52 protein-coding genes, 1 tRNA gene and 1 riboswitch (1 of these 54 running past the window's edge) are annotated in these 56,849 nt (G+C 55.6%); of the genes, 25 read left to right on the top strand and 28 right to left on the bottom strand.

Annotated features, from left to right (window positions below; genetic code table 11):
- From Q1B13_RS06060 to Q1B13_RS06045, 4 genes are all read right to left on the bottom strand, one after another.
- Positions 1–1,788 carry the 5' portion of an ATP-grasp fold amidoligase family protein gene (locus Q1B13_RS06060; protein ID WP_299078382.1) on the bottom strand. Its footprint begins 120 nt before the window's first position, so only the first 1,788 of its 1,908 coding nucleotides appear in the window; it begins with the start codon at positions 1,786–1,788; the stop codon falls past the left edge of the window.
- A gap of 27 nt (positions 1,789–1,815) precedes the next feature.
- Positions 1,816–2,868, bottom strand: coding sequence for a glycosyltransferase family 2 protein (locus Q1B13_RS06055; RefSeq protein WP_298932517.1), 1,053 nt, complete (start codon positions 2,866–2,868; stop codon positions 1,816–1,818).
- 22 nt (positions 2,869–2,890) lie between these two features.
- Positions 2,891–3,562, bottom strand: a complete 672-nt coding sequence (locus Q1B13_RS06050) for a class I SAM-dependent methyltransferase (RefSeq protein WP_299078379.1) — start codon at positions 3,560–3,562, stop codon at positions 2,891–2,893.
- A gap of 102 nt (positions 3,563–3,664) precedes the next feature.
- Positions 3,665–5,545: a glycosyltransferase family 2 protein gene (locus Q1B13_RS06045; protein WP_299078377.1), complete on the bottom strand. Its 1,881-nt coding sequence runs from the start codon at positions 5,543–5,545 to the stop codon at positions 3,665–3,667.
- Between the two features lie 301 nt (positions 5,546–5,846).
- On the opposite strand from Q1B13_RS06045, the gene Q1B13_RS06040 reads away from it, so the two are divergent.
- Both Q1B13_RS06040 and Q1B13_RS06035 read left to right on the top strand, forming a co-directional pair.
- A complete protein-coding gene (locus tag Q1B13_RS06040) occupies positions 5,847–6,905 on the top strand; it encodes a glycosyltransferase family 4 protein (protein ID WP_299078374.1) in 1,059 nt (352 codons plus the stop codon).
- Between the two features lie 39 nt (positions 6,906–6,944).
- A complete protein-coding gene (locus Q1B13_RS06035) occupies positions 6,945–7,727 on the top strand; it encodes an FkbM family methyltransferase (RefSeq protein ID WP_299078371.1) in 783 nt (260 codons plus the stop codon).
- An 88-nt stretch (positions 7,728–7,815) separates the two neighbouring features.
- On the opposite strand, the gene Q1B13_RS06030 is transcribed toward Q1B13_RS06035, so the two are convergent.
- Positions 7,816–7,902, bottom strand: a tRNA-Leu gene (locus Q1B13_RS06030).
- A gap of 140 nt (positions 7,903–8,042) precedes the next feature.
- Here Q1B13_RS06030 and Q1B13_RS06025 point away from each other — a divergent pair.
- Positions 8,043–8,702, top strand: coding sequence for a DsbA family oxidoreductase (locus Q1B13_RS06025; protein WP_299078368.1), 660 nt, complete (start codon positions 8,043–8,045; stop codon positions 8,700–8,702).
- A gap of 39 nt (positions 8,703–8,741) precedes the next feature.
- Positions 8,742–9,398 carry a lipoyl(octanoyl) transferase LipB gene (gene lipB / locus Q1B13_RS06020; RefSeq protein ID WP_299078365.1) on the top strand — a complete coding sequence of 219 codons (657 nt, stop codon included), beginning with the start codon at positions 8,742–8,744 and terminating at the stop codon, positions 9,396–9,398.
- Between the two features lie 318 nt (positions 9,399–9,716).
- Here the strand turns inward: lipB and Q1B13_RS06015 are convergent, their stop codons facing one another.
- The gene (locus Q1B13_RS06015) at positions 9,717–10,652 is read right to left on the bottom strand and encodes a cation diffusion facilitator family transporter (protein WP_299078363.1); all 936 of its coding nucleotides are present in this window, start codon (positions 10,650–10,652) and stop codon (positions 9,717–9,719) included.
- Positions 10,653–10,731: 79 nt separating this feature from the next.
- Between Q1B13_RS06015 and Q1B13_RS06010 the strand changes: the two genes are divergently transcribed.
- Entirely contained in the window at positions 10,732–11,160 is a 429-nt protein-coding gene (locus tag Q1B13_RS06010) for a helix-turn-helix domain-containing protein (RefSeq protein WP_299078361.1), read from the top strand.
- Here the strand turns inward: Q1B13_RS06010 and Q1B13_RS06005 are convergent, their stop codons facing one another.
- Positions 11,161–11,577, bottom strand: coding sequence for an HIT family protein (locus Q1B13_RS06005; RefSeq protein ID WP_299078358.1), 417 nt, complete (start codon positions 11,575–11,577; stop codon positions 11,161–11,163).
- A 163-nt stretch (positions 11,578–11,740) separates the two neighbouring features.
- Between Q1B13_RS06005 and Q1B13_RS06000 the strand changes: the two genes are divergently transcribed.
- The 6 genes from Q1B13_RS06000 (at position 11,741) to Q1B13_RS05975 (ending at position 18,266) form a co-directional block, all read left to right on the top strand.
- Entirely contained in the window at positions 11,741–12,706 is a 966-nt protein-coding gene (locus tag Q1B13_RS06000) for a helix-turn-helix transcriptional regulator (RefSeq protein ID WP_299799733.1), read from the top strand.
- Positions 12,707–12,824: 118 nt separating this feature from the next.
- A complete protein-coding gene (locus Q1B13_RS05995; protein ID WP_299078354.1) occupies positions 12,825–14,012 on the top strand; it encodes a sterol desaturase family protein in 1,188 nt (395 codons plus the stop codon).
- 161 nt (positions 14,013–14,173) lie between these two features.
- Positions 14,174–15,832 carry a cytochrome c oxidase subunit I gene (gene ctaD / locus Q1B13_RS05990; protein ID WP_298932538.1) on the top strand — a complete coding sequence of 553 codons (1,659 nt, stop codon included), beginning with the start codon at positions 14,174–14,176 and terminating at the stop codon, positions 15,830–15,832.
- Between the two features lie 174 nt (positions 15,833–16,006).
- On the top strand, positions 16,007–17,035 hold the full coding sequence (locus tag Q1B13_RS05985; RefSeq protein ID WP_299078351.1) for a bestrophin family protein: 1,029 nt from the start codon (positions 16,007–16,009) through the stop codon (positions 17,033–17,035).
- A gap of 94 nt (positions 17,036–17,129) precedes the next feature.
- On the top strand, positions 17,130–17,729 hold the full coding sequence (locus Q1B13_RS05980; RefSeq protein WP_298932541.1) for a 2-hydroxychromene-2-carboxylate isomerase: 600 nt from the start codon (positions 17,130–17,132) through the stop codon (positions 17,727–17,729).
- A 45-nt stretch (positions 17,730–17,774) separates the two neighbouring features.
- Positions 17,775–18,266: a DUF2244 domain-containing protein gene (locus tag Q1B13_RS05975; RefSeq protein ID WP_299078348.1), complete on the top strand. Its 492-nt coding sequence runs from the start codon at positions 17,775–17,777 to the stop codon at positions 18,264–18,266.
- Positions 18,267–18,288: 22 nt separating this feature from the next.
- On the opposite strand, the gene Q1B13_RS05970 is transcribed toward Q1B13_RS05975, so the two are convergent.
- Complete coding sequence (locus Q1B13_RS05970) at positions 18,289–18,774, bottom strand: GatB/YqeY domain-containing protein (protein ID WP_299078346.1); 486 nt, start codon at positions 18,772–18,774, stop codon at positions 18,289–18,291.
- Between the two features lie 183 nt (positions 18,775–18,957).
- On the opposite strand from Q1B13_RS05970, the gene carA reads away from it, so the two are divergent.
- Complete coding sequence (gene carA / locus Q1B13_RS05965) at positions 18,958–20,124, top strand: glutamine-hydrolyzing carbamoyl-phosphate synthase small subunit (protein ID WP_298932547.1); 1,167 nt, start codon at positions 18,958–18,960, stop codon at positions 20,122–20,124.
- 81 nt (positions 20,125–20,205) lie between these two features.
- Complete coding sequence (locus tag Q1B13_RS05960; RefSeq protein WP_299078344.1) at positions 20,206–22,086, top strand: glycosyltransferase; 1,881 nt, start codon at positions 20,206–20,208, stop codon at positions 22,084–22,086.
- Between the two features lie 3 nt (positions 22,087–22,089).
- Here Q1B13_RS05960 and Q1B13_RS05955 read toward each other — a convergent pair whose 3' ends face one another.
- Positions 22,090–22,737, bottom strand: coding sequence for a GntR family transcriptional regulator (locus Q1B13_RS05955; protein WP_298932551.1), 648 nt, complete (start codon positions 22,735–22,737; stop codon positions 22,090–22,092).
- 100 nt (positions 22,738–22,837) lie between these two features.
- Between Q1B13_RS05955 and Q1B13_RS05950 the strand changes: the two genes are divergently transcribed.
- The 3 genes from Q1B13_RS05950 (at position 22,838) to Q1B13_RS05940 (ending at position 25,088) form a co-directional block, all read left to right on the top strand.
- Complete coding sequence (locus Q1B13_RS05950; RefSeq protein WP_299078341.1) at positions 22,838–23,482, top strand: pyrimidine 5'-nucleotidase; 645 nt, start codon at positions 22,838–22,840, stop codon at positions 23,480–23,482.
- 86 nt (positions 23,483–23,568) lie between these two features.
- Complete coding sequence (locus Q1B13_RS05945; protein WP_299078338.1) at positions 23,569–23,817, top strand: hypothetical protein; 249 nt, start codon at positions 23,569–23,571, stop codon at positions 23,815–23,817.
- Positions 23,818–23,891: 74 nt separating this feature from the next.
- Positions 23,892–25,088: a UbiH/UbiF family hydroxylase gene (locus tag Q1B13_RS05940; protein WP_299078337.1), complete on the top strand. Its 1,197-nt coding sequence runs from the start codon at positions 23,892–23,894 to the stop codon at positions 25,086–25,088.
- Between the two features lie 13 nt (positions 25,089–25,101).
- Here the strand turns inward: Q1B13_RS05940 and Q1B13_RS05935 are convergent, their stop codons facing one another.
- On the bottom strand, positions 25,102–26,229 hold the full coding sequence (locus Q1B13_RS05935; protein WP_299078334.1) for an aminotransferase class V-fold PLP-dependent enzyme: 1,128 nt from the start codon (positions 26,227–26,229) through the stop codon (positions 25,102–25,104).
- A gap of 231 nt (positions 26,230–26,460) precedes the next feature.
- Between Q1B13_RS05935 and Q1B13_RS05930 the strand changes: the two genes are divergently transcribed.
- On the top strand, positions 26,461–27,162 hold the full coding sequence (locus tag Q1B13_RS05930; protein WP_298932559.1) for a GntR family transcriptional regulator: 702 nt from the start codon (positions 26,461–26,463) through the stop codon (positions 27,160–27,162).
- 6 nt (positions 27,163–27,168) lie between these two features.
- Here the strand turns inward: Q1B13_RS05930 and Q1B13_RS05925 are convergent, their stop codons facing one another.
- Positions 27,169–27,627 carry an Lrp/AsnC family transcriptional regulator gene (locus tag Q1B13_RS05925; protein WP_299078331.1) on the bottom strand — a complete coding sequence of 153 codons (459 nt, stop codon included), beginning with the start codon at positions 27,625–27,627 and terminating at the stop codon, positions 27,169–27,171.
- Positions 27,624–28,079 carry an Lrp/AsnC family transcriptional regulator gene (locus Q1B13_RS05920; RefSeq protein ID WP_299078328.1) on the bottom strand — a complete coding sequence of 152 codons (456 nt, stop codon included), beginning with the start codon at positions 28,077–28,079 and terminating at the stop codon, positions 27,624–27,626. The genes Q1B13_RS05925 and Q1B13_RS05920 overlap by 4 nt, the downstream gene beginning before the upstream one ends.
- A gap of 131 nt (positions 28,080–28,210) precedes the next feature.
- Between Q1B13_RS05920 and ilvC the strand changes: the two genes are divergently transcribed.
- A complete protein-coding gene (gene ilvC / locus Q1B13_RS05915) occupies positions 28,211–29,233 on the top strand; it encodes a ketol-acid reductoisomerase (protein ID WP_299078326.1) in 1,023 nt (340 codons plus the stop codon).
- A 44-nt stretch (positions 29,234–29,277) separates the two neighbouring features.
- On the opposite strand, the gene Q1B13_RS05910 is transcribed toward ilvC, so the two are convergent.
- Together Q1B13_RS05910 and Q1B13_RS05905 are read right to left on the bottom strand one after the other, a co-directional pair.
- The gene (locus Q1B13_RS05910; RefSeq protein WP_299078323.1) at positions 29,278–29,733 is read right to left on the bottom strand and encodes a hypothetical protein; all 456 of its coding nucleotides are present in this window, start codon (positions 29,731–29,733) and stop codon (positions 29,278–29,280) included.
- Positions 29,730–30,041, bottom strand: coding sequence for a helix-turn-helix transcriptional regulator (locus Q1B13_RS05905; RefSeq protein ID WP_299078320.1), 312 nt, complete (start codon positions 30,039–30,041; stop codon positions 29,730–29,732). Before Q1B13_RS05905 ends, Q1B13_RS05910 begins: the two co-directional genes overlap by 4 nt.
- Before the next feature lie 78 nt (positions 30,042–30,119).
- On the opposite strand from Q1B13_RS05905, the gene Q1B13_RS05900 reads away from it, so the two are divergent.
- Positions 30,120–31,022, top strand: coding sequence for a DMT family transporter (locus Q1B13_RS05900; RefSeq protein WP_299078317.1), 903 nt, complete (start codon positions 30,120–30,122; stop codon positions 31,020–31,022).
- Here the strand turns inward: Q1B13_RS05900 and glmM are convergent.
- The 9 genes from glmM to Q1B13_RS05855 form a co-directional block, all read right to left on the bottom strand.
- Entirely contained in the window at positions 31,019–32,362 is a 1,344-nt protein-coding gene (glmM, locus tag Q1B13_RS05895) for a phosphoglucosamine mutase (protein WP_299078314.1), read from the bottom strand. The two genes, Q1B13_RS05900 and glmM, sit on opposite strands and share 4 nt — an antisense overlap.
- A gap of 34 nt (positions 32,363–32,396) precedes the next feature.
- Positions 32,397–33,395: a dihydropteroate synthase gene (gene folP, locus Q1B13_RS05890; protein WP_299078311.1), complete on the bottom strand. Its 999-nt coding sequence runs from the start codon at positions 33,393–33,395 to the stop codon at positions 32,397–32,399.
- Positions 33,392–34,312, bottom strand: coding sequence for a dihydroneopterin aldolase (locus Q1B13_RS05885; RefSeq protein ID WP_299078308.1), 921 nt, complete (start codon positions 34,310–34,312; stop codon positions 33,392–33,394). Before Q1B13_RS05885 ends, folP begins: the two co-directional genes overlap by 4 nt.
- 100 nt (positions 34,313–34,412) lie before the next feature.
- Positions 34,413–35,786, bottom strand: a complete 1,374-nt coding sequence (locus tag Q1B13_RS05880; RefSeq protein ID WP_299078305.1) for a multicopper oxidase family protein — start codon at positions 35,784–35,786, stop codon at positions 34,413–34,415.
- 72 nt (positions 35,787–35,858) lie between these two features.
- Positions 35,859–36,500, bottom strand: coding sequence for a cell wall hydrolase (locus tag Q1B13_RS05875; protein ID WP_298932578.1), 642 nt, complete (start codon positions 36,498–36,500; stop codon positions 35,859–35,861).
- A gap of 186 nt (positions 36,501–36,686) precedes the next feature.
- Positions 36,687–39,227, bottom strand: coding sequence for a putative PEP-binding protein (locus tag Q1B13_RS05870; RefSeq protein WP_299078302.1), 2,541 nt, complete (start codon positions 39,225–39,227; stop codon positions 36,687–36,689).
- An 89-nt stretch (positions 39,228–39,316) separates the two neighbouring features.
- The gene (gene glyS / locus Q1B13_RS05865) at positions 39,317–41,539 is read right to left on the bottom strand and encodes a glycine--tRNA ligase subunit beta (RefSeq protein ID WP_299078300.1); all 2,223 of its coding nucleotides are present in this window, start codon (positions 41,537–41,539) and stop codon (positions 39,317–39,319) included.
- A gap of 9 nt (positions 41,540–41,548) precedes the next feature.
- The gene (gene gltS, locus Q1B13_RS05860; protein ID WP_299078297.1) at positions 41,549–42,763 is read right to left on the bottom strand and encodes a sodium/glutamate symporter; all 1,215 of its coding nucleotides are present in this window, start codon (positions 42,761–42,763) and stop codon (positions 41,549–41,551) included.
- 7 nt (positions 42,764–42,770) lie between these two features.
- The gene (locus tag Q1B13_RS05855; RefSeq protein WP_299078294.1) at positions 42,771–43,295 is read right to left on the bottom strand and encodes a DUF6446 family protein; all 525 of its coding nucleotides are present in this window, start codon (positions 43,293–43,295) and stop codon (positions 42,771–42,773) included.
- A gap of 91 nt (positions 43,296–43,386) precedes the next feature.
- On the opposite strand from Q1B13_RS05855, the gene Q1B13_RS05850 reads away from it, so the two are divergent.
- Positions 43,387–44,019 carry a MarC family protein gene (locus Q1B13_RS05850; RefSeq protein WP_299078291.1) on the top strand — a complete coding sequence of 211 codons (633 nt, stop codon included), beginning with the start codon at positions 43,387–43,389 and terminating at the stop codon, positions 44,017–44,019.
- A gap of 8 nt (positions 44,020–44,027) precedes the next feature.
- On the opposite strand, the gene Q1B13_RS05845 is transcribed toward Q1B13_RS05850, so the two are convergent.
- The gene (locus tag Q1B13_RS05845; protein WP_298932588.1) at positions 44,028–44,957 is read right to left on the bottom strand and encodes a glycine--tRNA ligase subunit alpha; all 930 of its coding nucleotides are present in this window, start codon (positions 44,955–44,957) and stop codon (positions 44,028–44,030) included.
- Between the two features lie 206 nt (positions 44,958–45,163).
- Between Q1B13_RS05845 and Q1B13_RS05840 the strand changes: the two genes are divergently transcribed.
- Positions 45,164–46,903 carry a serine protease gene (locus Q1B13_RS05840; protein ID WP_299078289.1) on the top strand — a complete coding sequence of 580 codons (1,740 nt, stop codon included), beginning with the start codon at positions 45,164–45,166 and terminating at the stop codon, positions 46,901–46,903.
- 58 nt (positions 46,904–46,961) lie between these two features.
- On the opposite strand, the gene Q1B13_RS05835 is transcribed toward Q1B13_RS05840, so the two are convergent.
- Together Q1B13_RS05835 and Q1B13_RS05830 are read right to left on the bottom strand one after the other, a co-directional pair.
- Positions 46,962–48,536: a thiamine pyrophosphate-binding protein gene (locus Q1B13_RS05835; protein WP_299078287.1), complete on the bottom strand. Its 1,575-nt coding sequence runs from the start codon at positions 48,534–48,536 to the stop codon at positions 46,962–46,964.
- Entirely contained in the window at positions 48,536–49,984 is a 1,449-nt protein-coding gene (locus Q1B13_RS05830) for a TrkH family potassium uptake protein (RefSeq protein WP_298932594.1), read from the bottom strand. Before Q1B13_RS05830 ends, Q1B13_RS05835 begins: the two co-directional genes overlap by 1 nt.
- 41 nt (positions 49,985–50,025) lie before the next feature.
- On the opposite strand from Q1B13_RS05830, the gene Q1B13_RS05825 reads away from it, so the two are divergent.
- Positions 50,026–50,715: a hypothetical protein gene (locus Q1B13_RS05825; protein ID WP_299078284.1), complete on the top strand. Its 690-nt coding sequence runs from the start codon at positions 50,026–50,028 to the stop codon at positions 50,713–50,715.
- 311 nt (positions 50,716–51,026) lie between these two features.
- Here Q1B13_RS05825 and folE2 read toward each other — a convergent pair whose 3' ends face one another.
- Both folE2 and metZ read right to left on the bottom strand, forming a co-directional pair.
- Positions 51,027–52,130 (bottom strand): GTP cyclohydrolase FolE2, encoded by a 1,104-nt coding sequence (gene folE2, locus Q1B13_RS05820; protein ID WP_299078282.1) that lies wholly within the window; start codon positions 52,128–52,130, stop codon positions 51,027–51,029.
- Positions 52,131–52,356: 226 nt separating this feature from the next.
- On the bottom strand, positions 52,357–53,547 hold the full coding sequence (metZ, locus tag Q1B13_RS05815; protein ID WP_299078280.1) for an O-succinylhomoserine sulfhydrylase: 1,191 nt from the start codon (positions 53,545–53,547) through the stop codon (positions 52,357–52,359).
- A gap of 66 nt (positions 53,548–53,613) precedes the next feature.
- A riboswitch (SAM riboswitch) is annotated at positions 53,614–53,691 on the bottom strand.
- Between the two features lie 120 nt (positions 53,692–53,811).
- Here metZ and Q1B13_RS05810 point away from each other — a divergent pair.
- The 3 genes from Q1B13_RS05810 (at position 53,812) to Q1B13_RS05800 (ending at position 56,827) form a co-directional block, all read left to right on the top strand.
- On the top strand, positions 53,812–54,510 hold the full coding sequence (locus tag Q1B13_RS05810; RefSeq protein WP_299078278.1) for a glutathione S-transferase N-terminal domain-containing protein: 699 nt from the start codon (positions 53,812–53,814) through the stop codon (positions 54,508–54,510).
- A gap of 70 nt (positions 54,511–54,580) precedes the next feature.
- Positions 54,581–55,759, top strand: coding sequence for a peptidase S41 (locus Q1B13_RS05805; RefSeq protein ID WP_299078277.1), 1,179 nt, complete (start codon positions 54,581–54,583; stop codon positions 55,757–55,759).
- A 234-nt stretch (positions 55,760–55,993) separates the two neighbouring features.
- Positions 55,994–56,827: a creatininase family protein gene (locus Q1B13_RS05800; protein WP_299078274.1), complete on the top strand. Its 834-nt coding sequence runs from the start codon at positions 55,994–55,996 to the stop codon at positions 56,825–56,827.
- Positions 56,828–56,849: the final 22 nt, after the last annotated feature.

Here is a 56,849-nt window from a genome sequence, read left to right as displayed (position 1 = left end):
GTCACCAATGGCATAGAGATCCACCCGCGCGAATTCCACGCGTTGTCCAATAGCTTCCGCAATCTGGACCATATCGTCATATCGTTTGGGTCGCGGTTCTGTATCTTCACTAGTCTTAAAGTACAGTTCCTTGGGAATAAAATTGAAGTCCCGGTCATGGATCATCTGGACATGCCCGCGTGAGCGGTCGCGATCCACTTGCACCATTTGCAACTTGCCCGCCACAACCCAGAACTTCCAGTCGATGATGTCCTCACCTTCCGCAGCTAGGTTTTCTTCGATGAAAAAGCGCGTTTCGATCGTGGAATACCACCACTCGGCCGCCCAATATCCGTGTGGAATTGGCTTCTTGCTCCAGCTGGTCAGCTTCTCGTTAGCCAGTTCGCTTTCTTCCTTGCTCATTGGCCAGTTCAAACGGTGATTTTGCCCCTGCCCGTTGTTGCATTTGAGCCAGTATGAACCCGGCTCAAGCTCCAGCTCTTCCGGCAGAACTGGAGAAGAAGAATCCCAGTATCGTTGCACCGGAGTAAGAAGGTTTCCAGAAGGTTGCGGAACAAAGCTTTCCGCGGTCAGCTTGTCGGCGGCCGAAACTTTTGGCATATCGCCAAACAGCTTCATAACAAGAAGCTTTTCAGTGATTGTCTTAGGGTCCGAGAGATCCGGCAGATACCGCTGATTGTTGGCAAAGCGCGACAATGACATCGAAAGGGCGTTCAACCGGGCTGCGTCGTTCTCGTAGTGATCCCAGCCCCGCTGATGACCAGGACGCGCGGCTTCGTTCACACCGTACAACTCACCCGACTTGATTTTATCCAGTTCGAACTGCGCAACCTTTAGAAATTGCTCTGAAGTGGAAATTTGAGCAACCGACATGATCCCGTTTGTTGCCTGGCTGATCGTCTCTTTGCTTAGCCGCAATTCAGGAAGATTGCTTGGAAACTCTATCTTCTTGGGAGCTTCTTTGCCCTTTCGCGGCAACGGTGCGTCGGCTGGACTGACACCAAGACCACGTAATCTGCGATCCAGGAAAGAGTGCCGCTTGATACCCTTGTTGACCCACCATCGCATCCGGCGTCCCCAAAGGTGCACGGCAAGCGTGTCATCGGTCAGGTACTTGCGGCGGAATTCTCGTGCAGGAATATCATTTGCCTGTCCTGTGTGCCTGAAGGGAAGCGGATAAAATACAGACACTGGACTGGCGTGGTCGATTTCGCCGTGATGACGCAGGAACCATGTCAAAACACCGGGGCCATAAACGCTGTGGGCCTGATCCGAAGCATGAGGCAATTCACCGGCGGCTTTCTGGCGTTCAAGTTCGTGCCTTTCATCGCCCTCAATCCATGGACGGATCGGAAAAGGATCTAGGCTGTAATCGGTATAGGCCTGCAACGCCGGGCTGTCGGCGGGCAGGCGCATGATCGCGTTGCAGATTGTTGTATTGTTGAAATATCCGAAGATGTGATCTGCTTTTGGAATGGGCGCCAAAGAAATCACATCGGTATCGCACCACAGAAAATCGGTTTTCTTCATAAGCTGTAGTCGGAAGATGTCCGATTGGGGGACAGGCGTTTTAAACTGACTGTTTACAATGAACTGTTTCGGTTCGTGAATCTCATTTGCGGACACCAGTTCGATACCTTCCGGAACGTTCTCGACCTCACCGTAGTGGAACAGCACCACTTTGTGCCCGTTCGACACGAAGGACAAAAGGCACATCTGTTCCAGAAAGCTGAGCGGCCCTTCGAGCCAGAGCATCCCAATCGTTGGAAGATTGTTTTCAGCAACCATTAACACACTTCTCCGGGGGCAATTTTGTCAGGGGTCAGGTTGATCTGCATCGGAGGAGCCAACCACAACGGCTGAAATCCGTCCTTGTACACCGCGATCCTGTGCGACAAAGCTTACAGCGGGTTTTTCGACGAGGATCTGATAAAGGTCCTTGTATTCAGGTATTTCCATCAGATTGGTGATCAGGTCTTTGTGCCATCGAAAGGCTTTTCTATGCAGCCGGTGCAAAACCTCGTCGGACTTGAACTCTTCCAACAAAGCGTCCACTTCATCCCTGTACCTTAAAATTGTGGTGTCAGGCGAACCGCCACGGTTCCAGCGATCCCAGTATTCGGTCCCCAAGGTTTGCGAGGAATGGTTCGCACGGCCCCGGCTGCGCTTGGCCATATAGGCCTGCGTCGAGCGCACCGCATAGTGATTTATCTGTGCCACTTCAAAACCGAAGGGTGGTGCAACATGGTTTCCAAAGGGCGCGGGCTCTTTCGCGTGGCCACCCGGCACGGACCGGAACATGCCAGCCTGAAAATCGGGTTTGGGGTGCGGGTTGTGCAAGCCAAACCGGGTATAAAACTCACCCTGTCGGAACAGAGATTTCACAAATCTCCGCCCGGCTCCACCTTGCTCAAAGTCCAGTTCACAGTCGGAAAACTGACCTGTGACAGACTGGTCTCGCAATACGTGCCGACCGTTGTTTGAGAATATTTTCCACGGGATGGATATGACATCGACATCAGGCGTCGCCTCGATAAGGTCGTCGACCTTGTGTTCTCCGACGTGGATGTTCAGAAACTCATCGGCGTCACAGACGTAGACCCACTTTGCCTCTTTCACAAAAGGCAGCCGCCGCGCCTGTCGCAGGGCTGACCGATGGATGCCACCAACCCCAACCCGATTTCGGCGAAACTCCACATGGCCCAAATCCTGCAAACGTCTCAAGATCCGATTTGTACCGTCAGAGCAGTCGTTGGTGTACACAACGATCTTGTCAAAGCCGAGAACCTTGTGATGCGCGACCCATTCGAGGATGTACGGCCCCTCATTCTTCATTGCTGAGATGAGGACTTTTTCAGGTTTGTCCATCGTTTTAACTCAGCCTCAACGCCTAGCTGTCCTTCCCTTTACCCTTGTCTAGGGGGGCAATCTTTTCAATCGCGATCTGAGCGCCGGCTATGGCGCGAATACGCAATTCTCTCGGGTAGCGGCCCAGAAATTCGTTAACTGCGCGGATCACGCCATCGCCCCACCAACCGCGGCGGTGATAGTCATCAAACGCCATGATACCGCCCAGCTTTATCTTTGGAAAAAGCGCCGCCAAATCCGCAGACACACCTTCGTAAGAGTGATCGCCGTCGACATAGGCAAATGAGATGCTCTCATCATCAAAAAGCTTCAATGCAGGAACCGAGAAATCGCGGATGATGCCAACCTTGCCGTCGTCGATTTCTTTTTTGAATGACTTGACCACTTTCTGAAAAATGGCCTCCATCTTTTCGTCTTCCGTCCGACCAACAAAGGCGGTCGTGTGCGAATCTTCACCAATGTGTTTCCAGGGGTCGATCAGGAACAACTGGCTGGGCTCGATAAACTTCAGGATTGTCGGAGAAAACTCACCTTGCCAAACGCCAATTTCCACGGCCATGCCCCCTTTGGGCAGCCGAGACAGGAATGTACGGCGAATGGCTTCCTTGGAATTCTTGCGCTTGTTGGCCTTGTCCGATTTCGGCTTTTCCTTGTGTCCAGGCATTGCGCCGATGACCTTAGGTTCGTTTGGCATCTCGACCTCACTGTGCTGTCGGGCTTTTGTCAGGATACACAAAACCTGCCCGTCTCGTTAGTTGAGGAACGGGTACCATGCGATGGCTGCAAGGGCCAGAAACTATGTGTCTTCTTTATTTAAAGGCGGCAGTTTGTCGATCCCAAGCCACGGTGGCTGCAAACTCGTGATCCGATATCTGCTGGCATTGCGCCCCAAAAAACTGTGAATGGCGGCAGCCATGCCTTTGTACGGAGCACCGCCACGGCGATAGGATGTGAAGGCTATACTGCCCCCTGGTGCCAAAACCCGGTCGATTCGTTTCAACAGTTGGTTTGCAACCCGTTCGGCCCGAACGCCCCGAATGATGACAACGCCGACGCTTTCGTCTTCGAAAAGCTTCAGCATCAATGGCGGTAGCGCCCTGAAGACGCGCAGGTGCCCTTTGATGATTGGTTCGCGAAAGTGTTCTAGGAATGCATAAAACGCTAGATCCAAAGCTTGGAGGTCGGGATCCTGTGTGGTGTCTGGACAAGCAAAACGGTCCCAGGACAGGCCCCATGGGGCGATGATAGTCAATTGCGAAACCGCTCCAAGCGCCAGAACTTCCTCAACAATTTCAGTCTCAACCTGGCCGATCAGAACCCATGATTTCTTACCGCTGATCGATTTCAGAAAATCGCCGCGCTGCTTTTTGGTCCTCTCGATCTCGGGCGAGGCTGGCGGCAGCAGCGTTGGGTCCTTTGGGTCAAACGGTAAAGATATCTGCTTTGGGTCAGTGATCGCGGCATGTTGCGCCGAAGCCTCTTCATGCTCTAGTGGCGTTCCAAGAGCATCGAGTCTGACAAACCAAGGATAGTTGTTTGGCTTAGCGTTCGACCTCTCTGCCATTTGGCCAAGGCGATTCCATTTTGCGACTTGGGCAAAACTGACCTCGGGATCTCTATAAGTCTCTGGATCGAAAGATGCATTGGCTTCTTCAACGACTCCAAACTTCAGTGCCTTTACATATTGCCCGCTACGGAAGCTCTTATTTTTCTTAATAAAACCCTTGGCAGCATCTGTCTCGCGAATAGCGGCGATGCGATCCTTGTGAAACACTACTGCTTTTTCATGCAGCTCCCCCAAAACTGGATCTGCCCGCAACTGAGAATAGACATCGCGCAGACGGCCTACTTTCGAGAGGATCGAGGATTCCTCGACGACATTGTAGCAATGCAGGTTCCAATATGCCTGCCCCGTTTCCTCCATCTTAGGATGAAACGACGTGGTTTTTACGTCCCCGCGCAAACGTTTCATCAGGTAACTTTCAATGGATCTGACCGCATAGTGATTCATCCGAAACAACTGCCGGCCAAACGCAGCGCCTGTGGTGGAAAAAGCCCAACCGCGCCGACGCATTGCAGGCGGCAAAGGGTCCCCATCGCCGTCCACCCAAGCGAAGTGCTCGGCTTTACCCTGAACAGGTCCTCGCGGCCTATGGGTATTTATCAAACGGTATGATCCATTGTTGCGGATTAAGGACTTATACGCGCGCAGGTTTTGCGGAATGACCGCACCCAGCTCACCAGCCCTTGTAAACTGTTCGACGACGAAACGATCTTCGAAATCAACAACACCGTTATGTCCAAAAAGCTGCCAAAGCGCCGCAAATCCATCTGCGTGCGGCAAGGCGAGGAACAGATCATCCAATGTTCCTTCGCCTACGCGGATATCTAAAAACTCGTCGACATCGCAAACCAAAATCCAGTCTGCCTGTTTGTACCAGGTTTGCTGCATTGCATTGGCATAGGCCGACGCCTGTGGCCCCATCTTCCACGGACCCGGGTTATCAATGTGCTTCAGAAAACCCAGCTCTTCGCAGCGCATCAGTATCTTTTCTGTGCCATCCGAACAATCGTTCGAACTTACGATGAAATGCGTAAATCCAATCGAAAGATAGTAGGCAATCCATTCCAGAATAAACGGGCCTTCGTCTTTCATTGTGGAAATGACAAGTCTCATTGACATAAACCCGTAACCATTGTGCCAGCTCAAATATCTTCTGCAAAACAACGTCGTCGCCGCGCATAGGGTCTTTAAGCACGTGACTTTGTTACGTTTCCCCCAACGGCATTGCAAGGGAACAGACGTGATCCAAGAGCCACGGTACTAGATGCTTTGGCATGCCCTGCCGAGTTTGAACTTGCGTGCCGACCAGCGCTTCGTACACCACGGATCGAAATATTGCCCCTGTAACGGTGAACAAGAGGGCGGAACCCGCGCAAAGTTGGTGTTGTTTGTTCTGTAACGGAGGATTGGATGCATGCCGACCATTTATTCCAATGCACCATTGGGCAACAATCCCTACCAACGCATGATCTACAGCCGTTTTGACGACTACGAAGTTCGGGTCGTCCGGTTGAACGCTTTTTATGCAGGCGAACTGCCCGCAGCTCGAGAAGGCGACATCTACTGGATCCACTGGGAAACTGTGGAATTTGGCAGTCCGAAGAACGAAGTCCCTATCGCCGAACGGTTTCAAAAGATCGATGCCGGACTGTCAGAACTCAAACAGCAAGGTGTGAAGATCGTCTGGACAGTGCATAACTTCCATCCCCACAACTCGGCCAGAGACATGGAAGCAATTCATGAAGGTCGAAAAATACTGGTTCGGCTCGCTGACAAGATTCACGTTCACACACCTTATGCCGAAGACTTGTTGGCAAAGACCTACGGAATACCCGCGCACAAACTTGTTCACGTGGCGCATCCCAGCTATCTCGGGGTTTATGAACCACTGGACGCTACAATGGCGCGGCGCGATGTCCTGCCGTCCGCCGAAAACCGAAGGTTCGTGCATATCGGGAAAGTGCAGGAAAACCGTGGCGGACAATTCATGTGGAAGGCACTAAAGTCTTTGCATCTCCGAGATCAGTCTTGGGAACTCGATATCTCGGGGGCGGTCATCGCAGGTGAACGCCGCGGACAGCAAGCAATACGTGAGATGTCGAATGTTCGGTTCCATGATAGGTATCTGCCGGATGATGAACTGCGTGACATTGTTGCGTCATGTCATATTTGCGTGGCGCCCTTTAGTAGAATTCTAACATCCGGATCGGTCAATCTTGCGCTGACATTCGGGTTGCCGGTTATCGGCCCCAACACACAAGCTCTGGTCGATCATCTGCCAGAACAAGTGCGGCACTTCCTTTATGTTGATGGGAATCCGCGTGGTATGATGTTCCAGATGCGCAAGGCCATAGATTTGGATGACGAAGACTTGCTGGCAATGAAAGCGACTTGCATAAACCACGCCTATGAAATCAGGCCCGAAATGCAGAGTGAAGCGTTGAAGACAGCGCTTGACGTGCGCGTTTCATAGATAACGATTGCAACAGGTATTAGACCAAGGACCCTTCGAATGCCTAAGATAGACGCGTTTACCTTTCGTAAGAAACTTCGTTCTGCCGGGCTGAAGGTTGTCGAATTTGAAAATGGCGAATTCGTTGGGCCCAGGCCAGTGATGAGGCGGCTTAACCAGACCGGACTTTCCGTGATCAGCGGTGGCGTGACAGCGTCGAACCTGCAAAGCTATGGGTTTGAGGTGGACACCGTTCTGGATGTGGGCGTGGACGCAGGTACCCCATTTCTCTATGACGCCTTCCCGGACAAAAAGTTTGTGCTGTTCGATCCAATCGAAGAAACCGCAACGCGCGTTGCCCCGTGGCGCGACAAGATCGACTACGATCTGCACATTGTCGCACTCGACTCCGAAGACGGTGAAGCCGAACTGGTCATTCCCACAACCGACCGCAAAAGGCGCTCACTGGCAACGGTTGCAGGGTTTTCCAATGACTATGAAAACCGGATTGTCGATATGGAGAAACGCGTCGTGGAAAAGCGTCGCCTCGATTCCTACACGGCAGGTATACCCGGTCGGTTTGGCTTGAAAATCGACACGGAAGGGAATGAGCTGGCTGTCATCCGTGGTGGGTTGGAAACACTGAAGCGCACGGAATTCGTCCTTGCCGAAGTTTCCGTAAAGCGGCGTTTCAAGGATGGCTACCGGTTCAGTGAGTTTGTTGCAGAAATGGGCAAACACGGGTTCGAACTGATCGAAGCCCTGCGCCCGGTCGATCGCGCCTCGCCGGACTGCGACCTTCTATTCGTTCCATGGAACTCAAGCTGGTTTGATTTAGACTGAGAAATACGCCTACCAAAGCCGGAATGTGCTGCGTTAACCACTGATATTCACGTGGGTCACAACAAAGCGTATTTGACCTTCAGAAAAATGGTGCGGTCGAGAAGACTCGAACTTCCACGGGTGTTACCCCACAGCGACCTCAACGCTGCGCGTCTACCAATTCCGCCACGACCGCACTGCCTGTGACTTGGTACGGGGGCGTATAGACGTTGGCGCTCATGTTGTGAAGAGGCAAAAACACGATGGTTTAAAATCCTTTGGGGCCGCCTTATCTTAGGGATCAAACACCGTCGTAAACGCCTGATCGGAACCGCTGTGACCTCGCCCGACCCACGCCCAGTTGTTCAAGTCGACGTCGTTTCGGATGTGGTGTGTCCGTGGTGCATTGTCGGGTTTCGGCAGCTTGATTTAGCGCTTCAGCAATTGGGTATTCTGGCGCATCTCAGGTGGCATCCGTTCGAGCTGAACCCGAATATGCCTCTGGAAGGTCAAAATCTGCGCGAGCATATCGCAGAAAAATACGGCTCGACGACCGAGCAAAGTCAACAGGCGCGTGCGCGACTGACGGAATTGGGGACTACCCTGGGATTTACCTTCAATTTCAACGATGAAAGTCGGATCGTTAATACGTTCTCTGCCCATCAATTACTTGATTGGGCTGAAACGCAAGGTCGGCAACATCCGCTCAAGCTTGCGCTATTTGAGGCATATTTCACGCAACAACAAGATGTATCCGACCTGGACGTCTTATTGGCAGCCGTCGAAACAGCTGGACTAGATGCTAAAAACGCACGTGTCGTGTTGCAAACGGGCTCACATGCCGAATCCGTTCTCAAGAAGCAGCAGGTTTGGACCAGCCGAGGTGTGTCCGGTGTGCCTTCGATGGTGTTCGGCGGAAAGTACCTGCTGACGGGTGCGCAAGGTACAGACACTTATGTTCAAGTTCTGCAGCGTTGTTTGGCCGAGGCGGCTTGACCCCTTTCCCCTGCCCCGCTCGCACGATATGAGGCCCGCATGGAATGGAAAATCACGGATAGCCTGATCAGCTATGACGATGCGGTCGCCTTTATGGAGGCGCGTGTCGCAGCGATTGCAGCGGGCGATGCCGATGAATGCGTCTGGTTGCTTGAGCATCCCCCGCTCTACACCGCCGGAACTTCTGCCAAGATCGACGATTTGACGGATCCGGAACGCTTTCCAGTCTATCAAAGCAAGCGCGGCGGTGAGTACACCTATCACGGCCCCGGACAGCGTGTCGCCTATGTGATGCTTGATCTGAACAAACGAGGCCGCGATGTGCGCAAGTTTGTGAAACAGCTTGAGACCTGGGTGATTTCGTCCTTGGCAGAATTCAATGTACACGGCGAAGTAAGAAACGGTCGTGTGGGTGTCTGGGTCCGTCGGGACGACAAGCCGCTGTCAGCTACAGGCGAGCCTGCAGAGGACAAGATTGCCGCGATTGGCCTGCGTTTACGTAAGTGGGTCAGCTTTCACGGTATCTCGATCAATGTAGAACCAGAGCTTGACCATTTTTCCGGCATCGTCCCCTGTGGCATCACAGATCATGGCGTGACCTCACTGGTCGATCTCGGGTTGCCGGTCACGCTGGCAGATCTCGACGCTGCGCTGCAGAAGACATTTGATAACGTCTTTGAACCGGTCAACGCGTGAAAGTGCCAGAGTATGGCAACGGGCTTCGATTCGCTTTTTGACGTGATGAGAACAACAATCGTTAAAAGCGGCCTCGTCTGTTTCCTAAGGGCAACTCTGTTTACTAAATGTTGACCCGATTTGGGGCAATCTTTAGCCAAAATCCATTTAACTGACATACATATGCCTTGTTAACGAGTAGCATGGAACGACCAGTCTAGAGTGAGTGGTATGTTAAACCGGTGATCCGGGGTTTGCGCCCTGCGAAATCCGATAAGTGTTTGGTTACGAGTCTGCCGTTCCGACCCCAAATCGGAACGGCAATTCGCTTAAAGCCCCTTATTCTTCCTGATGCCCAAACCGAGAAAAACCGACGCACGCGCTTTCAGATTGCTCGATTTCCAACGTTGCGTGCCCTATGGCAAAACGGTCCATCAAGCTCTGCCGTACATCGGCGCGTATGCCATCAGCTCTCGACATAGCGCCTGCGTCAATGACCAGATGAGCGGTCAAGGCGGGTTGCCGCTCTTGCATGCTCCACAGGTGAACATGGTGCACTTCGCGAACACCTTGTGTGGCTTCAATGGCCGCGGCGACCTCTTCTGGGTCCAAATCAGGGGGCGCGCCCAGCATTAACACACGGATGGTTTCTCCAATCTCGGATTTGACGTGCCACAAGATGTAGATCGAGATCATGATCGTGACTGCCGGGTCCACCCAGGTCCAGTTGAACAGAATAACCGCCGCCCCCGCGATAATAACGGCAATCGAGCCCAGTGCGTCGGCGAGGTTGTGCAGAAAGGCCGCGCGGATATTCATGCTTTCCTTAGCCATGGAATACGTCAGCGCCGCGGTAATCAGGTCGACAACAAGGGCCAGTGTCGCGACCCAAACCACCATCCAACCATTGATGGTTTCAGGTTCAAAAAACCGCATGACGCCTTCATAGAACAGGTAAACCGACAAAACGACCAAGGTGGTGTAGTTCACAAGCGCGGCGACCACCTCTGCCCGGCCATAGCCAAAGCTCATCCGGGCATCAGCCGGTCGCCGGGCAATCTTGCGCGCGAAAAACGCAATGATCAGCGCCACGGCGTCTGAAAAATTATGCAAGGCGTCCGCAATAAGCGAGAGAGATCCCGAAAAAATGCCGCCGACAACTTGCGCAACCGTCAACAGCATATTGACCCCGATCGCCCAGGCCACACGCGCATCGCCCGCGTTTGGGTCCACGTGACCATGTGAATGCCCATGGTGGGAATGTTGATGTGCCATATCGTTTTGTGTCCCTTGTTTCGGCTACACACCGCATGTAATACCTCTAGTCACTAGAGGTTCAAGGGGGTTGGGAAAAATGCATTCAATCGGGGACTTATCGCGACTAACCGGTGTGAAGGTACCCACCATCCGCTTTTATGAAAGCAAGGGTCTACTGCCGGAACCGGGTCGCACGACCGGCAATCAACGCCGATACGATGCTGCAGCCTTAAAGCGATTACATTTCATTCGTCATGGCCGAGATCTTGGACTACCTCTGGCCGATGTGCAGGCCTTGCTGTCACTGGAAGGGGCCAAGGGGCCCGATCTGAACCGGGCCCATGAAATCGCCAAGCGACAGTTGGCGGATGTACGGGACCGGATCGCGCGGCTGCGTGGTCTGGAGTTGGAATTGGCCCACATTACCAAAGCATGCGATGGGCATCACGATCACGTTTGCGCGGTGCTGCAAGCGTTTACGGATTGTGGTCCGCGCTGTGCAAACCCAGGCGCGGACCCAGATTGATCAAGGCAGCACGGCTTTGATCTTGTCGGCATGTGCGCCGATCACATCGAAGTCGCCCATCTTCCCCGGCGGGCGCATGGCAATGCCTTCGTGGCGAGGAAGCACGTGGAAATGCAGGTGAAACACCTCCTGCCCTCCGGCCGCTTCGTTGAACTGCTGAATTGTGACACCATCCGCGTCAAAGGCCTGCTTCACGGCATGCGCCATCTTTTGGACAATTGCAATGACGGTTGAGAGTTGTTCCGGCGTGGCATCCAGCACGTTGCGACACGCGGTCTTGGGGATCACCAACAAATGCCCGTCTGTACGTGGCATGATATCCATGAATGCCAGAGTATCCTCATCCTCATACACCCGCATCGACGGGATTTCTTCGCGCAGGATTTTGGCAAAGATGTTTTCTGGGTCGTAACTCATGTCGCACCTTCCGTGTTGTCCACGCGCCCGTTTTTGCGGCCCATCTAGCAAAGGTCAAGGGATCAAGACAAATCCCTCGATTTCTCAACACCCAAATTCAGAATCGACAAGACTTGCAAGGTTCTGGATGGCAAGCTGAAGCGGGATAGAAACCGGATGGAACATGATGGCAGACCTGATCCTGCGCGGAATGGCAATTGGCGTGATCGCAATCAACATCGCCGTCTTAATGCTGCACCAGCGACCACATGGGGCCCTGTCTGTTGTCGCGCTGGGTTTGTGCACAGGTTGCTACTTGCTGGTTTCGGCACCGGCAGAGCTGCCGGGTCTTTTGCGGGGGGCACTCGTTATCGGGGCCACACTGACGCCGATGGCTCTGGCTTGGATGGCGACCATCCAACTTACCGATGAGCCATCACAACGCAGGCCTGTTTTGATATTGGCCGCCCTTACGGTTGTGACAGCTATGCTTGTACCAGTATTGCCGGTCTTCGCGCCGATCCGGGGCGGGTTGGCAATCGCGCTGTACCTGGGGCTGATCGTCTTGGCATTGGCAACAGACAGCGATGATCTGGTTACCCAGCGTCGCAGGTTCAGGCGCGGGTTTCTGGCCGCAATGGGCGCGTTGGGTCTGATCGTTTCCATTGTCGAGGTGAGCGGGCTGGATGCGAATTTACCCATCTGGGTGTATCCCCTGCAGGCCAGCGCCATTCTGGTGCTTGTACTTTTGTTTAGTATCTGGGCGCTCGAACCTGCCTGGGTTCCGCCCACGGATCGCATCCGGCTTAAACCAAGACCGGATCTTGTCGAACGAATTGAACAATCCATGCGTCGCGGCATCTGGCAGCGCGAAGGCCTGACCATCGGCGCCTTTTCAGAAGAGCTTGGCGTGCCCGAACATCAACTGCGTGCCACAATCAACAGCCAAATGGGGCACCGCAACTTTTCGACGTTCATCAATACCGCCCGCATCAAAGCAGCCAAAACCCTTTTGGATGACCCGCAACACGAACGAACGACGATACTTGAGATCGCGCATGAGGTTGGTTTTGCGTCCCTTGGACCATTCAACAAAGCCTTCCGTTCCCAGACCGGAACAAACCCGCGCGACTATCGCAATCGGGACTGATCGATTCCGAAAAATACCGGTTCATTCCGCAAATTTCGCGTTGATTTCAGCATCGACGAGACCTGCCCACCGCATCCAAGCATCTTGACCGCATCTCAACACATGACGGAGCTTGGAGATGAGTGAGTTTTCCCTGATCGATGCAATCATCGGTACACTGACCCATGATACATTGCGTTACGCGCTGGGGGCCGGCGGCACCTTTTTGGTCGTAAACACGATGCTGGCCCGCCGCCTGCAAGATCGCAAGATACGTGACCGAACGCCGGGATGGTCCCAAATCAAGCGAGAGGTGCTGACCAGCGCGCGGACAGTTTTGATTTTTGCCGCAACCGGCATCCTGATCGGCCTCGGCCATTCCAGCGGTCTTGTCCCAATCTATGACAAGGTCTCAGACTTTGGCTGGACCTACCTGATCGCTTCGCTTGTGTTGATCATAGTGGCCCATGATGCGTGGTTTTACTGGACCCATCGTCTGCTGCATACAAGGCGCCTTTTCAGACTGGCCCACCGCACGCATCATCAGTCGCACAATCCAACGCCGTTCACATCTTATTCGTTCGACATAACAGAAGCTGTCCTTAACGCATTGTTCCTACCTATTTTTGTCCTTTTGGTGCCCATGCATACAATCGTCCTGCTTGTCTTCTTGTTTCACATGATGTTGCGCAATGCGCTTGGCCATTGCGGGTACGAGGTTTTTCCCGCTGACCGAAACGGAAAACCCTTGTTCGATTGGATGACGAGTGTCACGCATCACGACCTCCACCACAGCCACGGGCGCTATAACATGGGTCTGTACTTCACTTGGTGGGACAGGCTCATGGGAACCGAACATCCTGATTATCGCAAGGAATTCGCACGCGTCGCGCGTCGGGTCGGCTTTCAATCCGCCGGTTGGTTAAGGATAGTCACGGTTTCGGGCCTGCTGTTTCTGGCCGGCAAGGAAGCACGTGCGGAACTGTCGGGCCTCTACTCTGCCCCCTATCTTGGCGCTGTCGTTCGGTTTGAACCCTGCCCTGGCGATCCCCCCTCAACATGCGGTCGCGTCCTTTGGGGGTGGGAAACCGCAAGTTGGCGGCACATGAGACCAGGAGAGTTCATGATCACAGGCCTACGCCCAGGCGCAAATGGTTGGGGGCAAGGACGGTTATTGCACCCTGAAACCGGGCTGTCTTTTCGCGGCTCCGCAACCAAGCTTCCAGATGGACGGTTACGCCTTAAGGGATGCGCCGGGCCGATCTGCGCGACACAGAATTGGGTACCGCTGGATCACCTGAGGAACACCCTTTCTGACCTGGAGTAAGGCGGCATATAGCGCACCCTTTTCAAGAGGGTGCGGCTATTTATCTTGATCTATATCAAACTCGACCATTGAAGGTGCCCTCTTCGCAATCTAAAACCAGCAGGAAACCCGCGTGTCAGAGAGGTCTGTCTGCGCGGTGCAGTTGCAACAGGAGGCACCTAATGGCAGACGCAGCCATTCATGGTCACGAGCATGAAGACAATCGCAGCTTTTTTACGCGCTGGTTCATGTCGACCAACCACAAAGATATCGGGATTCTGTACCTGATCTTCTCGGCGCTTGCCGGGTTTATCTCGGTGGCGATGACCATCTATATGCGGCTCGAACTGATGCATCCGGGCGTGCAGTACATGTGTTTGGAAGGCTTCATGGCCGACCCGTGTACCCCCAACGGACACCTGTGGAACGTCATGATCACCTATCACGGTGTTCTGATGATGTTCTTCGTAGTAATCCCTGCCCTGTTCGGTGGATTTGGCAACTATTTCATGCCGTTACAGATCGGTGCGCCAGATATGGCGTTTCCGCGGATGAACAACCTGTCCTTCTGGCTGTACGTTGCCGGTACATCGCTGGGTATCGCATCGCTTCTTGCGCCCGGTGGCAATGATCAGGCCGGATCAGGCGTTGGCTGGGTTCTTTACCCGCCGCTGTCTACGACCGAAGGCGGCATGTCCATGGACCTTGCGATTTTCGCCGTGCACGTATCGGGCGCCTCCTCGATCCTCGGCGCGATCAACATGATCACCACCTTCCTGAACATGCGTGCCCCGGGCATGACCCTGTTCAAGGTGCCATTGTTCAGCTGGTCGATCTTCGTCACCTCTTGGCTGATTCTGCTGTCCCTTCCGGTTCTGGCGGGCGCGATCACCATGTTGCTGATGGACCGCAATTTTGGCTTTACCTTCTTTGATCCTGCTGGTGGCGGCGATCCGATTCTGTATCAGCACATCCTTTGGTTCTTTGGCCACCCGGAAGTGTACATCGTGATCCTGCCCGGTTTCGGCATTATCAGCCACGTAATTGCGACCTTCTCGCGCAAGCCGATCTTCGGGTACCTGCCGATGGTCTGGGCGATTATCGCGATCGGCGTTCTGGGCTTCGTCGTGTGGGCGCACCACATGTACACCGTTGGCTTGTCGCTGCGTCAGCAGGCTTACTTTATGCTCGCCACGATGGTCATTGCCGTACCGACAGGGGTTAAGGTCTTCTCATGGATTGCGACCATGTGGGGTGGCTCGATCGAGTTCAAGACGCCGATGCTGTTCGCCTTCGGCTTCCTCTTCCTGTTCACCGTTGGTGGTGTGACTGGAGTGGTTCTGTCGCAGGCCGGTATCGACCGTGCCTATCACGACACCTACTACGTCGTTGCGCACTTCCACTATGTGATGAGCTTGGGTGCCGTCTTCGCGATCTTCGCTGGCGTCTACTTCTACTTCTCGAAGATGACGGGTCGTCAGTACTCGGAGTTCTGGGGCAAGGTTCACTTCTGGCTGTTCTTCATCGGCGCGAACCTGACCTTCTTCCCGCAGCACTTCCTGGGCCGTCAGGGCATGCCGCGCCGTTATATCGACTACCCTGAGGCCTTCGCTCAGTGGAACTTTGTCTCGTCGATTGGTGCATTCGTGTCCTTCGCCTCGTTCCTGCTGTTCTTCGGCATTGTGTTCTACGCCCTGTTCCGGGGCGCTAAAGAAACACGACCAAACCCGTGGAACGAATACGCAGATACGCTGGAATGGACCCTGCCCACCCCACCGCCCGAACACACGTTCGAGCAGCTGCCCAAGCAGGAAGACTGGGACAAAGGCCACGCGCACTGATCCCTGCATTCTGAGCTGAATTCTACAAAGCCCCGCGTTTCGCAGGGCTTTGTGTTTTTAATTCCCCAGTATCGAATTTGCTCACCGTCACGCGTGGACTCGTCAGAGAACAAATCGCTAGTATCCCCAAAACGCCCTTTCCCCCGACCAGCACTAAGCAAAGATCCACATCACATGATTCTCCACGACGGCATCTCGCTCCGGCAAATGGTCAAAGGGTCCTTTGGCTTTATCTGTATCGTTCTGACCTGGATCTTCCTGCTTGAGCTGGTGGATGCGATCACCCCGATAGACTTGATCTCCAATTCCAGCCCTCCGGTCACGATATTGGGGCTAGCGGTGGCGTTCTTTCTGGGCTTCAAGAATACCTCAGCCTATGCCCGCTGGGTCGAAGCGCGCAAGATTTGGGGCGATCTGGTCAATACCAGCCGGGATTGGGGCAATGTGATTACCAACCTTGTCCAGCTTGACGGCACCCCGATTGATCCGGAAATACGTCGTGAGTTGCTTGAGCGTCACATAGCATGGTTGAACATGCTGGCATATCAGTTGCGTCAGCCTTCTTCGAACGGGCGGACGCGCAGACCATGGATGTTTGGACACAAACCAGCCTCGGACAAGATTGCGCTGCACCAGGATCCTGAAAGCTGGCGCAAAAGCCAGCTTGCGCAAGATTTGCCCAGGCTAAAAGGAAAGTCCAACCGCGCCGCATACCTGCTGTTTCTACAGGGTGAGCGGCTTTCGGCGCTGGCGCAAACGCACAGTATCGATCCGTATTGGCATGTGGCGCTGATGAACAGGCTAACGCGGCTCACAGATGCGCAGGGTCAGAGTGAGCGTATCAAGAATACCCCGTTCCCCAGACAGGTTGCCGAGGTCGGGCGAGTCTTCAGCTATATCTTCATCTTCTTGCTGCCACTGGCGTTCAACGACGAACGTTCGATCACTATTGGGTTGGATATACCGATGCTGCAATCGGTGTTTCTGGACTGGATGATCTTCGCCCCGATCGGCGCGCTGGTGTGCTGGATATTCTTCGTGACGGAACGGGTCAGCGCGTCGATGGAAGACCCGTTTGAAGGTGATGCCACCGATGTCCCGATCTCGGCGATCAGCCGCATGATCGAGATCGACTTACGTCAGATGACCGGCGTTGGAACGGCACCTAACCCTTTGGCTCCAATTGACAAAACCCTTATCTGAGGCGTATCGTCTTCCCGCCACGACGCGCAAAGATCGAAAAATGTGGCCGTTTGATGTATCCTGATCGCAGAGCCCCTGCAATAGGAGCGGTACAATGCCCGAAATTGACTTTTGGTTTTCAATTGGCAGCACCTACAGCTTTCTGACGGTCATGCGCTTGGATGATTGGTGCGCCGAAAACGATGCGACGGTTGTTTGGCGGCCCTTCAACGTGCGCACCGTCATGTCGGAACAACAGAACATTCCCTTTGCGGGAAAGCCGGTTAAGTCGGCCTATATGTGGCGCGACATCGAACGGCGCGCAGCCAAGTACCGCATCCATGCCAATCTGCCAGCGCCCTACCCAATCTCGGATTTAGCACTGGCCAATCAAGTGGCCTTGTTGGGGATGAAAGACGGGTGGGGAAAGCTGTTCACTCAGAATCTGTATCGCATCTGGTTCGAGGAAGGTATTGAGGCGGGCAGTGAATCGGCCCTGTCCGAGGCGCTACTGCGCTGTCAGCAGGATCCGCGTCTTGCCCTTGCCCGCGCGCGCAGCCCTGATACGGTCTCCGCCCTTGAGGCCGAGACAGATCAGGCCACCCGGCTTGGGGTGTTTGGCGCACCCAGCCTTGTTGTACGCGGAGAGGTGTTCTGGGGCGATGACCGGTTGGATGATGCACTGTCCTGGGTGCGCGTTGGTCACGTCATCTGATCATTAACCGTCGACACCCGACCATAGTGCGTTATTTTTTTTACTATGCCTTATCGATGGAATCAAACATCGGAAACCGAACAAGAACTGCGCCTCTGGCCGCATAACTCTCTGCCACCGCGCGGGGCCATGATCGTTATTTTGTCGGTATTCCTGTTTGGTCTTATTCCGCTGCTGGCAATGTTGGGTTCGGTGATTTTGTGGGGATTACTACCGTTTCTGCTGCTCACCGTTTTAGGACTGTGGCTGGCCATACAGACAAACTATCGTGCCCGCAGTGCGTTCGAGGTGCTAACCTTAAACGGATCTCAGGCGAAGCTGGTTCATCACACGCCGGGCCAAGGTGATCAGGAATGGTCGTGCAATCGCTACTGGGCACGCCCAGAAATGCATGTAAAAGGCGGGCCGGTCCCGCATTACGTCACATTGATCGGAGATGGTCGCGAGGTCGAGATTGGTGCATTCCTGTCCGAAGATGAACGCATCACACTCTATGACGACCTCGTCGAGAAACTGCGCAATCCAGCCGCGCAGTAGCCCATTTATGTGTGCAATTTGCTCAGCAGCCACCGTTCGACGCAGCGCAAAGATGATCCTTGACCATCGGTCCGACCTTGCCGAAATCCATTTGCCCAGTGTAGCGGGTCTTTAGCTCGCCCATCACCTTGCCCATGTCGCGGATCGAACCCGCACCGGTTGCAGTAATGGCGGTTTGAATGGCGTCGCTGACCTCATCTTCATCAAGCTGCTTGGGCAGAAATTCTTCGATAATGCCAACTTCGCGCAACTCACGCTCGGCCAGGTCCAAACGCCCACCTTCTTCGTAGGCCCGCGCGCTTTCCTTGCGTTGCTTGGTCATTTTTCCAAGGATTTCAAGAACCTCAGAGTCGCCGCATCCTTTGGCCTCTTCACTACCGGATCCGCGCGTGGCGATATCCCGGTCTTTAATTGCCGCGTTGATCAGCCTCAGCGTCGACAAACGCTCAGCTGCTTTATCTTTCATTGCTTGCTTAAGGGCGGTATTCACCCTCGATCGCATATCCATCTGGTTTGTCCATCCCCATGGCAACGGAACCACGAACATATCGAAATAAAAAGAGCGATACAACAGCCTTCAGGTACAGTTAAGTTATTGAATTTAAACAATAGCCGAAAAATTGAACAGACTTGACCCAGCGGCCTAACCCCCTTAGGTATGCGCCGATTTACCCTGCAGGAGAGTCGTGCCATGGCCCAGAACGTCCAGTCCAAGCCCACCGCATGTCTGGCATTGGCCGACGGAACTCTGTTTTACGGTATCGGCTTTGGGTCAACCGGCCAAACTGTGGCCGAGCTGTGCTTTAATACAGCGATGACCGGGTATCAGGAGATCATGACAGACCCCTCATACGCGGGACAAATCGTGACATTCACCTTCCCACATATCGGCAATGTCGGCGTGAACCCGGAAGATGATGAAACCGGCGATCCGGTTGCAGCTGGCATGGTGGTCAAATGGGACCCAACCGAGCCGTCGAACTGGCGTTCGGCAGAGGAGTTAAAAGGGTGGCTGGCCCGTCGTGGCCGTATCGCCATCGGTGGCATCGATACAAGGCGCCTGACCCGTGCGATCCGTCAGCAAGGCGCGCCGCATGTCGCACTGTCACATGACCCCAACGGCAACTTCGACATTGAAGCTCTGATCGCCGCTGCGCGCGGATTTGCCGGGCTGGAAGGCATGGATCTCGCCAAAGACGTCACGTGCGCGCAAAGCTATCGCTGGGACGAAATGCGTTGGGCATGGCCTGATGGGTATCCGCAGCAGGAAAACCCGGTCCACAAGGTCGTTGCGGTCGACTACGGTGCAAAACGGAACATCCTGCGCTGCTTGGCCTCTGCCGGTTGCGATGTCACGGTCTTGCCCGCGACAGCAACGGCTGCAGAGGTTCTGGCGCACGAGCCAGATGGCGTGTTTCTGTCCAACGGTCCCGGTGACCCCGCCGCAACCGGTGAATACGCTGTACCGATGATCAAAGAAATCCTGGATACGACTGACCTGCCCGTGTTCGGAATCTGCCTTGGCCATCAAATGCTGGCACTGGCGCTTGGCGGTCAGACCGTCAAAATGAATCACGGTCACCATGGCGCAAATCACCCGGTCAAAGATCTGGACACAGGCAAGGTCGAGATCACATCGATGAACCATGGCTTTGCTGTTGACGCTCAGACCCTACCTTCTGGGGTCGTTGAAACCCATCGCTCGTTGTTTGACGGGTCGAATTGCGGAATCCGCATGACTGATCGTCCGGTTTACTCGGTGCAATATCATCCGGAGGCTTCACCCGGACCACAAGATAGCTTTTACCTGTTCGAACGCTTTGCAGCTGCAATGACGGACAGCAAAGAAAAGGCTTAGCTTCCAATTCGTCCAGTGTTAACTGGGTGTTAACCTAGATTTCACAACCTTGGCCGCAGGTAACTGCGTCAGGGTTGTTTGATGGTCGAGCTAAATCTCCATAATTTCACCGCTGCCGAACCAGGCCCTGCAGAAGGCCTGCGCAAACCGCTTGGGTCTTGCTTGGTGGAACAAGGTGCAATCACCCTGTCGCAGCTGGATCTCGCCCTTCGTCTGCAAGACCAGCAAAAAGCACCATTGGGTGAAATCCTGGTGGGCGAGGGCTGGATCACCCGACACGACGTGTTGAACGCCTTGGCGTTACAATCCGGTTGGCAAATTGCAAATCTTGATGAAATTCCGCCGATGCCGGAACTATGCCACCTGAAGCCGGTCAATTTCTGGTTGGCGCACAACGTAATCCCATGGATGCGCATCGGTCCCCTGCTCTTGGTCGCAACAGCGCGGCCTGACCGCTTCGTTACAGTTTCAAAGGAAATGCAGGATTGCGGTTACGCCGTCATCCCTGTTCTGGCTGCCCCAGATCAGATTGATCATACAATCGGACGCCAGTTTTCAAAACCACTCGTTCAGGCCGCGGAAACGCGGGTAGACGAAGCGCAAAGCTGCCGCACCTGGACCGCCGGATCGCGCATGCGCCCTGCTGCAGCAATCGTCGCTGCTTTGACTCTTTTGACCGCAGTGCCTCAAGTCAGCCTCGCAGTTTTGCTCTTTTTGACGATCAGCACACTGATCCTGTTTTCCGCCCTGCGAATTTCGGGTGCTGTAGCATATGTTCTTCATCAGCTTGCTCGCAAACCTGATCGATCAGAAATCGCCACCGTTCCTCTCCGCCATCCCTGTGTGTCGATCATGGTGCCTTTGTATAAGGAACGAGAGATTGTCGACGCACTGGTCTGCAGGCTCCAACGACTGACATACCCCAAAGCTCTGCTGGACGTTGTTCTGGTTCTTGAGGAAAAGGATGACGTCACGCGCGAGACACTGGCAAAGGCAGACTTACCCAGCTGGATCCGCACGATAGAAGTGCCCGAATTCAACGGGCTGACAACAAAGCCCCGTGCAATGAACTATGCGTTGGACTTTTGCAGGGGTGACATTTTGGGCGTCTGGGACGCCGAGGATGCGCCCCAACCGGACCAAATCGAACGAGTGGTCAATCACTTCACTCAAGCCGCCCCCGACGTTGTGTGCCTGCAGGGTGGTCTGGACTATTACAATCCACGCACCAACTGGCGTTCACGTTGCTTTTCAATCGAATACAACAGCTGGTTCCGGGTTGTCCTGCCGGGAATTGCCCGCCTGGGACTTGTCGTTCCGTTGGGCGGAACCACATTTTTCTTCCGTCGTGACAAGCTGTTAGAGCTCGGCGGATGGGACGCCCACAACGTCACCGAAGATGCAGATTTGGGCGTAAGGCTCTGCCGTGCGGGCTATCGAACGGAAATGGTCGATACTACGACGTTTGAAGAGGCAAACTTTCGCGCCTGGCCATGGGTGAAGCAACGCTCCCGCTGGCTCAAGGGATTTATGGTCACCTACCTCGTGCATATGCGGGATCCGCTGCAACTGTACAAAGATCTTGGGCTGCGCAAGTTCATGGGTATTCAGGCTTTTTTCCTGGGAACTATCGGTCAATTCCTTCTGGCTCCGGTGCTGTGGGTGTTTTGGTTAACCGCGCTGGGGCTGTACAACCCAATGGTGCAGGTCATCTCTCATGAGGTGCTGACATCACTCGTTTGGATGTTTCTGGCAGCCGAAGGTTTGAATATGGCCGTCAGCGCCCTCGCCGTTTCTGCCCCAGAGCGCCGGTTTTTGTTGCCGTTTGTTCCAACGATGTGTCTGTATTTCCCTCTGGGCATAATCGCAGCCTACAAAGCCCTGTGGGAGCTGGCAGTCAAACCCTTCTATTGGGACAAGACCCAACATGGTCAGGCCGACGAAGATCTGCCATTGGCCTGAGGATCAGCTTTCGCGCCGGACGGCGTCTTGCTTCAGGCGAGTCATGAACGCGATGGAAATGTGTTCTTTCAAAGCGCGATCTGCAGCCTCTTCATCGCGGGCGGTAATTGCCTCGACGATGCCCTTATGTTCACTCTGCGCAATTTCTCCGCGGCCCTGAACCGCCAATGACGTGGTTGCCATAAGGGCCATGGTGCGATGCACCAAATTCAGCTGTTGAACCAGATAGCGGTTATGTGACGCCAGGTGGATTTGTTCGTGGAACCTGCGGTTGGCGCGCGACAAAGCCGACGGATCATCCACCAACGCATCATCTGCCGCAACCATATCCTGCAACACCTTGATCTCTTCTTCGGTGGCGTGCTTGGCCGCAAGACGCGCAGCAAGTCCCTCCAACTCGCGGCGCACGATGTACAACTCGGCCATTTGGTTGTGATCAAGAGAGGCGACAATCAGCGACCGCCCGTCCCTTTCTAGCAGCGACTGAGTTTCCAACCGCTGCAACGCCTCACGGATAGGCGTTCGGGATACGCCGAACCGTTCTGCCAACTCGCTTTCGACCAGACGGTCACCGGGTCGATAGACACCCACATCGATCGCTTCGAGTATCAGGGTATAGGCGTCCTTGTTAGAGGTTCGTGTCTGGCTCATGGGGTGCATCGTCTCCTCGTTCGGACATGTCTATCCGTCACATGGCCCCGCAATCAAGAGCAGCATTGAAAACCGCGACGCTGCGCCCTAAACCCCACTCATGGTCAAACCTGCCTTTACTCACGTCACCCAATGGGTGTTCGATCTCGACAACACGCTTTACCCGCCGCACATGCGCCTGTTCGATCAGATCGAGGTGCTTATGACCGACTATGTGGTTCAGGCCATCGGCGTGGATCGCGCAGAAGCGGACCGGTTGCGATCTCACTACTGGCGTGAATACGGCACCACGCTTGCTGGGCTGATGGCCGAGCATGATCTGGACCCCGACCCTTACCTGCATGCAGTGCATCAGGTCGACATGAGCCATATGACACCGGACACTGCGCTGGCAGACCATATCCGCTCACTGCCCGGCAGGTGCATCGTCTACACCAACGGCAGTGCGCCATATGCAGAAAAGGTATTGGAGGCGCGAGGCTTGTCGGGTTTGTTTGACGCGATCTATGGCGTCGAACATGCCGGCTACCGTCCAAAGCCCGAGGAAGCGGCCTTTGAGACGATCTTCGCGAAAGATGGAATCAAAGCTGATACAGCTGCGATGTTCGAAGATGAACCCCGGAACCTGGCGGCTCCTCACAAAATGGGTATGCGCACAGTTCACGTCGCACCAGACCCGCACGAAGCGGATCACATTCATCATCACACGGATGACCTGACAGCGTTCTTGGCCCGCCTGCGATAGGCTGTCACACTGCGACGATCTGCACGTTCTGCGGCTACATTGGCATCCCTATATGCCCTTGAGCGACGAACAGAACGGAGACCCCCATGAGCGCGATCGAGATGCCTCGGCACCTGCCGATGTGGCAGCGTATGTTGTATTCAATCCCCCTGTTTGGCTGGATGGCCCGTGACGTGGCCGATGGCGAACCCGAGGATCTGGGATATACGGCCGCAGCGATTTTTAGCATGTGGGGCTGTTCCGCGCTGGTGTTTGGATTGCCTGGACTGTACTTGCCAGCGGTGGCAATGACGCCAGTGATGTTTCTGATCCTCATCCTGATTTCACTGGGCTGAGAAACGGGACAGGATGTCGCTTGGCGCATGTGACGGAACCGCATTAGGGTCTGTCCAGAACGGAGAATGGCGCCATGACCGACAGCTGTGACATCCTGATTTCTGGCGGTGGTATTGCCGGCCTGACTGCTGCCGCGGCCTTTGGATCGGCTGGGTTCGACGTGATCTGTGTTGATCCAACACCGCCTGTCACGGAACGGGATGCGGATGGGTCCGACCTGCGGACCACGGCATTCCTGCAACCTGCACATAGCTTGCTGGAACAATGCGGATTGTGGGGTCGGTTGGACGCTGATGCTGCGCCGCTTCAGATCATGCGGATCGTCGATGCGGGCGGGGACGTGCCCGAGCCGCGCGTTGTTCGCGATTTCAATGCCTCCGACGTGTCCGATCAGCCCTTTGGTTGGAACCTGCCCAACTGGCTGTTGCGCCGTGAAATGGTGGCCCGCCTGTCCGAGTTGCCCAATGTCGACTTTCGCCCTGGCACGGGCACCGTCAACCTGTTCACCCGCATCGCTGAAGCACGTGTGGGTCTAAGCGATGGCAGTCGCATCCGCTGCAAATTGGTCATCGCTGCAGACGGGCGCGCGTCACCAATGCGCGAGGCTGCCGGGATCCAGGTCAAGACCATACGTTATGGTCAGAAAGCGCTGGCCTTTGCGGTCACGCACCCAATTGCGCACGAAAACGTCTCGACCGAGATCCACCGTTCCGGCGGGCCCTTCACCTTGGTGCCCCTACCCGACTGGAGGGGTCAGCCGTCTTCAGCAATCGTTTGGATGGAACGCGGCCCGCGCGCACTTGAGCTGTTGAACCTGGGCTCTGACGCCTTCGAGACCGCGATGACCGAACGATCATGCGGGTTGTTCGGGCCTTTGAAACTGGCCTCGCGTCGTACCATATGGCCGATCATCAGCCAGTCTGCGGAATACCTGTCGGGCGAGCGCATTGCGCTGATGGCCGAGGCTGCCCATGTCGTGCCACCCATAGGCGCGCAGGGTTTGAACATGTCCCTAGGCGACCTGCGCTGCTTGTTGGAATTGGCACAGGCCCGTCCCGATGGGCTTGGGGACGCGGATATGCTTGAGGCTTACCACAAAGCCCGTCACGCCGAGATCGAACTGCGCGTCAAAGGTATCGACTTGCTGAACCGCGCCTCGATGATTGAGGCGCGTCCGCTGCGCGATGCGCGCGCCATGGGGCTGAACGCGCTTTATTCGCTGCCACCGGTACGCAAGACGCTGATGCAGATGGGGCTTGGCGTCCGCTAAGCCCCAATTGGTTTCAAAGCACCTGATCCAGCACCCGCTTCAAGCGGCCAATGGTGCCATCCACATCATAAAGCTTGTCCAAGCCGAAAAGACCCAAGCGGAAAGTGCTGAAACCTGCGGGTTCGTCACACTGCAGCGGCACACCTGCAGCAATCTGCATGCCCAATGCAGCAAATTTCTTGCCGTTTTGAACCTCGGGGTCCGACGTATAGCTGACAACCACGCCGGGCGCGCCGAACCCATCGGCAGCCACGGACATGATGCCTTTGTCCTTCAGCATCCCTCTTACACCATTGCCCAAGGCCCACTGGGATTCGCGCAGTTTTTCGAACCCATAGTCTCGTGTTTCAATCATGGTATCCCGAAACTCTGTCAACGCGTCGGTTGGCATCGTGGCATGATAGGCATGCCCGCCATTCTCATAGGCCTGCATGATCTGACGCCACTTCTTCAGATCGATGGCAAAACTATCGGAACTGGTTTGTTCAAGCCGCGCCTCAGCCCGGTCTGACAACATGACCAGACCAGCACAGGGCGATGCGCTCCACCCCTTTTGTGGTGCCGAGATCAAAACATCCACACCGGTTGTCTTCATATCGATCCAAGCGCATCCCGATGCGATGCAATCCAGAACCATCAGCGCCCCGACCTCATGCGCCGCTGATGCCATGGCAGTAACGTAGTCGTCAGGAAGGATCACTCCAGCCGATGTTTCAACATGGGGCGCAAACACGACATCGGGTCGTTGGTCAAGTATCGTTGCCACCACCTCGTCGATGGGTGCAGGCGCAAACGGGGATGGGCTGGAATTGCCGACCTCCCGCGCTTTCAGAACGGTGGCCGATGCGGTCAGCTCACCGCTCTCGATGATCTGGCTCCAGCGGTAGGAAAACCAACCGTTGCGAACCACCAAAACATTAGCGCCGCGGGCAAATTGACGGGCCACCGCCTCCATTCCATAGGTCCCGCCACCGGGAATTACGGCAACCCCATTAGCATTGTAGACCTGTTTCAACAGGTCCGAGATGTCCCGCATGACGGTCTGAAACTTCGCGGACATATGATTCAGCGAGCGATCGGTGAAAACGACGGAGAATTCCTCGAGACCATCGGGATCAACAGTGTTCAGCAAAGCGGGCATGAAACATCCTTTCATCAGGGTTACGGGAGTTTTGGCGTCTTTGATCCTGATGGTAAAGCCCAAACCCGACAGAAAGGTGACCCAAGGTTACCCACGAATTCATAGTAAAAGTGCCTTATACAGGGCTGATATCACTCAAAATGACGCCAAATAGTGTCACCTTCCCCTTTACACTTTTACTTGCTTCTGACCAGATGAACACACTTAATACTTGAAGGGATATCTTTGCCCGTGGCGGAACAAAAGCGCGTCAGTTTCCAGGTCGTTCGTGATGAAGTAAAGCGCCGGATCGAAAGCCGAATCTGGCCGCAAGGTGCGCTTTTGCCGACCGAGGCACATCTGGCCGAGGAGTTTAACTGCGCCCGCGCGACCGTAAACCGAGCCCTTCGGGAACTCGCTGATGAAGGCTTTGTTGAACGTAAGCGTAAGAGCGGGACCCGTGTCAAAAAGGAACCCAGCAAGCAGGTCAAACTGGAACTGTCATTGGCGCGGCAAGTGATTGAGAACCAGAACGCAAGCTATCGCTATGCTCTGGTCGAACGGAATGTGGTGCTCAGCCCCGGCTGGCTTTCATCGCAACTTTGCGTTTCTCCGGACGCCCGTGTTCTTCATGTCATTTGCATGCACTACGCAGACAATCGTCCATTTCAGCTGGAGGAGCGCTGGATCAACATCAATGCCGTCCCCGAGGTGGAGCATGCAGATCTGAGCGCACACGGACCGCATGAATGGCTGCTGAATGCAGCCCCCTTTACAGAGGCCGAGATCGCCTTTTGCGCGGTGTCTGCGGACTTAAGGTTAGCAGAATTCATGGGAACGACGGCTGGAACATCGATGATCCAGATGGAACGGACCACGCGCAAGGACGACAATCCAATAACCTTTGCCCGCGTGACCCATCATCCGGGCTATTACATCAGAACCAAATACTGACCTCGATTATCCTATTGGTCCCGGTAGCCGTTCTTCGCTGAGAAGAACATTAGCCTCGACGTCGCCAGCACCCGGCAGCGTCATGATCCGGCGCCGCAAAACCCGCTCGAAGTCAGAAATGTCTCTCGCCACAACACGCAGGCGATAGTCGTATAGCCCCAGAACATGCTCAACCGTCTGTACCTCGGGGATGGCGCTGACGGCCCGTTCAAAGTCTTCCAAACTGACCTGCCCTTTACGGGCGAGCTTGACGCCCAAAAAGACTGTCACGCCGAACCCAAGCGCCTCGGCATTCAGTCGCAGGCACCGACCTTTGATCACGCCCGCCTCTTCCAACCGCCGGATGCGCCGCCAGGTTGCCGGTTGCGACAGCCCAAATTTTCGGCCCAACGCACCCGCACTTTGGGTGGCGTCCTGCGCTAATGCGCGCAAGATCTTTCGGTCGATCTCGTCAAGGTCAATCATATCGGCAGTGCCTCATCGCGTTTCACCCGTGCGATGTGCATCAGCGCCTCGATATCCGCGATATGTGGCAGGGTCAGAATCAGGTCGCGATAGACCTGCTGATAATGAGACATATCCCGGGCAAGTACAGAAAGGCGCACATCTACGCGGCCCAGAAAAGTCTGAATCTCGATCACCTCTGCCACCTCACGGGCTGCCGTGTTAAAGTCATCAAACGCGCGCGCCTGTGTCTTATCCAACGTCACCCGCAACGACACTTCGACCGCATAACCAAGCACTGACCAGTCGATCACAGCCTCTTGCCCCTGGATGATGCCCGCCGCCTGCATCTTTTCGACGCGCCGCCAGCATACACCCTGACTGATCCTGCAACGCTCGGCGAGTTCTGCCGTCGTCAGGGTAGGCTCAGATTGGTAATGGCGCAGGATCCGGCGATCGACGTCATCAAGCATGATTTCTCCACATATCGAACAAATAGAGAATTAATCTTCATCTTTTTTCCAAATACTCGATTCACAACCTATCGCCAATACCAAAACCTCAGGATAAAAGCACGGCAATCGAAACTGAAAGGACCAGCGACATGCGCGTCTATTACGATCGCGATTGCGACATCAACCTGATCAAAGACAAAAAAGTGGCCATTCTGGGTTATGGCAGCCAAGGCCATGCCCACGCGCTCAACCTGCGCGACTCGGGTGCCAAAAACCTCGTCGTCGCTCTCCGCGAAGGCTCTGCGTCGGCCAAAAAAGCCGAAGCCGAGGGTCTTCAGGTTATGGATATTGCCGAAGCAGCGGCCTGGTGTGACGTCATCATGTTCACCATGCCCGACGAATTGCAGGCTGAAACCTACAAGAAATACGTGCATGACAACATCAAGCCGGGTGCGGCGATCGCATTCGCCCACGGCCTGAACGTGCATTTCGGTCTGATCGAGCCGAAAGAAGGCGTCGACGTCATCATGATGGCTCCCAAAGGGCCCGGCCACACTGTACGCGGTGAATATGTCAAAGGCGGCGGCGTACCCTGCCTGGTTGCCGTCGATAACGACGCAACCGGAAAAGCGCTGGAAATCGGCCTGTCCTATTGCTCGGCCATCGGTGGCGGTCGTTCGGGCATCATCGAAACCAACTTCCGCGAAGAATGCGAAACCGACCTGTTCGGCGAACAGGCCGTTCTGTGTGGTGGTCTGGTTGAACTGATCCGCTGCGGTTTCGAAACACTTGTCGAAGCGGGCTACGCGCCTGAGATGGCCTATTTCGAGTGCCTGCACGAAGTGAAGCTGATTGTCGACCTGATCTATGAAGGCGGTATTGCCAACATGGACTACTCGATCTCGAACACCGCAGAATACGGCCAGTACGTCACCGGTCCGCGTATCCTGCAATACGACGAGACAAAAGCTCGCATGAAAGCCGTTCTGAACGACATTCAGCAGGGTAAGTTCGTGCGTGACTTCATGCTGGAAAACGCCGTTGGTCAGCCGACCATCAAAGCGTCGCGTCGCGCCAATGACGAGCACATGATCGAGGAAACTGGCGCTAAACTGCGCGCCATGATGCCCTGGATCTCGGCCGGTAAAATGGTCGACAAAGAAAAGAACTAAGTCTGGCCTATGTCAGCGAAAAAGCGGCCCAAGTGGCCGCTTTTTTATTTACTGACTGCGTTCACAAAGCAATGACCCAACACGTGATCCCATCCCGTATCGTAACCACCGCGCTTTTCGGGTGCTTCATCAGCCCAAACCTCCCAGCCGGAATGCGTCAGGGTGACCTTGCTCCGCGCTGGGCCATGGCTTTCAAAGGTCACCTCTACCCGTGTCGCGCGATCTTTATTCGTACCGGGGTGCCAACTGAGCGCGAGTCGACGACCGGCCTCAAAGACAAGAACCTCGCCCCAATCGGCCCGTGTTCCATCGAACATCGTCTCATACACTGCTCCGCCCACGTGTGGTTCAATCGTGACAGCAAGCGCCGGTTTTCCTTTGGAGGCTGACACGGCATGGCCGTCCAACGGCCACCATTTTGCGATCCGGTTAACGAAAACATCAAATGCCTGTTCCGGTGCCGCATTCACAGTCACTCTCTTAACAATAGGATCGGTCACGAGCCCCGCCCTCCTTGGTTTACTTCCGCTGCAAAATTTTCAAGAACGTCAGACCAATATCGCTCTAGCCAGTCGCGCATTTCGGCAAGCCCCTCGGGCCGTGCCGCATATATCCGACGAGTTCCCTCGGCACGGCAAACGACAAGCCCCGCATCCGAAAGTACTTTTAGATGCTGCGATACTGCCGGGCGGCTGACAGGCAATTCAGCGGCCAAAGCCCCCACCGCGCGCGGCTGACTGGCAACCGCCTCAAACACCTGTCGCCGGGTCGAGTCTCCCAGAGCTGAAAAAGCATCACCGTAAGTCATTACTTACCGTAAGTGATTGCTTACGCAAAATCAAGACCGCCCCGTGACACTTGTTGAATCGCAGGTTAAGGGGATGGAATGGTTCAACAACCCGATTACCGCGATTGGAGCGGCGTCATATCCCTTGGCCTGATTTGGGGCGGTACGTTCATGGTTGTTGCCATGGCGCTGGACGGGTACGGGCCGGTCACAGTTGCGACGGCACGCACGACGTTGGGCGCAGTGACATTGTTGATCCTGATGGCAGCAACAGGGCGCCGACTTCCTGCCCCAAGCCCTGCGCTTTGGGGATCGACAATTGTCATTGGTGTACTCTCCACCGCCCTGCCTTTCCTATTGCTAAGCTGGGGACAACAATATGTAGCTTCGGCCTTCGCCGGTCTTTCTATGGCAGCAATCCCGTTGATGGTCTTGCCGTTGGCCCATTTGTTCTCTGACGAACCGATGAACGCACGTCGGTTGTTTGGCGTCACCCTAGGGTTCTCGGGTGCACTGATCCTGATCGGTCCGGGGTTGGCTCAAATCGGTCAAGGGGCTGAACCGTTGGCCCAACTGGCCTGTATTGGCGCCGCGCTCTGTTACTCGGTGGCGTCTATCTTTACCCGCCGCTGCCCGCCGATCGATCCGGTGACACTGGCGGCGCTGACATTGGTGGTCGGAGCGGTAATCCTGCTGCCGATCATGCTCATATCCGAAGGCATACCGCGCTGGGAAGGCACCCGACCCGGCCTTGCCATCGTGGGTCTGGGACTTGTTCCGACAGCTTTTGCCACGCTGCTGCGCGTATCGATTATCCGCAGTGCCGGTTCCGTTTTCCTGACATTGGTGAACTATCAGGTGCCGATCTGGTCGATGATCTTTGGCGCATGGATACTGTCCGAGGCCCTACCCTTGCGGTTCTACATTGCCTTGTCGATGATCCTGACCGGATTGGCCATTAGCCAATGGTTCAGCCTGAAAAAACTACTAACCCGGCGTTAGCCCGCTACAGCCTCGACCTCGGCCACAATAGTGTCAACGACCTGTGTCAGCAAAACATCGTCTTCACATTCAGCCATGACACGGATCAAAGGTTCTGTGCCCGATTTACGTATCAGCAAACGGCCCTGCCCGTTCAGACGCGCCTCGGCATCGGCAATTGCCGCCTGAACGTTCTGAGCGTCCAGCGGAACCTGGCCTGATTGGTAGCGCACATTCTTCAGAAGCTGCGGCACCGTCTCGAATTGTTTGGATAGATCAGACGCTTTGCGACCGGACAGAACCATCTCGGCCAGGAAATGCAACCCGGCCATCAGGCCGTCGCCGGTCGTAGCATAGTCGCTCATCACGATATGCCCGGACTGTTCTCCACCCAGGTTGAAGCCGCCTTCGCGCATTCGCTCAACCACGTACCGGTCGCCAACGGCCGTTCGTTCAAGGCGCAGACCTTCAGCCGAAAGATGCCGCTCCAAACCCAGGTTCGACATGACGGTCGCCACCAAAGCGTCGCCCTTCAATTGTTCGGATTTTTTCCAAGCCGTGGCCAGCAGCGCCATCAGTTGATCGCCGTCTGCCACCTGCCCGGTCTCGTCGATCACAACAACCCTGTCCGCGTCCCCATCCAGGCAGATGCCCACATCCGCGCCATGGGCCACCACGGTTTCAGCAGCCAGTTGCGGCTTGGTCGAACCACAATTCAGATTGATATTCTTGCCATTGGGGGCGATGCCCACTGGGATAACCTCGGCACCCAACTCCCACAAAACCTCTGGCGCGGTGCGGTGTGCGGCGCCATTGGCGCAATCGATAACCACCTTCAACCCGTCCAGACGCACATTGCGCGGCAGCGAAGACTTGACGCGTTCGCCATAACGGAACCGCGCATCATCGACGCGTCGAGCCCGCCCGATATTTTGGGCCTGCGCGGGTTTGACCCCTTCTTCGATCAGATTCTCGATTTCAATCTCGGCCTGGTCGGACAGTTTGAACCCATCAGGGCCAAAAAACTTGATTCCGTTATCTTCTGCCGGGTTATGGCTGGCCGAAATCATCACCCCAAGGTCTGCCCGCATCGACTGGGTCATCAGACCAACCGCGGGTGTTGGTACCGGCCCCAACAGCAGCACGTTCATACCGGTCGAGGTCAGGCCAGCCGTCAATGCGCTTTCCAGCATGTAACCCGACAAGCGCGTGTCCTTACCGATCACCACGCGGTGCACGCCCGTCGCATCACGGCGAAAATAGCGGCCCACAGCGGCACCGATGCGCAAGGCCATTTCTGCCGTCATCGGGTGGGTGTTGGCGGTGCCCCGCACCCCGTCGGTTCCGAACAGCTTGCGCATACCTGTCACTCCGTAAAACTAACCTGCGACCGGATTACCGGACGGCAGCCCATAGACGCAAGGCCTGAGCTGTTTCAGCGACATCATGCACCCGAATGATCTGCACGCCCTGAGACAATCCAGCCAAAGCCAATGCAATTGATCCCGGTGCGCGCGCGTCTTTGCGCGGCTCTTGCCCGATGGACCCGACGAAGCCCTTTCGGGACACGCCCAGAAGGATCGGACAACCAAGCCCGTGGAATAGGCTTAGACCGCGTAGCAAAGCCAGATTGTGGTCTTGCGACTTCCCGAACCCGATACCCGGATCCACCACGATGTTTTCGCGGTTCAGACCTAGCCGTTCCAGATGCGTGATCTGACCCTCAAGAAAGTCATAAACGTCCAACAGTACGTTGTTGTATTGCGGATCATCCTGCATCGTGGCTGGATCACCCTGCATGTGCATGAGACAAACCGGGGTGCCCAATTGCGCGCATAATGGCGCCAAATCCGGGTCAAAGGTGAACCCAGAGACATCGTTGACCAGCCCGGCCCCGACGGCACTCGCCGCTCTGGCCACGCGGGCCTTTCGGGTATCGATCGATATCAGAACATCTGTTTCTGCTCGGATCGCCTCGATCAGAGGGCGGGTTCGGGCGATTTCCTCGTCCTCGGGAACGAAATCTGCGCCAGGCCGGGTCGACTCGCCCCCGATATCCAGAATGGTCGCACCATGCGCGACCATTTCGGCGGCTGCATTGCGCGCGCCTTCGACCGAGTTATGCAGGCCGCCATCCGAGAAACTGTCAGGCGTTGCGTTGAGGATGCCCATAATGTGCGGACACTTCATATCCAAACCGCACAAGTCTGCGCGTGGATTGGTCAACCTGCCCAACGCATCGGACGGGATTTCAGCAACTGGCAAAATCTGCGCGGGGTTTTCTCGTGTCAAAACCTCAGCATGTGTGAACCAAAGTGGCTGACCAGCAAGCTCTACGGCACCTTTTGGACGTGCCGGACCGTGCTGGACCAAGGGTCGGAAATAGGTTTTCACAGCTCTGCCTGATCTACATCCACAGCCCGCAATGGCGTTTTCGGTGTTTCTGGCAGATCTCCGCCGATCACCATCATCTCACTGGCTTCAAATGTGGCTGCGAACCAGGCCGCCAAAGCCACCGCGTCCGACGGCGCTGCCGATGGGCCATCAACAGCGTCCAAGACGATCTTGGAGGGAGCCCAAACGCAAATTTGTCCATTTTTCATGGCCCAATCCAACTCGGTCCGGGTCGAGACAACAACGCAGCGAAAATCGCGCGCGGCGAGCACCCATGCGTTCTGCTCGATAGCAAGCAGGTCGATCCTGCGCTGGGTCATCGCATGTCCGGTTTGCGGCGCGTCCAGATCTGAGGCTCCGACGCACAGGATCAACGGGCGTTGACGGTTCTCTAGCTGATCGATCCAGCCCGTCAGATTGTCCGAGGCAATCGCTTCATTCGACAGGAAAACAAGCCGTGGATGCGGGCGCTCTTCCTCGACTATATCGTGGTGATGCGCATCTTTGCCACGGACGATTTCAACACCAAGCGCCCCAGGGCCTCGGTCAAGTTTTTCTATTCTAACAAAAGCTCTTACAGCCTGAGGTTCAAGTAAAATTCGTTCGGCTACACGTTCAGCCAAGGTCTCTAACAGATTCAACCGCTCAGCCGACAACTCATACGCAATTGCTTCGGTCACGCGATCATAAGACAGAATGCGATCCACATCGTCATCGATCGGGTCGGTCAGCGGGCGCACTTCAACGACTATATTGAAGCAGACACGCTGCGTCGTCCCACGCTCGGCCTGAAACGCGCCGATCTCAACTTCCACGATATGGTCGCGCAACGAAATGCGATCCAGCGACCCTTTGGACGAGGTCGCCTCGGACCGCTCAGAGGGGTGCGCAAATGCCAGGCGGATTTCAGAACTCATGGGACAGGCCTTCTCGGGCTCATTGGAAGTTTGCCTATATTAGGCTTTGCGAGAGCCTATAACATTCAAGCAAGCGCCATTCCAACCGCCGAATGCGGCGTCAGGTTACGCGAATCCAACTCATCATACCCGAAGCAGCATGGCCAAGCATGTGGCAATGCAGCAGCCAGTCCCCCGGATTATCGGTCAACAACGCGATCTGGCGGGTCTGCCCTCGGTCGACGAGTACGGTGTCTCGCCAGGGCCCAAATGAGCCATCTTCAAGGATCAACCGAAAGTGATGGCCGTGCAGGTGCATCGCATGCGGGAAAGCAGTTTCATTGACAAATTCGATCCTGTGCAAGCTGCCAAGACCAGTGTCCAAAAACGGATCAGTTGGGCGTTCGGCATTGCCGTTCAAAGCCCAAAACCTCCCAAGTTGCGCTAACTCGCGCCCGGACATCTCGGTGTCTCCGATCCGCGCGTTTTCAAGCCACCGCATCGCCCCGCCCTGCAAAACCATTCGATGAAGCGGCGCCGTTTCAACATCTCGCAGAACGGGCAAGGGATTGGGCGGCAAAGCATCCACTCCGTCTCGACGTGTTTTTGCGAGCTCACCGGTTACATTGAACTGAACCAAACCATACGCGCCGTCCTGTTCAACACTCAGAAGGTTTGCCGCGTCATCATCAGTGCTCACATCAACAACAAGATCCGCGCGTTGTGCAGGCGCAAGTGGGAAGGATTGCGGAATTGCCAGAGGTGCTTCCAGCGGCATACCGTCCAAAGCAACGATCCACCCAGACAAACCGTCAAGCCCGACATCAAAGATCCGCGCGTTGGACGCATTGATCAGGCGCAGCCTGAGGCGTTCGTTGCGTTTGACAGGGAATGCAGGATCAAAGGAACCATTGACCGTCACAAGATTGCCGAGACGACCGGCGTGACTCAGATCTCGGCCATTGTCGAAGTCATCCGTGATTTGCGCGGTTTCAGGGTCGAGCCGCCAGTCATCCAGCATCAAGATCAGATCCTGATCAACGTCTGGCGGCGTCGCTTCTTCGACGATCAAAGGCCCGTAGAGACCCCGCGCGACCTGTTCCATGGACCGGTTATGTGCGTGATACCAATAGGTTCCAGCATCCGGAACCTCGAAATCGTAATCGAAGGTATCGCCTGGAACTACAGGGGCTTGCGTCAACCCGGACACACCATCCATTGCGTTTGCGATACGAATTCCATGCCAATGAACCGATGTCGGCTGCGGCAGATTGTTAACAAGCCTGCGCTGGACGCGGTCACCCTGTTTCAAGCGCAGTGGAATTCCGGGAACCTTTCCGCCGTAACTCCAAAGTTTGGTCTCAGGGTACCCGTCCGGGGCGATCAGCTGATCTGCTACCCTCGCCTCAAGCGACAGAAAACCTGCACGGGCCATGCAGGGCACAAGTAAAGCCGCTGCTGCAGATTGCATGAATTGTCGACGATTAACGGTCATTGCGGACCTCCTCGCCCGCAATATAGAGTACCCCGCGCTGCTGGCATCAAGCTTCCAGCGCAGATGCGTCAATCAGTTGCTCGCGGTGCGGTAGTTGTGGCGATAGAAAAGATGCACACCGATCCGTGCAGTTTGCTTGTACACTTTGGCCCAGGATGGACGCACGGCGGTGGTGTGATAGTGAGTTGCCCCTTCGGTCAGCTCTTTAGCCACCCCATCTATTGCGGCCCGAGCCACTTTGGACACACGCTCATACGCCTTCTTTTCGTGGATCACTTCTTTTTGGCCATCACAAGTATATGTGAATTGGCACTGATACTTCTTACCAGTGCCCTGACGGATCACCCCACAAAGAGAGTTTGGGAAACGACTACTTTTGACCCGGTTCAAAATAACCTCGGCCACAGCAAACTGACCGCGCACGCTTTCGCCACGCGCTTCGAAATACAACGCCTCAGACAGGCACTTCCAGTTCTCGTCACCGGCCGCGTTGGGTTGTTGGTCCAACCAATCCTTGGAGTAGGATACTGTGATCGGCTCAACCGCTTTGCGGGGCTTGAACAATTTCAGATAGTCACGAAAGCTTTGCGCCGGCAATTCATTGCGGGCAACAAGTTCTTCCTTGGCAGAATCGGTTGCTTCCCTCTCGGCGAAGGACGCACTTGGCAGCATGGTTGCTGCCAGTGTGGCAACAGCCATTATATAACGTAGCATCAGATAACCTCGCACAGGCACTATACGCGCCAAACCCTCCCCCGGCGGGCGCGACGAGGCAATTACCCCAGTCTTGGGCAAACGTCCAGATCAGAAGAAAAAGCAAGTGGAAAACCGCCCGTTAGGTCAAAAAATTTGACCCCGGGCCCATGCTTAAACCACTATTCTTAGGGCTTTGAGGCTATGTCAACCCCCAAGTCTGGATGAAATTGCCAGTTGAGCGGCAGCCAGCCGAGCGACCGGCACCCGGAACGGAGAACATGACACGTAGTCAAAGCCAAGGTCCCGGCAAATGGCGATTGATTCGGGATTGCCGCCATGCTCGCCGCACACCGACAGAGTAACATCCGGCTTTGCAGCACGCCCACGCTCGGCCCCGAGCTTCAACAACTCTCCGACCCCATCGGGATCAAGAACATGAAACGGATCTTCGGTAAATACGCCTTGTCGGACATATGCCGACATAAACCGCCCGGCATCGTCTCGCGAGAGACCATAAGTCATCTGGGTTAGGTCATTTGTTCCAAAGCTCAAAAAGGATGTGTTGGGTGCGATCTCTTCAGCGCGCAAACACGCCCGTGGCGTTTCCACCATCACGCCGAGTCGATATTCGAACTCTTGCCCGAACTCTGCGGCAACCGCAGCTGCCACTGAATCGATACGGGATTTGACCAGCTCAACCTCGCGTTTGGCAGAAACCAACGGGATCATGACTTCGGGCACCACCGGCGCACCGTTCTTGCGGGCCTCCAAAGAGGCCTCAAAAATTGCCCGCGCCTGCATATCGTAGATTTCTGGCACAGTGACACCCAGCCGAACGCCGCGCAGCCCCAGCATCGGGTTGTATTCAGTCATAGAATCGACCCGGCGTTCAACGTCCGAAATCGGTAGATCTAGTGCCTCGGCCAGCTCACGCTGTCCGTTGCGGGTGGTTGGCAGGAATTCGTGCAGCGGCGGATCGAACAAACGGATACAGACCGGTTGACCTTCCATGATCCGGAAAAGTTCCATGAAGTCTTCACGCTGCATCGGAAGCAGGCGTTCTAATACCGCCGCACGACCAGAAGAGGTTTGGGCAAAGATCATCTCGCGCATCACGATCAGGCGGCCAGGATCGAAGAACATATGTTCGGTCCGGCACAAACCGATACCCTGGGCCTGGAAGTTACGGGCTGTCTGCGCGTCTGAAGGCGTGTCGGCGTTGGCACGGATTTCGATGTCGCGCTCGGCATCGGCCCAGGCCATCAGTGTCTGGAAACAGTCATCAAAGACCGCTTCGAGCATTGCAGGCTGTCCTGCCAGCACTTGACCCGAAGTGCCGTCAATCGTCAGAACATCACCGGTTTTGAAAACCCGGCCATCCGGGGCCGTCAGCAATTTCTTCTTAGTCTGAAACCGCATATCCGAAGCGCCGACAATACAAGGCAGCCCCAAACCTCGGCCGATCACGGCTGCGTGGCTGGTCATGCCGCCCTTCTCGGTCAAAACGGCGACCGCGGCATGCATACCCCGCACATCTTCGGGTGATGTCTCGCGCCGGACAAGAATACACGCTTCACCACGCGCTGCGCTGGCTTGTGCCTCGGCCGCTGTAAAGACAATCTTCCCGGTCGACGCGCCGGGGCTTGCTGCAATGCCAGTTGTCAGAACATCGCGCCGTGCTTCGGGATGTACTTGCCGGTGCAGAAGTTCGTTTAATGCATGAGGATCAACGCGCATCACCGCCTCTTGTGGCGGCAGGATGCCATCCTCGGCTAGCCGCACGGCAATCCGCATGGCAGCGCGGGCGCTGCGCTGCACCCGCACACCATCAAGAATGTGAACATGGCCGTTTTCGATCACAAACTCGACCTGCATTTCTTCGCGCAGCTTCTGGCGCATCAAAGCGGCCTGAGCCTTCAGTTCTGCAAAGGCTTTGGGCGCAACCTCTTCCAGCGACGGACCACGCGAGTCCCTCTCGAGGAACAGGGCAGCGACACCCTCTCCCAGTGCGTCCCTGCCCTGACTTTGGCTAAGGTATCGACCGGTGATCTGCGGCATACCGGTTGTGGAATCAACAAGTTGCAGAACGCCAGATCCACACTCACCCTGCCCGACGCCTGGGATCATCTCTTGTATGACCAACCCCAATCCGGCATCCGCTGGGGCACCTTTTGCCTGCCGCAACAATCTGGCTGACGTGCCATCCCAGGCTCGCGCCATTGATCGCAGAACTGCGACCAACTGTTCGCCCCTGTCTTGCGGAAAGGCTTCATCCGTCTCGTCTTCATAAGCACGCAAGGACAGGCGCAAGCCTTCCCGACCATCCGCTTCAATGTCGTCAAACACATCAGCGTCCAGCCGCGCCACATGAATCGCATAGCTTTGTACGAACCTCAGATACAATGCTGCTGCCGCCTCGACCCCCATCTTATCTGACAGATCGACATAGCGTGCATCGTTCATACCAATGTTCAGCACCGCCCCCGGACCACCCCAATCAGGGTCTTCAGAACTGGGTCGAACACAAAGCAGAGCTGTCGGATCAAACTGTTCCAAGATCGCGGCCAGATCAGGAACATGCCCCTCGGCAATTCGATGAACTGCATCAAATGACAATGCGACCGTGCGCGGAACCGGCAGGTCCAGCCGAACAAGGCGTTGCAGACACTTTGCCCGACCGCCATGTGTACTTGCGGCGACAGGCGCTTTGGATGTGATAAGCGTGGTATGCGGATTATTCTGCACTGCGGCACCTTTTGATTTGCCCGCAGCATAAGCGCCTGCGCCCTTCGCGCAAGGGTGATCTGGGCGCGTTGTGACACGGGCCTGTGGCTTTATCCTTCGATTTTCGTCAGATCCGCAACGCTGGAACAGATCTGCCGGATCTGGCTAAGCAAGTTCAATCGGTTACGACGTAGAATGTCATTGTCGGTATTAACCTGAACATCCTCGAAAAACGCATCCACCGGCCCGCGCAGCGCAGCCATCGCCGCCATGGCGGCCGGGAAATCTTCGGCTTTCTGCGCCGGATCGATCTTGGCCTGTGCCGCGTCCAATGCCGCGAACAACGCCTTTTCGCTCTCGGTCTCGGCAAATTTCACATCCGCCCCGTAGGAGTATTCGACGCCGTCCTTTTCCTCAGCCTGAGCCAGGATATTGTTGGCCCGCTTGAAACCCTGCACGAGGTTTTCCCCATCCTCGGTCGCAATCACCGCATTCAGTGCACGGGCACGTTTGACCAGCAGGTTGAGGTCGTCATTGCCCTCCATCGCGATGCAGGCGTCGATGACGTCGTGGCGGATTCCTTCGTCGCGGAGAAAGACTTTAAGACGATCGTGGAAGAAGGAGAGGAGATCGTCAGATGCGTCAGGAACCTTTTGCTCAAGTTCAAGAAAACCCGCAGGAGGGGTATCCCCGATTTTTACCTTCACAGCTTGGAACGCTGCGCCGAACACGCCATGTTCAGCGATCTCTTCTAACAAATCCTCGACTGATTCAGCCGAGAAATTGCCGTTGATCCCGCTTTCGATCCGCACAAACTGACTGTCAAAAAAGCGATCCAATCGAAGCCTCAGGTCGTTTTCCAGAATCAGGCGGGTCACGCCCAAGGCTGCACGGCGCAGCGCAAAAGGATCCTTCGAGCCGGTTGGCTTTTCATCGATTGCCCAAAACCCGGTCAACGTATCCAGCTTGTCGGCAAGCGCGACCGCTATCGACACTGGTGCGTTGGGAACACTGTCTGAGGGACCCAAGGGCGAGTAATGCTCCTCACTTGCCAGCCCTACCGCTTCAGGCAAGTCTGCGGCCGCAGCATAGTAGCGCCCCATAAGGCCTTGCAGTTCCGGGAATTCGAAAACCATTTCGGACGACAAATCGGCCTTGCACCCCTGCGCTGCCATCATCGACAGTTCGCGGTCCGCCCCCACGGCTGGGGCCAACTCATAGGCCAGTGCAGCAATACGGCTGACCCGCTCACCCTGAGATCCGAGTTTGGCGTGGAAAGTAACATTTTCGAGTCGACTAACCCACGGCTCAAATCCGTCGGACTTGACGATGCGCAGATCGTTCTCCCAAAAGAATTTAGCATCTGCCAGACGCGCCGACAGCACCTTTTGGTTCCCTGCCAGAATGGTCGCGCCATTGTCTGCGGTCTCGCGGTTGGCGACGGTGATGAACCGTTCGATTCGCCCGGTTTTTGGGTTGCGGACCGAGAAGAACTTCTGGTGTTCCTTCATCGAGGTCTGCAGAACCTCGGGCGGCAGATCAAGGAATTCTTCATCAATCTGACCCATCAGCACAACCGGCCATTCGACCAACCCGGCAACTTCGGCCAACAGGCCCCGGTCCTCGACCACTTCCAATCCGGCCGCAAAAGCCATGTTCTTGGCATCGTTCCAGATATGCTCGGCGCGCTCATCCGGCGACAGAACCACAAAGGCGCGTTTCAGCTTGGTCGCATAGTCCTCGAACGAAGAAACGGCAAACCGCTTCGGGGCCATGAAACGATGCCCCTCGGTCGTGTCACCGGACGTAATCCCCTCGACCTCAAGCGGCATGATATGTGCGCCGGTCTCATCACTCAGAATACATAGGATCGAATGCAAAGGACGTACCCAGCGCATCGCGCCGCTGCCCCAGCGCATCGACTTGGGCCACGGAAAATCGCGGATCGTCGCCTCAAGAACTTCGGCTACGATCTCGGCAGCTGGGCGACCGGGTTTCTCAATGGTGGCGAAATATACAGAACCTTTGGGGGTTTCACGTTCTTCCAACTGATCACGGGTCAGCCCTGCCCCGCGCAGAAACCCTTCAATGGCTTTGTCCGGTGCGCCAACCTTTGGTCCTTTGCGTTCATCGCGAACAGTTGGGCTTTCCGCCAACAAGCCTTCGACTGCCAGTGTCAGACGGCGCGGAGTCGTCAGGGCTGCCGCCCCGGCATAGGTCAGACCGGCCTCAACCAAACCATCGGTGATCCGCTTTTTCAGGTCTTCACCTGCGCGGGTTTGCATGCGCGCGGGGATCTCCTCGGAAAACAGTTCGATCAGCAGGTCGGGCATTTTTGGTCCTTAGAAGTTGACGATCGTCTGGATGACGATGGCATTGGCGATGTCCACAAAGAAGGCGGATACAAGGGGGAGCACAATAAAGGCAATAGGTGACGGCCCATATCGTTTGGTGACTGCTGTCATATTGGCGATTGCCGTTGGGGTCGCACCGAGCGCAAAGCCCCCGAACCCGGCGGACAAAACAGCTGCACGGTAGTTACCGCCCATCACGGGAAACAGCACCCAGATCACGAAACCAACAGCAAACAATGTCTGCGCGGTCATAATGACCACGATTGCCAGTCCCAGTTCGGCGATGGTCCATAGCTGTAGACTCATAAGCGACATTGCGAGAAACGCGCCTAGTGAGAATTCCGATATCAGTGCCAGCGATGGCGTCCGCGAAACGGCTGGGGCATTTGGTGCCGTCAGCGCGCGCATATTGGCAATCACGATGCCCATGATCAGGCAAGGCACAAAAAGAGGCAGCTTCAGGCCCGCTGCTGTGATCGCTTCGCTTAGAAAAAATCCGGCGATTATCGCCAGGTTCAGGTACAGCAAAACGCGCATGATCGTCAGGTGATCGATCAGCGGTGCTGCTTCATCTTGGTTGTCCGGAACACCAATGGTGTGCTCTTCCTCAGGCCGCGACGGGCTGAGGTTTCGACCTTCGACCAGAAACCGCGCAATTGGGCCGCCGACTAACGCTGCCAGGACCAGACCCAGCGTGGCAACAGCGACGCCCAATTCCGTCGCTCCGTCCAGCCCGGTCACTGCGGTCACTTCCGGGGCCCATGCGATGGCTGTTCCGTGCCCCCCAATCAATGACGCGGACCCGAACAGAACTCCCGCCTGGGCCGGATATCCAAAGGTAACCGCACCGGCCGCACCAATGACGTTCTGAAAGACAATCGTCGCCAGTGTCAAAACCAATAGCAAAAGCAGTGGCTTGCCGCCTGCAATCAAATCAGCAAGTCGTGCATTCAACCCAATTCCGGCAAAGAAAACCACCAAAAGGAAATCTCGGGCCGCCAGATCGAAGTTCATCTCCATGCCGAACAGCAGGTACAGCGCCAAAACCACCAGCGACGCCAAGAGGCCACCGGTAACCGGTTCGGGGATGTTGAACTGCCGCAGAACAGCGACACGCGCATTGATTTCAGCACCAAGAAGATAGACGGCGAAACCGAGTGTTACCGTAATAAAAGCCGGAATTTCCAGGATTTGCTCGGCCATCTGCATCTCAACTCTGCGGTCTGGGCGGACATTCTTCGCCGACGACCGTACCGTCATAGGCTTTCTCGCCGCAATTGTTCAGAACGTGCCAGATGAAACCTCGGCCATCCTGCGTTACTGCCACAATGCGGTCCACTCCGAAATGGACGTTCTTCACGCCAATGAACGCTTCTGCCTGACCTGTTTTCATGGCATCTGCTAGCTCGATGGCATCGTAGCAGTCAAACCAACCGGGCGCAGTCAGCGGCGTTGCCTCCTCGGCGGGTATGTAGGTGGCGCGCAATTCATCCAGCGTCAATTCAGTTTCAAAGCATGCACGATATCGGATCGGAGAGCTGTCGGCATCAATCGCCTGAAAGCCGGTATAGGGGATGGGTTGCGGTCTATCCGCACCTTCGGCCAGTAACACCACATCCGCGCCGGGATTGTGCTGAACAGTGTAATAGTAGCCATAGACCTGCAAGTAATACATGCCCGAGCCAGCAATCGTGGCGGATAACAAAAGTATGAGTGCCAGAACCTTTCCAGTCATTTTTTCGCTCTTCCTTTTACGCAGGCTCTTTCAAGTGGCTTAGAAATAGGACAGGTTCCATTGCGGAACAGGCAAAGCTGAGGCTGCTTTTATGGAAACGACCCTTGCCGTAGGATTTTTCGGCGCGCTCTTTGCGATCATGAACCCGATCAGCAACTTGCCGGTTTTTCTGAGCGTCACACAAGATCTTCCTGCGGCTGACCAAAGAAAAGTCGCTTTGAAAACCTGCCTCTATTGTTTGATCCTTGGCGGCGCTTTTGCGTCTATTGGCAGTCAGACCCTGGGTTTGTTCGGCATCACGGTCAATCATTTGCGCGTGGCCGGAGGTCTGGTTGTCCTGATGATTGGGATGAACATGTTGAACGGCAGCGAAAGCAGTTCGCATCACGGGACCGAAGGTGAGAAACGGTCTTATCCGTCGCCCGACACGGTGGCTTTTTACCCTCTGGCATTCCCCATTCTGGTTGGGCCGGGAACGATTACCACGCTGATACTCTATGCCCATCATGTGACAAAGGTCACCGAAGCCGTTGTCTTTGCAGGTGTTTTTCTGACCGTTGTGCTGCTGCTGCTGATCACCTTCTGGAATGCCGCGTGGTTGGCCAAGCGCTTGTCCGAGAACGCGCGCGTGATCATGAGCCGGTTCATGGGCATGATCCTGTCGGCCATCGCGATTGGCATGATCGCAGATGGCCTTAAGGTCTTGTTGCCGGGATTGGCCTGAGCGGCCCATCAGGCCGTATGCCCGGCGGCCTCGGTCTGAACAAACGCATCGGCGCATTGTTTGGCCAATGCGCGCACCCGGCCGATATAGGCTTGGCGTTCGGTCACCGAGATCACGCCGCGCGCGTCAAGCAGATTGAAAATATGGCTGGCCTTGATGCACTGGTCATAGGCCGGGTGCGCCATGACAATGCGTTTGCCGGTTTTAGGATCGTCATGTTCCTGCGCCAGAATGCTGGCACATTCGGCTTCAGCCTCTTCGAAATGGCGCAATAGAACTTCGGTATTAGCCACGTCAAAGTTCCAGCGGGCGTATTCCTCTTCGGTTTGCTTGAAGATATCGCCATAGGTCAGCGGGCTGGGGGATTGCGGATCGTTAAAGGGCATGTCCATCACATGGTCGATGCCCAACACATACATCGCCAGACGCTCCAAGCCATAAGTCAACTCGCCCGAAACAGGCGCGCAGTCATGGCCACCGACCTGCTGGAAGTAGGTGAACTGGCTGACTTCCATGCCGTCGCACCAGACCTCCCAGCCCAGACCCCAAGCACCCAGCGTGGGGCTTTCCCAGTCATCTTCGACAAAGCGGATGTCGTGCAGATCCATATCAATGCCGATGGCCCGCAATGAACCAAGATAAAGCTCTTGCAAATCTGGTGGGCTGGGTTTGATCAGAACCTGATACTGATAATAATGCTGCAACCGGTTCGGGTTCTCACCATATCGCCCGTCGGTGGGACGGCGTGACGGCTGCACGTAAGCTGCGGCCCAAGCTTTTGATCCCAACGCGCGCAGCGTCGTCGCGGGATGGAACGTCCCTGCCCCAACTTCCATGTCATAGGGTTGTAGAATGGCACAGCCCTTGGACGCCCAATAGGACTGAAGTCGCAGGATAATCTCCTGAAAAGATCGAGGTGCGCTGGACGGTTCGGTCATGACATTCCCTTTGGACGCATCAGCGCCCGGTTCCGGTCGGTTTTGCCCTTCCTATGCAAGGGGCAAAGGGGCGTCAACGGGCCAATGGCTTATTGCTGTAACTGCGCGGCCACACCCTAGAAACCCGTTCATCTCAGCATGGTATTCGTCGGGTGAAATCGCGTACTCTGCGCCAAAGAACAAACACTGCACAAGACGGGCGGAAGATGACACGCATTTTATCAGCTACTTTATTGTTTCTTATGTTTGGCCTGCGTGCCGCGACGGCCCAACAGGATCCGGGCGTTTGGGTCCAAGTCGAAGCCCAACCGTCACTTCGTAAAGCACGGGACCGGGCGCAGGCTTATGCCAACACATTGCCTGACGTGAACGGGTTTCGCCTGAACAGCGGCTGGTACGCAATCGTCGTTGGCCCCTATTTGCGCAGCGATGCAGAACAGGTCCTGCGGGTGTACCGCGCCGAAGGTCAGATACCATCGGATAGCTTCGTTGCGTTCTCCAATACCTTAGGACAACAGTTTTGGCCGATCGGAGCAAATGTGCTGAATCGTGGCGCCGTTACGCCCCCGGTAGAGCCCGAAGTGCAGCCAGAACAAAACCTGACCGAAATTCAACCGCAAAGCACAGACGAAACCCGGTCGGAAGCCCTGCAAAACGAACGCCTTCTGACCGCGCAGGAACGTAAGGACCTTCAGACCGCGTTGCAGGCAGCCGGGTTCTACAACTCGACCATCGATGGCGCGTTCGGCCAAGGCACACGCCGATCCATGGGCGACTGGCAGCGTTTCAACGGGTACGAACCAACTGGCGTTCTGACCACCCTGCAGCGGCAGGCTTTGATGGAGGAGTACAACGCCCCCTTGATCAGCGTTGGAATGGCGCTCTATTCGGACGATCAGGCAGGCATTGCGATGGACATGCCACTGGGCGCAATTGAGTTTGATCAGTACAAGGCGCCGTTCGTCCATTTCCAAAGCTCAACCGATCTGGGCGCCAAAGCGCTTCTGATCAGCCAGGACGGCACCAAATCCACCTTGCGCGCGCTTTATGACGTGATGCAGTCCCTGGAAATCGTACCGCTGAATGGCCCCCGTGAATTGAAAGGGGATCGTTTTACTCTGGAAGGGCGTGGAAACGGCATCGTCTCCTACACCCAGGCAAAGCTTCAAGACGGGCAGATCAAAGGGTTCACGCTGGTTTGGCCAGAAAACGACGAAGCCCGCCGGATCAGAGTTTTGGCTGCAATGGCGTCCAGCTTTGAAACCTCTGAAGCTGTATTGGATGCCAGCGCCGGAGCGGATGCCGAACAGCGGATCGATTTGGTTTCTGGCCTTCAAGTGCGCAAACCACGTTTGTCGCGGTCAGGTTTCTTTGCCGATGCCAGCGGCACGGTTTTGACCGTATCCGAGGCCGCCGACAGTTGCACACGTATCACCCTGGATGGCGATCAGGAGGTCGAGGTGGCGTGGACCGATGCCGATCTGGGTGTCTCGGTTCTGCGACCCAGTCAGGCGCTAGCGCCGATGAGTGTGGCAGAGTTCAGCGCAGATCGCCCCCGGATTCAGTCCGAAGTGGCCGTCTCGGGGTATTCCTACCAAGGGGCTTTGGGTGCGCCGACACTGACCTATGGGCAAATCGCCGATATCCGAGGTCTGGACGGAGAGGAAGGTGTCAAACGTCTGGCACTGAACGCACAACCCGGTGATGCCGGTGGCCCTGTCTTCAACGACAGTGGAAACGTTGTTGGAATGCTGCTGCCAACGCCATCCGAAGGCCGCACCCTTCCCGACTCCGTCAGCTTGTCTGCATCGGTTGAGCGGTTGACGGATATCCTGGCCCAAGCTGGTGTCTCAGGTCAGTCGGGGCAAGCAAGCGCGCAGATCTCGCCTAATGAGTTGAACCGCCGTGCCGCAGGTATGACTGTTCTGGTCAATTGCTGGGACTAAACAAGTTCCAATCTAAGTAGTGAAAGCGCCGCAGAATTGCGGCGCTTTTTTCGGAAAGCTACAGAATGTTCGGCGTAACGTGTATCAAGGTGGGTACAGGCGCTTGGAGTGCGGCGCGAACCGCATTCTGCATCTCACTCAAATTGGTCGGTGATGCAGATAGTGCCCCGAACGCTTCGGCAAGTTTGCAAAAATCGGGGTTGCGGGCCACGACCGCGTTTGGCGCAATCTGCCCCCGCACCAGGCTGTCTTCGATCTCTTTGAGTTTGCCATTGTCCCAAAGGATAATCGGAAGGGGTAAGCCAAGCTCGACCGCGACCCCAAGCTCTTGCATTGTATAGTGAAAGCCGTAATCGCCTGCGATCACTGCTGTTGGTTTGCCGCGTCGCGCAACCGCTCCACCGATCCCGGCAGGCAATGCGTACCCCAATGTCCCAAACCCGGTTGGGTGGTGCCAGTGATGGGGATAGGCCATGTCCCAGACTTCTTTCGCGACATAGGCAAACTGGGTCATGTCCGAATAGATCATCGTATCAGCCGGCATCGCTGCACGCAGAGCATCCGCCACCGGAACAATGCCGGGCCGTTCTGCATCAACCTCGGCCCGCCAGCGTGCACGCGCCTCGGCAACCTCTTCTGGTGTCCAGCCGCTGGCTGGTTTCGCGCTTTCGGTAGCGGCCCATAGTGAACGGGCAAAGCTCTCACTGTCGGCCTGTATCTTCACCGCTGCCCGGTGATGGTCCGACAACACTTCGGGGTCCAAATCGATGCGCACCAGATTGGCCGTATGGCCCAAGGCGTTGCGCCACAGATCGACGTCGCCCAACTCTGCACCGACCGCAATCACCAGATCTGCCGATGCAATCACTTCGGCGCTGCCCGGTCGCGGCAGCATCGCGCCAAAATCCAACGCGAAGTCAAGCCCAACCATTCCCCGCCCGGCATAAGTCGTAAAACACGCCGCGCCAAGTTGTGTTAGAATCTGCCGCCAATGATTAGACCTGCATCCGCCGCCAAGGATAAACAAGGGCCTGCGCGCAATGTTCAGCAAGGAAACGACCGGCGCGACGTCAGGCGGTAGGGCTTGGGTCCGTAGTGCAGGTTGATTGGGGAATGGCGCAGGGTCCGCGCCAGCCTCAAGTTGAGCAATCGGCACCTGTATGTGCTTGGGGCGGGGACGTGACAGTTCGAATTCTTCGAAGGCGCGGTCTACCAGGCTATAGGCAGCCATGGCCGTGTCTGCCTGCGCAGACCAGTCCGCCACTGTGTCCGCTGCAGCTCGCTGGTCTTTCATCTGGTGCAATTGGCCCCTTTGCGCCTGTGCCTCGTCCAGACAAGACGACAGAACCAGCATCGGTACCGAGTCGCTGTAGGCCTGCCCCATCGGGGTCATGATGTTGCACAGGCCTGGTCCCGTAATCACATAGGCAACCCCGGGCTTACCAGATGCGCGAGCGTATCCGTCAGCCATGAACCCCGCACCCTGTTCGTGACGGGCAAGAACATGGCTAATCCCGGCCTCTTCAATGCCACGATACATTTCCTGATTATGCACGCCTGGAATGCCAAAAATCACGTCAACGCCGCGATCCCTGAGCATGTGCGAAATTTGCGCACCAAGGGGTCGTTTCATCAGCCTCTCCAGAATTGAACGGTAAAGATGGCGTAGACAGCCAAAAGCTCGAGACGCCCAACAAGCATACCAATCGTCAGCAGCCATTTTGCAGTGTCGTTCAGACCTGCAAAATTGCCAGCCGGTCCGATCTGATCGCCCAAACCGGGCCCGACATTTGCCAAGGCCGTCGCCGCCCCCGACACAGATGTGATGAAGTCCAGCCCGGTCAAAGCCAGTGCCCAGGATAAAACGCCCATCGACACCACGAAGAACATAAAAAAGCTCATGACCGAGGTCAGAACATCCCGCCCGACCGGGCGCCCATCATAGAGCGGCATGAACACACCATGCGGCGAGCGGATCCGCCGAATCTGAGTTTTGATCGACGCGAACAGAAGCTGGTAGCGGAACACTTTGATGGAACAAGCAGTGGATCCCGCGCATCCTCCGATCAGGCCAATCAGAAAGAACAACATAATCGGAAAGCTGCCCCACCCCATGTAGTCGACGCTGGCATATCCTGTGCCAGAAATGATCGACGTGATGTTGAACAAAGATTCCCGAAAGGCCTGTTCCCAATGATGCGGGAAGACCGAGGTCAAAAAGACCGACATGATGACCACCAGCACAAAAATCGTGGCCAGAAACGCACGGATCTGGCTGTCTTTCCACAGAGGGCTGGTGTGTCCGTTTGCCAATTGGACGTATCTGACAAAGGGCAACGCTGCCAAAATCATAAAGACCGAAGCCGCGTATTCAACAGGCCCTGAGAATGTTCCAAACGAGGCGTCGTAGTTCGAAAATCCGCCCGTCGAAATCGTCGTCAGTGCATGCACAAGGGCATCAAAAAAGCTCATCCCGAACCCGGTATAGACCAGCACGCAGACGACGGTCAGAAACACGTAGATCAGGGAAATTTGGCCAGCAATCTCCTGCGCGCGCGGCAGGATTTTGCCCATGGTTTCAAACCCTTCTGAGCGGAAGATCTGCATCCCGCCAACGCGCAGTTCAGGCAAGAAAACCATGGCGACGACAATGATGCCGATACCACCCAACCATTGCAGGATGCCGCGCCACAACAACAATCCGCGCGGCAATGCATCCAGCCCTGAAATCACGGTTGATCCGGTTGTTGTCAGACCCGACATCGCCTCGAAATAGGCATCGACAAACCGCAGATCGGTTTCCCCGAACAGAAACGGGATTGCACCAAAGACTGGCAAGGCCACCCAAACGCCTGTGGTCAGCAAAAAGGTCTGCCGGATCGTTAGCCCTTCGCCGACGCCATTTGCGCAGCTCATCGCCAGAACGGCACCGGCCAGCGTCGTGATGATAGCGCTTTCGAGAAAGACATACCACTCACCCCGGCCTTCGATCATGTCGGCGACCATAGGCAACAGCATGGTCGCCCCAAGAATGGCGACCAGCAGGCCAATAACATATCCGACCGGGCGAAGATCCATCATGACGCGCAGCGTTGGCGTGGCAGCCCGACCGTGTCAAGCAGATGATCGACGATTACTTGTCGGTTTTCGCGGTCACTGCTGGCAAAACAGGTGGTTTCGAAGGTGCACGCGTCCGGCGGGGTTGTGGTTTCGGCTTCTCTGTAGACGTGACCTGCTTGGTCGTTTGCGTGGCTTTGGGCGAAGCGCTTTGGCGTGCTTGGTGCGCAGGTTTAGGCTGCTCCGTCGTCACATTTGACACCGCTGCAGGTGATGGTTTTGTTGCAGCTACTTTGCGTACGGCGGGTTTAGCCGCTTGCGTCTTTGGCGCAGCGGCTTTCCGGGCGGCTGATTTCGGCGGCTTAGCCACAGGTTTGGGCGACGCCTCAGCAGGCTTCGTTTCGGGTTTTGCGACCGCTGCGGGCTGTGCCTTTGCCTTTGGTGCAGCCGCGGTGGCGCGTGGCTTTGCAGAGAACGCTACAACAGGTTCCGACTTCGGCTTTGGCTTTGGCGCAGGCTTTTTAGCGGCAGGCGAGGCTTTGACAGCCCCGGGTTTCGCGCGTTTTGCAACTGGCTTCGCTGTTGCTGAACGCTTTGGAGCCGGCTTCTTGGGTGCGGAAGGTTCCGCAGAAGTTGGTGTTTTCAGCGCGCTGATAGACGCCATCGGCAGCTCGATCGCTGATCGGGTCATGATCTGCATGATCTTCAGCTGGTTCACCATCGCATATCCTGCGACGCGAACTGCAGCAGCCTGAAGCTCCAGCTGTTGGGTAATTGGATTCATAACGTATTTCTCCTGTAATCGCGACGCAGCTCGAAACTTTATGATGAAGTGCCCTGCCCGCTCCAATTGCTCGGTCGGATGTTAAGGTATGGCAGTCCAAGGCGTCGCACGTCTCGGGTTCCTTTCGGGGCAACACGCCATAATTGGCGCACGCGTGCTGCAGCAGCATTCGTCCACACTGTATCGCAGATTATAACGCAATTGCAGCATTTTTTGCTGCGGCGCGGCAAAAAACATCAACTCAAGGGATATCTTTTTAAATTCTAGAGACTTACACGCTGGTCAGCCGATGTGAAACAACGTCGTGAACAACCTCGGATCAAGGCTAGACGCCTCAAACGTTGGCCCTTCTGTCAGAATCGAAACCGCATCATGGCTGTGCAGGCTTTCCTGATGGCTGGCAATTATCCTGAAATCCCCAACGTGATGATCCGCAAGAAGCTCCGAACAGAACAAGCGCGCCGCATCTTCGACGAAGATGGGATTGGCGGCGTTCAACTCTGCAAACGCTTGTTCATCTTCACGCTTGACCATCACCTGAGTTTCGGTCGGTACCGCACGACGGCACAGCGCGATCAGGTCCTCGAACCAGAGGCAATCGGCATCGCAATCCACGACTACAGAAATCCGGGCCACGGACCGTTGCGAATGTGGGGTCGCCAGTTGACCACGCATCGACCGCGCATGTTCGCTCAACTCAAGAGAACAAGGACAGGTCGACGAATAGACATAGTCGAGATGCATGATCTTTTGCCGCACGCCATTTTGCTCGATCAGTTCCAGCGCGATATCGTAGTACTGATACCCCTCCAGACCAGATCGCAGGCTTGTTACCTTGTCTGGATAGGAAAAGCGCATCTGGATACGTGCATCAAAGCTCTCCAGATCGGTCATATAGTCATTCAGAGCCGCTTCCATCACCTCAAAACTAAAGGTGCGTTCTGCGTGCTTGTAGAAAGACCGCATGATCCGGGACATGTTGATGCCCTTTTTCTCGGCCTCAAGGCTGACTGTACCAGTGATCGAGGTTTCCAGCGTCAGATCTTCATCGTCTTTGCGGTGAAACCGGATCGGCAGGCGGAAGTTCGAGATGCCGACATGCTGAATCTGCTGCTTGGCCCCACGGATCAGACTGGATGGACCATTCTGCAAATCGGGCAAAGATGCACGATAGGCTGTATCAACGGTGAAATCTTCGGCGTATTCCCGCGTCAGTGACGGGTAGCTCACCGGCGTTAGACCAGGAATCAAACGGGCGACGGCCGGGTCCAACTGACTGATCTCGGCTGCGGATGCTGATCGCGCCCATTCCCGCAGAACCTTTAGGGCCTCAGCGGCCTGTTCACGATCAGGGGTTTCGTCAATGTCGCGCGGATGAACGTTCATTGCATGGGGTTCCTTGATTGGTCGCAGGAATATATACAACTGTCGGTCTTTTTCCAGTCTATCCCTATACGTGTCATATTGCAGCCCGGATCGAAAAAAACGGCGCAAAATGGTCGCCTTGCGCCCTAAAGCGCCTATGCCAAACGAAATTGCCGCCAAAGGGATGTGCGTTCCATCGCAAATGACCAAGCTACAGCCCTGCAAAAGGCCGGGTCGCCGCCGCAAACTAGCTTTGTGAGACGTCCAGTGCCTGCCGTATGTCAGCCAAAAGATCGCCGACATCTTCCAGCCCAACCGACAAGCGGATCAGCCCCGGCGTGATCCCTAGCTCTTCTTTCTGATCATCACTCAGACGCTGATGGGTTGTTGTCGCGGGATGGGTTGCGATCGATTTCGCGTCCCCGAGATTGTTGGAAATCACTGGAATGGTCATCGCGTTCAGGAACGCAAATGCAGCATCCTTGCCGCCCTTGATATCCAATGAAAGAACCGTGCCACCTTTGCCGCCAAGTTGTGCCTGGACCAATTCATTCTGCGCGTGAGTTTTTAGACCTGGATAAAGAGTCCGCTCCAACGCCACATGCGCTTCCAGCGCTTCTGCGATTTTCAAAGCGGTGTCTGCCTGTGCATTGACCCGCAAAGCCATGGTTTCCAACCCTTTGAGCATGATCCACGCATTAAAGGGGCTTAGCGCACCACCGGTGTGTTTCAAGTAAGGTTCGACCGTTCCGCGAATGAACTCTTTGGTGCCAATGATAACGCCACCCAGGGCACGCCCCTGCCCGTCTATGTGTTTGGTGGCCGAATAGACGACGACATCTGCCCCCTGCTCGATCGCGCGCGAAAACACCGGGGTCGAGAACACATTGTCCACAATTACGACGGCCCCGACGGCATGCGCCAACTTGGAGACAGCGGCAATGTCGATCACTTCCAGTGTCGGATTCGACATGGATTCAAAGAACACTGCTTTGGTCTCGGGGCGGATTGCCGCCTGCCATTGCTCCAGATCCGTTCCGTCAACAAACGTCACATCGACGCCATAGCCGGTCAGGATGTTCTCGAGGATGTACAAGCATGAGCCAAACAGCGCCTTGGCCGAAACAACATGATCGCCAGCCTTCAACATAGACGTCAATGCACCATTGACTGCCGCCATGCCAGACGCCGTGGCAAATGCATCTTCGCCACCTTCCAGCGCGGCAATGCGCTGCTCGAACATGGACACGGTGGGGTTGCCGTAACGGGCGTAAATGAACTCATCCGGACCACATTCCAGAAACCGGGCTTCGGCCTGTTCGGCGGTATCGTAGACGAAGCCCTGTGTCAGGAAGATCGCTTCGCTTACTTCGTTGTACTGACTGCGACGGATGCCGCCATGGACGGCTTGGGTGCGCTTGTTCCAGCTCTCGCTCATGTCATTCCTTTCGGCTCCGAACCCGGAGCGCCCAACAAAAAAACCCCAGACGCGGTCAAGCGAAAGGGGTCTTTCATCCTGACCTTTTAGCGGTGTTGTTTATCGTGGCCCGCAATCCGGTAACAAATCGCCACGTAGCTTCTGAAAGGCCAATACGCCCCCTGTGTTTGGTCGTCAAGTCCGACGATAATTTGTCACGGTTTCGTAACCAACCTTGCCGATCCCACCGAAAACCGCATGATCAAGTCAAAACGCGGAGGCCCCATGACACACCCGATCGACCTGTATTTCTGGCCCACGCCGAACGGCTGGAAAGTGTCTATCGCTTTGGAAGAGATGGAGCTGCCCTACACCACTCATCTGATCAACATCGGCAACGGCGATCAATTTGAACCTAATTTTCTTAAGATCGCGCCCAACAATCGGATGCCCGCCATCGTTGATTCCAAAGGTCCAGATGGCGCGCCGATCTCGGTTTTCGAAAGCGGTGCCATCCTGATGTATCTGGCCCGCAAGACAGGTCAGTTCTACGGTAATACCGAACGCGACCGGATTGCGGTTGAGGAATGGTTGATGTGGCAGATGGGTGGCGTGGGCCCGATGGCCGGTCAGGCGCATCACTTCCTAAAATACGCCCCACAGATGGATCCGCCGCAAAACCTGCCCTACGCCAAAGATCGCTACCGAGCCGAGGTCGCGCGTCTATACGGGGTGCTGAACCGGCGGCTGGCCGAAAACGAATACGTCGCGGGCGATTTCTACTCGATTGCAGACATGTCGGTCTGGGGTTGGGCCAGCTTATGGGAGGGCCAACAGCAAGTGCTGCAGGATAAACCCCACTTTGCGCGCTGGCTGGAGGTCGTCAGCTCTCGGTCCGGGGTCCAAGCAGGACGCGCGCTGCATGCGGATCTGCGGGGGGACCATAGGGACAAGCAGTCGCAAGGGATCTTGTTTCGGCGTTAGAGCGTTTTGCCTGATGTCCAATTTGAGATCATGATGGACATCCGTTTCTTCGTTGCTTTAAGTCTGAACCGTGTCGTTGGTTGAAGACCTTGAACAAATTCTGGACGTGGTCGTCCGAATCGACCCCAGCTTTCAAGCGGTCGAACCAGGTATTGTCGAAGCCTGTATCCGGGACGTGCGACGGGACGCGTTGGCCGAGAAAGAAGGCGAGTTCTTGCTTTCAGCAATGCGTCTACTGGCACTACCGGCGAATGGACACACGCGCCTGATCCCAAATGATGCGATCTCGGTGCTGCCGCTTCGGTTCGTGACCGTCGGGAAATCTGTATTCCTGACGAAATCTGGGGCGGTTCCCAGCAACAGCCCAATCAGAAAGCTGATTGCCGTCAATGGCATTCCGGTCGAACAGGTTGAAGCGGTCGCGCAAAGTTATCTTGCCGGGACGCCGCAAAGGAAACGCGTAGTTGGCCCTATCTTGCTTTCGTGGCCACTGGCCCTGTCTCATTTGGGGGCTGCTTCGGCGGGCGATACAACAAGTTACCTAATGCAAGACGCGGAAGGGCAAGCCGATACTATGGTCGTGGACAACTCGAACATTGTTCCTGCGTCGCAATTGTATCCGAGAAATGAGCATGGACAGATGGATCCGGTGTGGGATTTCAAAACCCTCGCCGATATCGCGGTATGGCCCGGGATCGGGCTCTCTGTGTGCCTACCCAGTTTTCTGGAAACAGACGATAACCGACTATCCAGATCAATCGCGAAAGCAGCAGCTCAACTACGAAGCTATGCAGCCGTACCTCTGCTAATCGACGTCAGGGGAAACACTGGGGGAGATTTCCTGAAAACCCTGCCTTTAATTGATGCAATCGCAGAAAGCTCGAACAAGCGCCGTTGCGCGGTCCTTGTCGACAAATTCACATTTTCTGCCGCAATTGTTTTTGTGGCTATTCTAAAGCATCGTTTAGGACGCAATCTAATTCTTGTAGGGGAAGAGATGGGCGATGGCCTGAAGTTCTTCGCTGAAGGCGGATCGGTTGTTCTGCCAAGCAGCGGCGCTGTCGTGCGATATTCAACCGCCCTTCACGATTGGGCGTCTGGATCCATCGATCGCACCACCCCGCCCGAAGTCGCAGAGCAGATTCTTAAAGTGGGAAAACTGGAAATCGATCGACACTGGACAGCGTCACCCCAACATGTGGAATCACCAGCTGAAACCTATCAGAGAATTCTTCGAGAGCTACATTGACCACCGGCCTAGCAAGCCTCGCATCCCTTTCTGCACCGAACAAAACGTCTGGATCGGGCCGAATATTCTCGGTTTCTTCCAACGTCACTTGGATCACCGCGCATGCACGTTTCACCCGACATGTATTTTGCCGTATGACAACACGGGCGCAACTGGTCTCGGCTGATGATGACTGGCACAAAGAATGATGACCGGCTAGTGCTATTTCACAAAACAGGATCAGAAGGGTTTTGCATGCGTCGGTCGTTGTCTACCAGAAACATCTCGCTTTTGGTATTTGCGGCATTGGCCTTCGCAAGCTTGAACTACTTTCGGGTTGCATCCTCGACATTCCAATCCAATCGCTTGTTCGTGGAAGAAATGACGTGGCCAGAAGTCCACGCCGCGCTGGAAGCAGGGTATAAAACGGTCATTATCCCGACCGGCGGCACAGAACAGAATGGGCCTCACACCGTTCTTGGTAGGCACAACTTTGTTGTAGCGCATACCAGTAAGAAAATTGCCGACAGGTTAGGAAATACACTGATCGCGCCTGTGATACCCTATGTGCCGCAAGGTGATGTCGGCGCAGAACCGACTGGTCATATGAAATGGCCCGGAACCATTTCTGTGCCAGAACCTGTTTTTGAACAACTGCTTGAAGCTTCGGTTCGGAGCTTTGCTGTGCACGGGTTTAATGAAATTCTCCTCATCGGAGATAGCGGCGGAAATCAGGCCCCTCAATCCCGTGTTGCCGACACAATGACCCTTGAACTTGCTTCTGCTGGCGTCGTTGTGCGTCACATCTCCGACTATTACGACAGGAACGGTCAAATCGCGTATCTCGAAAACTTGGGATTCGACAAAGAACAGATCGGAACCCATGCGGGGCTTCGTGACACGTCTGAGATTCTTTTCGTTAAACCGGATGAAGCAAACCGCACTCCTCTGCCAATTCCGCCGGGTTGGTATACGGGATTTGACGGCCGGCCGGACCTTGCTTCGTCGGAAATTGGTGAGGCGTTGATCCTGCTGAAGATCGAAGCAGCATTGGCGCAAATTCACGATCTGCGAAACGCGCGCCAATAGCGCGCAGGGGAAAGGTTCGTAG

Origin of the sequence: uncultured Ruegeria sp., assembly GCF_947489545.1 — a bacterium.
Taxonomy (GTDB): Bacteria; Pseudomonadota; Alphaproteobacteria; order Rhodobacterales; family Rhodobacteraceae; genus Ruegeria.
This window is presented reverse-complemented; position numbering and strand designations above follow the sequence as displayed.

Coding starts and splice junctions, on each gene's coding strand:
- Q1B13_RS05855 (WP_299078294.1), bottom strand. CDS start 43,295: ATGACTGGAAAGGTTCTGGCACTCATACTTTTGTTATCCGCCACGATT.
- folE2 (WP_299078282.1), bottom strand. CDS start 52,130: ATGAACGTTCATCCGCGCGACATTGACGAAACCCCTGATCGTGAACAG.
- Q1B13_RS05810 (WP_299078278.1), top strand. CDS start 53,812: ATGACACACCCGATCGACCTGTATTTCTGGCCCACGCCGAACGGCTGG.
- Q1B13_RS05925 (WP_299078331.1), bottom strand. CDS start 27,627: ATGATTGACCTTGACGAGATCGACCGAAAGATCTTGCGCGCATTAGCG.
- Q1B13_RS06035 (WP_299078371.1), top strand. CDS start 6,945: ATGCCTAAGATAGACGCGTTTACCTTTCGTAAGAAACTTCGTTCTGCC.
- Q1B13_RS05935 (WP_299078334.1), bottom strand. CDS start 26,229: ATGCCCGCTTTGCTGAACACTGTTGATCCCGATGGTCTCGAGGAATTC.
- lipB (WP_299078365.1), top strand. CDS start 8,742: ATGGAATGGAAAATCACGGATAGCCTGATCAGCTATGACGATGCGGTC.
- Q1B13_RS05995 (WP_299078354.1), top strand. CDS start 12,825: ATGAGTGAGTTTTCCCTGATCGATGCAATCATCGGTACACTGACCCAT.
- Q1B13_RS05880 (WP_299078305.1), bottom strand. CDS start 35,786: ATGACCGTTAATCGTCGACAATTCATGCAATCTGCAGCAGCGGCTTTA.
- gltS (WP_299078297.1), bottom strand. CDS start 42,763: ATGGCCGAGCAAATCCTGGAAATTCCGGCTTTTATTACGGTAACACTC.
- Q1B13_RS05945 (WP_299078338.1), top strand. CDS start 23,569: ATGAGCGCGATCGAGATGCCTCGGCACCTGCCGATGTGGCAGCGTATG.
- Q1B13_RS05835 (WP_299078287.1), bottom strand. CDS start 48,536: ATGAAACGACCCCTTGGTGCGCAAATTTCGCACATGCTCAGGGATCGC.
- Q1B13_RS06040 (WP_299078374.1), top strand. CDS start 5,847: ATGCCGACCATTTATTCCAATGCACCATTGGGCAACAATCCCTACCAA.
- Q1B13_RS06015 (WP_299078363.1), bottom strand. CDS start 10,652: ATGGCACATCAACATTCCCACCATGGGCATTCACATGGTCACGTGGAC.
- Q1B13_RS05970 (WP_299078346.1), bottom strand. CDS start 18,774: ATGGATATGCGATCGAGGGTGAATACCGCCCTTAAGCAAGCAATGAAA.
- Q1B13_RS05960 (WP_299078344.1), top strand. CDS start 20,206: ATGGTCGAGCTAAATCTCCATAATTTCACCGCTGCCGAACCAGGCCCT.
- Q1B13_RS05825 (WP_299078284.1), top strand. CDS start 50,026: ATGATCGACGATTACTTGTCGGTTTTCGCGGTCACTGCTGGCAAAACA.
- Q1B13_RS06000 (WP_299799733.1), top strand. CDS start 11,741: ATGATGGCAGACCTGATCCTGCGCGGAATGGCAATTGGCGTGATCGCA.
- Q1B13_RS05940 (WP_299078337.1), top strand. CDS start 23,892: ATGACCGACAGCTGTGACATCCTGATTTCTGGCGGTGGTATTGCCGGC.
- Q1B13_RS05875 (WP_298932578.1), bottom strand. CDS start 36,500: ATGCTACGTTATATAATGGCTGTTGCCACACTGGCAGCAACCATGCTG.
- Q1B13_RS05830 (WP_298932594.1), bottom strand. CDS start 49,984: ATGATGGATCTTCGCCCGGTCGGATATGTTATTGGCCTGCTGGTCGCC.
- Q1B13_RS05850 (WP_299078291.1), top strand. CDS start 43,387: ATGGAAACGACCCTTGCCGTAGGATTTTTCGGCGCGCTCTTTGCGATC.
- Q1B13_RS06010 (WP_299078361.1), top strand. CDS start 10,732: ATGCATTCAATCGGGGACTTATCGCGACTAACCGGTGTGAAGGTACCC.
- Q1B13_RS05975 (WP_299078348.1), top strand. CDS start 17,775: ATGCCTTATCGATGGAATCAAACATCGGAAACCGAACAAGAACTGCGC.
- Q1B13_RS06050 (WP_299078379.1), bottom strand. CDS start 3,562: ATGCCAAACGAACCTAAGGTCATCGGCGCAATGCCTGGACACAAGGAA.
- Q1B13_RS05840 (WP_299078289.1), top strand. CDS start 45,164: ATGACACGCATTTTATCAGCTACTTTATTGTTTCTTATGTTTGGCCTG.
- Q1B13_RS05885 (WP_299078308.1), bottom strand. CDS start 34,312: ATGAGTTCTGAAATCCGCCTGGCATTTGCGCACCCCTCTGAGCGGTCC.
- Q1B13_RS06005 (WP_299078358.1), bottom strand. CDS start 11,577: ATGAGTTACGACCCAGAAAACATCTTTGCCAAAATCCTGCGCGAAGAA.
- metZ (WP_299078280.1), bottom strand. CDS start 53,547: ATGAGCGAGAGCTGGAACAAGCGCACCCAAGCCGTCCATGGCGGCATC.
- Q1B13_RS05845 (WP_298932588.1), bottom strand. CDS start 44,957: ATGACCGAACCGTCCAGCGCACCTCGATCTTTTCAGGAGATTATCCTG.
- Q1B13_RS06045 (WP_299078377.1), bottom strand. CDS start 5,545: ATGAGACTTGTCATTTCCACAATGAAAGACGAAGGCCCGTTTATTCTG.
- Q1B13_RS05900 (WP_299078317.1), top strand. CDS start 30,120: ATGGTTCAACAACCCGATTACCGCGATTGGAGCGGCGTCATATCCCTT.
- Q1B13_RS06055 (WP_298932517.1), bottom strand. CDS start 2,868: ATGGACAAACCTGAAAAAGTCCTCATCTCAGCAATGAAGAATGAGGGG.
- Q1B13_RS05800 (WP_299078274.1), top strand. CDS start 55,994: ATGCGTCGGTCGTTGTCTACCAGAAACATCTCGCTTTTGGTATTTGCG.
- Q1B13_RS05920 (WP_299078328.1), bottom strand. CDS start 28,079: ATGCTTGATGACGTCGATCGCCGGATCCTGCGCCATTACCAATCTGAG.
- ctaD (WP_298932538.1), top strand. CDS start 14,174: ATGGCAGACGCAGCCATTCATGGTCACGAGCATGAAGACAATCGCAGC.
- Q1B13_RS05905 (WP_299078320.1), bottom strand. CDS start 30,041: ATGACTTACGGTGATGCTTTTTCAGCTCTGGGAGACTCGACCCGGCGA.
- carA (WP_298932547.1), top strand. CDS start 18,958: ATGGCCCAGAACGTCCAGTCCAAGCCCACCGCATGTCTGGCATTGGCC.
- Q1B13_RS05980 (WP_298932541.1), top strand. CDS start 17,130: ATGCCCGAAATTGACTTTTGGTTTTCAATTGGCAGCACCTACAGCTTT.
- glyS (WP_299078300.1), bottom strand. CDS start 41,539: ATGCCCGACCTGCTGATCGAACTGTTTTCCGAGGAGATCCCCGCGCGC.
- Q1B13_RS05985 (WP_299078351.1), top strand. CDS start 16,007: ATGATTCTCCACGACGGCATCTCGCTCCGGCAAATGGTCAAAGGGTCC.
- Q1B13_RS05950 (WP_299078341.1), top strand. CDS start 22,838: ATGGTCAAACCTGCCTTTACTCACGTCACCCAATGGGTGTTCGATCTC.
- Q1B13_RS05955 (WP_298932551.1), bottom strand. CDS start 22,737: ATGAGCCAGACACGAACCTCTAACAAGGACGCCTATACCCTGATACTC.
- ilvC (WP_299078326.1), top strand. CDS start 28,211: ATGCGCGTCTATTACGATCGCGATTGCGACATCAACCTGATCAAAGAC.
- glmM (WP_299078314.1), bottom strand. CDS start 32,362: ATGCGCAAGCTGTTCGGAACCGACGGGGTGCGGGGCACCGCCAACACC.